Annotated in this window: 33 protein-coding genes; 22 read left to right on the forward strand and 11 right to left on the reverse strand. The window is 75.0% G+C overall.

The window, feature by feature from the left end; all coding sequences use genetic code 11:
- Positions 1-85 precede the first annotated feature (85 nt).
- A complete protein-coding gene (locus tag ACFVQZ_RS35145; protein ID WP_383628913.1) occupies positions 86-274 on the forward strand; it encodes a hypothetical protein in 189 nt (62 codons plus the stop codon).
- Positions 275-406: 132 nt separating this feature from the next.
- Here ACFVQZ_RS35145 and ACFVQZ_RS35150 read toward each other — a convergent pair whose 3' ends face one another.
- The gene (locus ACFVQZ_RS35150) at positions 407-580 is read right to left on the reverse strand and encodes a CsbD family protein (protein ID WP_383628915.1); all 174 of its coding nucleotides are present in this window, start codon (positions 578-580) and stop codon (positions 407-409) included.
- Positions 581-728: 148 nt separating this feature from the next.
- On the opposite strand from ACFVQZ_RS35150, the gene ACFVQZ_RS35155 reads away from it, so the two are divergent.
- The 4 genes from ACFVQZ_RS35155 (at position 729) to ACFVQZ_RS35170 (ending at position 3,060) form a co-directional block, all read left to right on the forward strand.
- Positions 729-1,106: a hypothetical protein gene (locus tag ACFVQZ_RS35155; RefSeq protein ID WP_383628917.1), complete on the forward strand. Its 378-nt coding sequence runs from the start codon at positions 729-731 to the stop codon at positions 1,104-1,106.
- Between the two features lie 103 nt (positions 1,107-1,209).
- Positions 1,210-1,371: a hypothetical protein gene (locus ACFVQZ_RS35160; RefSeq protein WP_030498508.1), complete on the forward strand. Its 162-nt coding sequence runs from the start codon at positions 1,210-1,212 to the stop codon at positions 1,369-1,371.
- Between the two features lie 197 nt (positions 1,372-1,568).
- Entirely contained in the window at positions 1,569-2,117 is a 549-nt protein-coding gene (locus tag ACFVQZ_RS35165) for an ATP-binding protein (RefSeq protein ID WP_383628919.1), read from the forward strand.
- Between the two features lie 517 nt (positions 2,118-2,634).
- Positions 2,635-3,060, forward strand: a complete 426-nt coding sequence (locus ACFVQZ_RS35170; RefSeq protein WP_051788506.1) for an SsgA family sporulation/cell division regulator — start codon at positions 2,635-2,637, stop codon at positions 3,058-3,060.
- A 33-nt stretch (positions 3,061-3,093) separates the two neighbouring features.
- On the opposite strand, the gene ACFVQZ_RS35175 is transcribed toward ACFVQZ_RS35170, so the two are convergent.
- Positions 3,094-3,516, reverse strand: coding sequence for an ATP-binding protein (locus ACFVQZ_RS35175; RefSeq protein WP_030498511.1), 423 nt, complete (start codon positions 3,514-3,516; stop codon positions 3,094-3,096).
- Between the two features lie 189 nt (positions 3,517-3,705).
- On the opposite strand from ACFVQZ_RS35175, the gene ACFVQZ_RS35180 reads away from it, so the two are divergent.
- Positions 3,706-4,596 (forward strand): RNA polymerase sigma factor SigF, encoded by an 891-nt coding sequence (locus ACFVQZ_RS35180; protein WP_321193535.1) that lies wholly within the window; start codon positions 3,706-3,708, stop codon positions 4,594-4,596.
- A gap of 38 nt (positions 4,597-4,634) precedes the next feature.
- Here the strand turns inward: ACFVQZ_RS35180 and ACFVQZ_RS35185 are convergent, their stop codons facing one another.
- Complete coding sequence (locus ACFVQZ_RS35185; protein ID WP_036416814.1) at positions 4,635-5,090, reverse strand: hypothetical protein; 456 nt, start codon at positions 5,088-5,090, stop codon at positions 4,635-4,637.
- Between the two features lie 145 nt (positions 5,091-5,235).
- Between ACFVQZ_RS35185 and ACFVQZ_RS35190 the strand changes: the two genes are divergently transcribed.
- From ACFVQZ_RS35190 to ACFVQZ_RS35210, 5 genes are all read left to right on the forward strand, one after another.
- The gene (locus tag ACFVQZ_RS35190; protein WP_383628922.1) at positions 5,236-6,321 is read left to right on the forward strand and encodes a YihY/virulence factor BrkB family protein; all 1,086 of its coding nucleotides are present in this window, start codon (positions 5,236-5,238) and stop codon (positions 6,319-6,321) included.
- 101 nt (positions 6,322-6,422) lie between these two features.
- Complete coding sequence (locus ACFVQZ_RS35195; protein ID WP_030498515.1) at positions 6,423-7,262, forward strand: class II glutamine amidotransferase; 840 nt, start codon at positions 6,423-6,425, stop codon at positions 7,260-7,262.
- A gap of 666 nt (positions 7,263-7,928) precedes the next feature.
- The gene (modA, locus tag ACFVQZ_RS35200; protein WP_383628924.1) at positions 7,929-8,720 is read left to right on the forward strand and encodes a molybdate ABC transporter substrate-binding protein; all 792 of its coding nucleotides are present in this window, start codon (positions 7,929-7,931) and stop codon (positions 8,718-8,720) included.
- Between the two features lie 127 nt (positions 8,721-8,847).
- Complete coding sequence (locus ACFVQZ_RS35205; RefSeq protein WP_030498748.1) at positions 8,848-9,222, forward strand: FKBP-type peptidyl-prolyl cis-trans isomerase; 375 nt, start codon at positions 8,848-8,850, stop codon at positions 9,220-9,222.
- Between the two features lie 194 nt (positions 9,223-9,416).
- Positions 9,417-10,082, forward strand: a complete 666-nt coding sequence (locus ACFVQZ_RS35210) for a hypothetical protein (RefSeq protein WP_030498747.1) — start codon at positions 9,417-9,419, stop codon at positions 10,080-10,082.
- Between the two features lie 86 nt (positions 10,083-10,168).
- Here ACFVQZ_RS35210 and urtE read toward each other — a convergent pair whose 3' ends face one another.
- The 5 genes from urtE to urtA all read right to left on the reverse strand — a co-directional run bounded on the left by urtE (position 10,169) and on the right by urtA (position 15,003).
- A complete protein-coding gene (gene urtE / locus ACFVQZ_RS35215) occupies positions 10,169-10,861 on the reverse strand; it encodes an urea ABC transporter ATP-binding subunit UrtE (RefSeq protein WP_383628927.1) in 693 nt (230 codons plus the stop codon).
- Between the two features lie 5 nt (positions 10,862-10,866).
- On the reverse strand, positions 10,867-11,670 hold the full coding sequence (urtD, locus tag ACFVQZ_RS35220) for an urea ABC transporter ATP-binding protein UrtD (protein ID WP_383628929.1): 804 nt from the start codon (positions 11,668-11,670) through the stop codon (positions 10,867-10,869).
- On the reverse strand, positions 11,667-12,800 hold the full coding sequence (urtC, locus tag ACFVQZ_RS35225; RefSeq protein ID WP_030498744.1) for an urea ABC transporter permease subunit UrtC: 1,134 nt from the start codon (positions 12,798-12,800) through the stop codon (positions 11,667-11,669). Before urtC ends, urtD begins: the two co-directional genes overlap by 4 nt.
- A complete protein-coding gene (urtB, locus tag ACFVQZ_RS35230; protein ID WP_030498743.1) occupies positions 12,797-13,681 on the reverse strand; it encodes an urea ABC transporter permease subunit UrtB in 885 nt (294 codons plus the stop codon). The genes urtC and urtB overlap by 4 nt, the downstream gene beginning before the upstream one ends.
- A gap of 68 nt (positions 13,682-13,749) precedes the next feature.
- Positions 13,750-15,003 carry an urea ABC transporter substrate-binding protein gene (urtA, locus tag ACFVQZ_RS35235; RefSeq protein WP_383628931.1) on the reverse strand — a complete coding sequence of 418 codons (1,254 nt, stop codon included), beginning with the start codon at positions 15,001-15,003 and terminating at the stop codon, positions 13,750-13,752.
- A 319-nt stretch (positions 15,004-15,322) separates the two neighbouring features.
- Between urtA and ACFVQZ_RS35240 the strand changes: the two genes are divergently transcribed.
- Positions 15,323-15,799 carry a MarR family transcriptional regulator gene (locus tag ACFVQZ_RS35240; RefSeq protein ID WP_030498582.1) on the forward strand — a complete coding sequence of 159 codons (477 nt, stop codon included), beginning with the start codon at positions 15,323-15,325 and terminating at the stop codon, positions 15,797-15,799.
- Here the strand turns inward: ACFVQZ_RS35240 and ACFVQZ_RS35245 are convergent.
- Positions 15,756-16,871, reverse strand: coding sequence for a substrate-binding domain-containing protein (locus ACFVQZ_RS35245; protein WP_383628934.1), 1,116 nt, complete (start codon positions 16,869-16,871; stop codon positions 15,756-15,758). The genes ACFVQZ_RS35240 and ACFVQZ_RS35245 overlap by 44 nt on opposite strands.
- A gap of 217 nt (positions 16,872-17,088) precedes the next feature.
- Here ACFVQZ_RS35245 and ACFVQZ_RS35250 point away from each other — a divergent pair, with 217 nt between their 5' ends.
- A complete protein-coding gene (locus ACFVQZ_RS35250) occupies positions 17,089-17,982 on the forward strand; it encodes a restriction endonuclease (protein WP_383628936.1) in 894 nt (297 codons plus the stop codon).
- A gap of 72 nt (positions 17,983-18,054) precedes the next feature.
- On the opposite strand, the gene ACFVQZ_RS35255 is transcribed toward ACFVQZ_RS35250, so the two are convergent.
- On the reverse strand, positions 18,055-18,435 hold the full coding sequence (locus ACFVQZ_RS35255) for a nuclear transport factor 2 family protein (protein ID WP_383628938.1): 381 nt from the start codon (positions 18,433-18,435) through the stop codon (positions 18,055-18,057).
- A 277-nt stretch (positions 18,436-18,712) separates the two neighbouring features.
- Between ACFVQZ_RS35255 and ACFVQZ_RS35260 the strand changes: the two genes are divergently transcribed.
- The gene (locus tag ACFVQZ_RS35260) at positions 18,713-21,745 is read left to right on the forward strand and encodes a BTAD domain-containing putative transcriptional regulator (protein ID WP_383628957.1); all 3,033 of its coding nucleotides are present in this window, start codon (positions 18,713-18,715) and stop codon (positions 21,743-21,745) included.
- Positions 21,746-21,844: 99 nt separating this feature from the next.
- Here ACFVQZ_RS35260 and ACFVQZ_RS35265 read toward each other — a convergent pair whose 3' ends face one another.
- Entirely contained in the window at positions 21,845-22,039 is a 195-nt protein-coding gene (locus tag ACFVQZ_RS35265; RefSeq protein ID WP_383628940.1) for a hypothetical protein, read from the reverse strand.
- 369 nt (positions 22,040-22,408) lie between these two features.
- Between ACFVQZ_RS35265 and ACFVQZ_RS35270 the strand changes: the two genes are divergently transcribed.
- The 8 genes from ACFVQZ_RS35270 to ACFVQZ_RS35305 all read left to right on the forward strand — a co-directional run bounded on the left by ACFVQZ_RS35270 (position 22,409) and on the right by ACFVQZ_RS35305 (position 50,711).
- Positions 22,409-23,848 (forward strand): AAA family ATPase, encoded by a 1,440-nt coding sequence (locus tag ACFVQZ_RS35270; protein ID WP_383628942.1) that lies wholly within the window; start codon positions 22,409-22,411, stop codon positions 23,846-23,848.
- A gap of 155 nt (positions 23,849-24,003) precedes the next feature.
- Positions 24,004-33,528 carry an amino acid adenylation domain-containing protein gene (locus ACFVQZ_RS35275; RefSeq protein ID WP_383628944.1) on the forward strand — a complete coding sequence of 3,175 codons (9,525 nt, stop codon included), beginning with the start codon at positions 24,004-24,006 and terminating at the stop codon, positions 33,526-33,528.
- On the forward strand, positions 33,525-34,310 hold the full coding sequence (locus ACFVQZ_RS35280; RefSeq protein ID WP_383628946.1) for a thioesterase II family protein: 786 nt from the start codon (positions 33,525-33,527) through the stop codon (positions 34,308-34,310). Before ACFVQZ_RS35275 ends, ACFVQZ_RS35280 begins: the two co-directional genes overlap by 4 nt.
- Before the next feature lie 171 nt (positions 34,311-34,481).
- Entirely contained in the window at positions 34,482-35,543 is a 1,062-nt protein-coding gene (locus ACFVQZ_RS35285; RefSeq protein WP_383628948.1) for a TauD/TfdA family dioxygenase, read from the forward strand.
- Positions 35,544-35,553: 10 nt separating this feature from the next.
- Positions 35,554-37,551, forward strand: coding sequence for an amino acid adenylation domain-containing protein (locus ACFVQZ_RS35290; RefSeq protein WP_383628950.1), 1,998 nt, complete (start codon positions 35,554-35,556; stop codon positions 37,549-37,551).
- Between the two features lie 74 nt (positions 37,552-37,625).
- A complete protein-coding gene (locus ACFVQZ_RS35295; protein ID WP_383628952.1) occupies positions 37,626-43,214 on the forward strand; it encodes a condensation domain-containing protein in 5,589 nt (1,862 codons plus the stop codon).
- Positions 43,215-43,371: 157 nt separating this feature from the next.
- Positions 43,372-50,499, forward strand: a complete 7,128-nt coding sequence (locus ACFVQZ_RS35300; RefSeq protein WP_383628954.1) for an amino acid adenylation domain-containing protein — start codon at positions 43,372-43,374, stop codon at positions 50,497-50,499.
- Positions 50,496-50,711, forward strand: a complete 216-nt coding sequence (locus tag ACFVQZ_RS35305) for an MbtH family protein (RefSeq protein ID WP_030498412.1) — start codon at positions 50,496-50,498, stop codon at positions 50,709-50,711. The genes ACFVQZ_RS35300 and ACFVQZ_RS35305 overlap by 4 nt, the downstream gene beginning before the upstream one ends.
- Positions 50,712-50,851: the final 140 nt, after the last annotated feature.

A 50,851-nucleotide genomic window follows, 5' to 3' on the forward strand; every position in this document is an offset into this window, starting at 1 on the left:
AAGCCGGCGAGGCCGCCGAGGGCGGCGCCGAGCAGGGTGACGCCGAGGGTGGCGAAGACGCCGCCCTGGAAGGAGCCGCCGCGTAATGGCCGTCCTGTTCTCCCCCGTCAAGAACTACACCGGCCCCGGCCCGGCCGGGGTCCACTTCACCGAGGGCCGGGCCGAGACCGACGACCCGGCCGCCCTCGCCTACGCCCACCGGCACGGCTACCGCGTCGAGACCACGCCGAAGCGCAAGACCGCCACGGCCAAGACCGAGACGCCGAAGGAGTAGCCCCGTGCCCCGTGTCTACGCGACCCCCGAGCAACTGGCCGCGTGGACCGGGCAACCGGCCCCGGCCGACGCCGAGCGCCTGCTCGCCCGCGCAAGCGAGGACGTCGCCGCCGCCCGCCGGCTCCGCGCCGCTCAGTGCTTGAAGACGTCCTTCGCCTTCTCCTTCGCGCCGCGCGCGTCGCCCTTGGCCTGTTCGGCCCGGCCTTCCGCCTCCATGCGCTCGTTGTCGGTCATGCGGCCGACGGCCTCCTTGACCTTGCCCTTGGCCTGCTCGCCCTTGGACTTCGCCTTCTGCTCACCGGACACGTGAATCGCTCCTTCTCCGTGCGACACATCTGACACCAGGACGCCTGACCGGAATCCCTCGGCGCAAACCCCAAAAAATCCGGCACCTGGTCCGGCCGGAGCCGGATCCGCCAGGTTTAGCGCCGGGGAGTCCGGCGAGACGGTGCCCATGAGTGCATCGGAGAACACCGAACGCGACCCGTTCCCCTGGACGGGCCCCTACGCCGTGCCGGACTACCCGGACCTGACCCGCGTGGACGACCCCGACGTGGACCCGGCGTACGAGCCGGACGCCCTCGCGGAGCAGCCGCGGACCCTGCCCGGGCCGTTCGCCGAGAAGGCGCGCGCCGCCGCGATCGTGACCCGCCGGGCCGGCGACGACCTGTGGGCCGCCGCGCGGGCGCACCGCACGCTGACCGCCGGTGCCGCCGCCGGTGCCCTGGCCGCGCTCGCCGTCGCGTACGGATGCGGACGCCGGGCCGGCCGCGCGGCCGCGCGCCGCGACCTCGGCCCGCTGGCGGCCCTGCTCCTGGCACGCCGCGGCTGACGGGCCGCCGAGCTCTCCGCCGTACGCGGCCGGAGCGCGCACGCGCCGGCCGGCTGCTCCTCGATTTCCCCCTGTCCGTCCTGTCTTCATGGAGGTCGTTCACATGGTCCCCCTGCTTCTCGTCCTGCTGCTGGCCCTGCTCCTCTTCGGCGCGGGCTTCGCCGTCAAGGCGCTGTGGTGGATAGCCGTCATCGTGCTCGTCGTGTGGCTGATCGGCTTCGTGGCCCGGCCCAAGGGCGGGACGGGCCGTTGGTACCGCTGGTAGGCGGCCCCGCGGCGCGCCCGTACGCGACCGAGCCCGGCACCCCCGTGTGGGTGCCGGGCTCGAAGCCTGCCCGGCGGCCGGCGTACGGCTTCCCCAAAGCGGTGACGGCCCGCGGTTCCGGTGTGGGAAGCGTGATGCGGGAAAGGCGGGTACCAGAAGCCCAGCCGACGGCCCAGGACGAGGGGAGCACCAGCGCCATGACGGACGCGATCACCGCGGAGCGCGCGACCCCGGACCCCCTGCTGTCGGCGGGTGTCGTCTATGACGAGGCCGCGCGGGTGGGAGCGATGGCCGCCGCCCGTGCCTTCACGGCCGAGTTCCTGGCGGCCGCCTCGGATGTGCTGCCGGGGCCGGTCGGGGAGGAGCGGGTGGAGCTCGCGCAGCTGGTGGTCAGTGAGCTGGTCACCAACGCGGTCCGGCACACGTCCGGTCCCTGCCGGCTGCTCTTGGAGCTGGGCCCGGAGGCCCTGGACATCTCGGTGTTCGACCAGGAGGCCGCCGTCCCCGTGCAGCGCGGGCACGACCCGCTCCGCGTCGGCCAGCATGGCGTCGAGATCGTCGTCGCCATCTGCGGCGGCGTCACGGTGGAGCCGGCCCCGGAAGGAAAGCGCGTCCGCGCCCGCCTCCCCCTCCGGCCCGAGTCCGCCGGCAGCCTGGAGCACACGGGCCCCGAGTACGACGTCCCGGACTACGCCGGCCCGCAGCGCGCCGGCCCGGCACGCCCTCCGGACTCCCGCCCCTCCTGACCAGGCGGCCACCCGGGCACCCGGCCCACCCCCCTGGCCGGTCACCCCCGTCAGCCGGCCCTCTGGGCTCCGGCCCGCCGTACCACCGATGCCCGCGGCCTTCCGGCGCGGCGTAGCCGCCCTCGCCCGGCGCCCCGCCGCCGGCCCGTCCGGCCGACCGAGGGCCTCCGGCCTCACAGCCCCCGGCCCGTGGTTTCCGGCCTCACGGCCCCCGGCCCACGGCTTCCGGCCTCACGGCCCCCGGCCCACGGCCCCCGTCTACGGCCCCCGGCCTTTGGCCCTCCCGCCTCCGGCGCCCGGCTCCGGCGGCGCGCCCGCGCCCGCCCCGGCGGCCCCCCTTCCGTCCGGCCCCGCCGGACCACCTCACCCGGCTCCGCCTGACGGCCTGTCACGACCTTCACCGAATCCTGACACCATCCCCGCATCCGTCACGCCCGTGCGAGGTGTAACAGGGACGGGACGGGTCAAGCGGACACCGCACCCGCTCGCTGACAGCCCCCCTCAGCCGGAGGACAGCATGCCCCAGCACCCCGTCGCGCCGCTTCCCGCACCGCGCGTGCTCACCCGGCCCATGGCCATGGGTCTGCTCACGCCCGACACGACCATCCCGGTCGACACCACGCTCGGGTACGACTCCCGCGATCCGCACGCCGTGAGCATCGCCTTCCACCTCCCGGGCGAGGAGCCGGTGGTGTGGCGCCTCGACCGCGAGATGATCCTCACCGGATCGGTCCAGCCCACCGGCGACGGTGAGATCCGGCTCCGGCCCGCCCCCGACGGCGGGCTCCTCCTGCGGCTCGGGCCGGAGGGGCAGTGCGCCGTCGTGCGGTGCGCCCAGGAGGCGCTCGGCCGCTTCGTACGCGACACCTACGTGCTGGTGCCGAGGGGCGAGGAGGACCGCCACATCGACTGGGGGCCGCTCCTCGCGGCCCTGAGGCGCTGAGGTGCGGCCCCGGGGGCCCCGGGAGCGGCGCGCTCAGTCGTCGCGGTCGGGGGCGGACGGCCGGAAGCAGGCCGTCACGTCCTTGCCGTGCGGGCAGGGGCGGGTCCGGACGTCGTCGGCGAGCGCGTCGACGAGGATCAGCCCGCGCCCGCCCAGCGCGCCGTCGTCCGGCCTGCGCTGCTCGGGGACCACCGGCGAGGAGTCGTGCACGGTGACGTGCAGGCACTCCTCGTCCCAGGTCAGGATCAGCTGCGCGTCGCTGCGGGCGTGCACGTGCGCGTTGGTGACGAGCTCGGACACCGTCAGCACGACGGAGTCCGCGACGTCCGGGGCGGTGCGGTCCCAGCCGAGCGAGGCCAGGTGCTCGCGCGTCCAGTCCCGGGCCGTCTTCACGCCGCTGCCCATCGGCAGCGAACGCGCCCAGCCGACGGCCCTGAGGGAGGGATCCCGTGTCATGACTCTCCTTCGGTCGACCGGTTCCGGTGTCCGTCTGCCCGCCGACCGGGGGGAAGGAACCGGTCGAATTCGGGTGGCGGCGGCGAGACCGCCGAAAGATTCAGAGGTGTGGGCGCGAGGAACCCGGGTATGCGGGCAACCCTCAGGGCTACGCATCCCGACGAAGAACACACGTGAAAGGGGAATGGTGTGACGGTCACCACGATGTCGGCCACGGGAGTCGAGTCCGGAGCGGGGGTACTGCCGCAGATCGAGGACACCGGAGCGGGGGGACTGCCGCAGATCGAGGACACGTCGGCGGTCGCTCCCAGGGACGCGAGGGCCCTGTCGAAGGTCTTCTTCCAGGAGCTCGCGACGCTGGAGGAGGGCACGCACGCGTACCAGTACGCGCGGAACACCCTCATCGAGATGAACATGAGCCTGGTCCGCTACGCGGCGGGGCGGTTCCGGCACCGCGCCGACGAGATGGAGGACATCGTCCAGGTCGGCATGATCGGCCTGATCAAGGCGATCGACCGGTTCGAGCTGTCCCGGGAGGTCGAGTTCACGACCTTCGCAGTCCCCTACATCGTGGGCGAGATCAAGCGGTTCTTCCGCGACACCTCGTGGGCCGTGCACGTGCCCCGCCGGCTCCAGGAGGCGCGCGTCGAGCTGGCCAAGGCGACCGAGGAGCTCAGCAGCCGTCTCGGCCGGATGCCGACGGTCAAGGAGCTGGCCGAGCTGATGAGCCTCACCGAGGAGGAGGTCACCGAGGCGCGGCTGGCCTCCAACGGCTACAACTCGTCCTCCCTGGACGCCGCTCTCGGCGGCGAGGAGGAGGACGGCGACACCTCGCTGGCCGACTTCATCGGCGAGGACGACCCGGCGATGGAGCTGGTGGAGGACTTCCACTCGCTGGCCCCGCTCATCGCCGACCTCGACGAGCGCGACCGCCTCATCATCCACCTGCGGTTCGTCGAGGAACGGACCCAGGCCCAGATCGGCGAGGAGCTGGGCTGCTCGCAGATGCACGTCTCCCGCCTGCTGGCGCGCACCGTGAAGCGCCTGCGCGAGGGTCTGCTGGGCACCGGCGCCGCCTGACCCCCCGGTGCCGTCCCGAACGCGCCGTGCTCCCGGCCTCAGCCGTCTGCGCCTCCCGAGGGGGCGTGGTCGGGGTGGCCGGGAGTACGGCGTTCCCGCTGGAGCCGGGCCTCGAAGCGATGGTCGCGGCCGGCCGCCAGCGCCGACACGGCGGTGCGCTCCAGCTCCCGGAACGGCTCGTAGTAGGTCGCGTTGTAGGCGTCGACGATCTGGTACGTCCAGCTGCCCGGGATGACGTTGCGCCCCAGCATCTCGGTCTCCACCCGGTCCGCCCACGCGTGGTGCCCCGCCTCCCGCAGCAGCCGGACCGCCCGGTCGAGCTCGAAGTCGGCGGTGCCGGTCAGCTGGTGGAACCCGTACAGGTGCCCCCGGGCGCGCTCCGCGGTCTCCAGGGCCTTGGACAGCGAGCCGAGGGCCTCGATCGTGGTGGCGTCCGGCTCGGCGGGACCGGAACCGCCCCGGACGTCGCCGGCGGTGTCGTCGTGAGTGCTCATACGTGCCCCTTGCCCCGTCTCCGGACCGGTACGAGCGTGCCGCCCGGCACGTCACCCGGACGGCGCAGCGGGCGGGGCGGCCGGGCGGGGCGGGCGGGCGGCGGGACGCGGCGTAAGGGCGGCGGACGGGGGTACGCGCGGGGGCATGGCCGAACGGAACGAACCCGAGCGACGGGCTCCGGAGCCCCGCACCCCGCACCACCCCGATCCGCGCCCCGAGCCGGACCCCGGCCCCGGCCCCGGCGTCGAGGAGCGGGCCCCCGACTCGCCCGCCGGCCTCTCCCGGCGCTCCTGGTTCGCGGTCCTCAAGGGGGCGCTGCGCGAGTTCACCGACGACGAGCTCATGGACCGGGCGGCGGCACTGACGTACTACGGCGTCCTGTCGCTCTTCCCGGGTCTGCTCGCCCTGGTCTCACTGCTCGGCATCAGCGGGCAGCGCACCACCGACCGGGTGATGGAGAGCCTGCGGGAGCTGGCGCCCGGTCCCACCCGCGACGTCCTGGAACAGGCACTGGCGGCCCTGAGCGGCAACACCGGCACCGGCACCGTCATGGCCGTGGTCGGCATCCTGGTGGCGCTGTGGTCCGCGTCCGGTTACGTCGGCGCCTTCATGCGGGCCGCGAACCGCGTCCACGACGTCCCCGAGGGCCGTCCCGCGTGGAAGCTGCTGCCGATCCGGCTCGGCATGACGGCGGCGCTCATGGTGATGGCCGCCGCGGGCGCCATACTGCTCGTGCTCAGCGGCGACGTGGCCCGCCGGGCCGGGGACGCGCTGGGCGTCGGCGACACCGCCCTGACGGTGTGGTCGGTGGTCAAGTGGCCGGCGCTGCTCCTGCTCGCCGTGGTGATGATCGCGCTGCTGTACTGGGCGAGTCCGAACGCCGCGGGCCGTGGCTGGCGCTGGGTCACCCCCGGCAGCGTGCTCGCCCTGCTGATCTGGATGGTGGCCTCGGCGGGCTTCGCGGTGTACGTGTCGCAGTTCGCCTCGTACAACCGGGTCTACGGCACCATGGCCGGCGTCGTCGTGTTCCTCGTCTGGCTGTGGATCAGCAACCTGGCGGTGCTGCTCGGCCTGGAGTTCGACGCGGAGCTGCTGCGCCGCCGGGCGGTGGAGGGCGGCATGCCGCCGGACCGCGAGCCGTACGTCACGCCGCGCGACACCCGGGCGTGGAGCGACGAGGAGCGGCGCGAGGCGGGCCTGCCGGAGAAGCCGCGCGACCAGGACGCATGACGGGCCGCCGTGCTGTGGCGGCATGGATCGGCGCTGCCGAGAATGGGAGGAAACAGACGATGTGGCGGACCGGGCTCCTGCCGGGATCCAGGTGATCGCGTATGTGTCGATGGCTCGCGTACTGGGGGACCCCGGTGCTGCTCGAAACGATTCTCTACCGGCCGACGCACTCCCTGATCGACCAGAGCCTGCACGCCAAACTCGGAGTCGAGACGACCAACGGCGACGGCTTCGGCATCGGCTGGTACTCGGACCACTCCGACACCCCGGCGCTGCTCCGGGAGGTCGGCCCCGCCTGGAACAACCGCAATCTGCGCGAGCTGGCGGAGCACGTCCGGTCCCCGCTGTTCTTCGCGCACATCAGGGCGTCGACCGGCACGGCCGTGCAGCAGTCCAACTGCCACCCCTTCCGGTACGGCCGCTGGATGTTCATGCACAACGGCGCCATCACGGACTTCCCGCTGCTGCGCCGCGACCTGACGCTGCTCGTCGACCCGGCGCTGTACGCCGACATCGAGGGCACGACGGACTCCGAGGTCATGTTCTACCTGGCCCTCACCTACGGCCTCGACGAGGACCCGCCGGGGGCCGTCGCCAGGATGGCGGGCGTGGTGGAGCGGGTCGGGCGGGAGCACGGGGTGGAGCACCCGCTCCAGATGACGCTCGCGCTCACCGACGGCGAGCGCGTCTGGGCCTTCCGCTACTCCAGCGCCCGGGCGTCCCGCTCGCTCTTCTACAGCAGCCAGGTCGAGGCCCTGCGCCGCCTCCACCCCGACGTCGAGTTCCTGCGGGGCGTCTCCGGCGAGACCCGCCTCATCGTCTCCGAGCCCCTCGGAGACCTCCCGGGCGCCTGGAACGAGGTACCGGAGAACAGCTACGGCGTCGTCCAGCCCGGCACCGACGAACTGCGCCACTTCACCCCCGAACCCGTCCCGGTCTGACCCGGGCGGCGTGCCGTCGGCGGACGCCCACCGCGCCGCTGGAGTGCGGCCGTGGCGCCGTACGGCATCGGGCAGGCCGCGCGGCTGCTCGGATGAGTGCGGAGGCCGTGCGCCGCTGGGGGATCGTGACCGGCGTACGGGGCGACGAGGTGGCCGAACCGGTCGGGCAGCACGCGCGCAGTCGCCGCGCGCACCGCCGGGACGGGCCCCGGACGAACCGCCCCGCACGCCCCGGCCCCCCTGCCTCTGGGGGCGGGGGCGTCGTCCCGTCCGCCCGCTGCGTCAGCGCCGTCACCGGTATCTGGACCGGTCGGCACCCGCCCGTGGGAGCCCCGCAGTCCGCGGGCCGAGACCGCCGGGCGGCAGCCGCCGTCACTTCCTCCAACCACCCTCTCATCAGCGATGGAGAGTCCTCCATCTTTCTTGCACATGCGAGCCGATCAGCCCTACGGTGTCGCACATGCGATCCCGCACCGCCGTCCCGGCCCGCGTCTGCCGGGCGGCGCGGGCCCGGACGGGACGTCGGCATGCGGGCCACCGCCCGCGCCAAGTCGACCCGCGTGCGCACCGACCGCACCTGACCCTCACGCACCTCGCATGAAACAGACCGTCGGCGCGGCCGGCCTTCACTCAACGTCCCCTCTTCGCCAAGGAGTTCAGACCTTCATGCCCCTCACCCTCACGCCCGCCGGACGCCGCACCGCCGCTGCCGTCCTCACCGCGGCCGCCCTCGTCCCGCTCGCGGCGTGTTCGTCGGGCGACGGCACGAAGGACGGCGCCGGCGGTTCCTCCGGTGTCCGGCTCACTGTCCTCGCCGCGGCCTCGCTCACCGACGTGTTCAAGACCGCCGGTGCGGCGTACGAGAAGTCCCACCCGGGCACGAAGATCACCTTCTCGTTCGCGGGTTCGCAGGAACTGGTGGCCCAGGTGTCGCAGGGCTCGCCGGCCGATGTGCTGGTCACGGCCGACACCAAGAGCATGGACAAGGTGAAGGCCGACACCGGCACCCCCGCCGTCATCGCGAAGAACCGGCTGGTCATCGCCACCGGCGAGGGCAACCCCTTCGAGGTCGACGCGCTGGAGGACCTCGCGGACCGCAAGCTGAAGGTCGTGCTCGCCGCGCCGGAGGTGCCGGCCGGCAAGTACAGCAAGCAGATCCTCGACCGGCAGGGGATCGAGGTGAAGCCGGTGTCCCAGGAGCCCAACGTCCGCGCGGTGCTCAGCAAGGTCGAGCTGGGCGAGGCCGACGCCGGCCTCGTCTACCGGACGGACGCCGCGAGCGCGCGGGACAAGGTCGACGCCGTCGAGATCCCCGACGCGCAGAACGCGATCGCCCAGTACCCGGCCGCCACCCTGAAGGACTCCGGGCACGCCGGGGCCGCCGCCGCGTTCGTCACCTGGCTCTCCACGCCCGAGGCACAGAAGATCCTCCAGGACGCCGGCTTCCAGAAGCCGTGACCGGCCGACGGGCCGATCGAGCCTCCCGGCCCGGCACCACGTTCCTGCGCGACGGTGTGCGAGAGTGATCACTCAGGAACGCGGGCCGGCGGCAGGGCCGGCCGGCGACGAGAGCGAGGAGCGGGCGATGGCCCTTGAACGACCGCAGATCGACACCCCCCAGGGCCGGCCGTCCCCCTATCTGCACATCGAGGACGTGTGGGTCGGGGACGGCGCCGAGGCCGCCAAGGGCTCCGAGGTCACGGTCCACTACCTCGGGGTGGCCCACTCCACCGGCCAGGAGTTCGACGCCTCGTGGAACCGCGACGAGCCCTTCGTCTTCACCCTGGGCGGCAAGCAGGTCATCAAGGGCTGGGAGATGGGCGTGCGGGGCATGAAGGTCGGCGGCCGGCGCAAGCTGGTCATCCCGCCGCACCTGGCCTACGGCGACCGCTCGCCGTCGCCGGCCATCAAGCCGGGCGAGACCCTGGTCTTCGTGGTCGACCTCCTCTCGGTCGCCTGACGCACGGGACCGGGTGCCGGCGCCTCCACACCCGCGTACGGCACGGCGGAAGGGCGTCGACCCGCGTGCCTCCACCTCCTCGTACCCCTCGTTCCGCGCCATCTCGTCGCTCCTGCCGGTGCCTCGCCGGTTCGGGGGCAGACGAGAGGAGCGCGGCGCACAGGCGCGCGCTGGACCACGAGGGAGGCGCCCGGATGAACGTGACCGACACGCACGACGAGCTCCAGCGGCAGACCGCCGAGGCCGAGGCCCGCTTCGCGGCCGACTCCTGGGGCGCGTCGATGACGGTTCTCCGCAGGGACGGCGGCTACCGCCATCTCCTCTTCGACCTTCCGCAGGCGTCGTGGAAGGGCTTCGAGCTCGTCACCTGGCCAGGAACGCTCGTCGTGCGCGGTGGTCTCGGCTGCTGGACCTTCCACCGGGACGGCGCCGACATGATGGAGACCGCCCGGACCTCCGACCGCGCCGCGCGGGTCGACCCGCACTTCTGGGAGGAACGGCTCGCCTCCGGCGGCGGGCAGACCGCGAAGCGGTACTCGCCCAGCCGGGCCCGCGCCCTCATCCGCGCCGCCGTCGCCGAGCACGCGGAGTCGCACCCCGGCCTCGCCGCCGCGGCGGCGGACGAACTGTTCTCCGCGCGGGCCCACGCGGAGCTCGGCACCGAGGCCGGCCTGAGGGCGGCCCTCACCCGTTTCCACCTCCGCCACGAGGCGAGCCGGCCCAGCGGTCGGCGGCCCTTCCGCTTCCCGGTCGACACGTGGGAACTGAACGCCTACGACCCCTGGTTCCTGGTCACGTGCGCCGCACTGCCCTGGGCGGCCGGGCAGGACGACGCGACGACCGTGCCGGCCGTCGCGTAGCCCCTCGGCGACCGCGCGCCGGCGACCACCTGAGAGGAGGACGCCTGCGCGCGCTCCTCCGGCCGCCGGAGCCTCCCGCCCGGGCGTCACACGCGCAGAGCCTCGCGCACCGTGGTCTCCGCCCCGGTTCCGCCCGCTCCGCAGGAGGTGACGCGGCCCGCCTCCAGCACGAAGTACCGCTCCGCGGCGCGCATCGCGAAACCCACGTGCTGTTCGACGAGGAGCACCGACAGACCGCCGCGGGCGGTGAGGGCCAGGATCACCTCCTCGATCTCGCGGACGACGGACGGCTGGATACCCTCCGTCGGCTCGTCGAGGAGAAGGACCCGGGGCCGGGTGATCAGGGCCCGCGCCAGGGCGAGTTGCTGGCGCTGCCCCCCGGACAGGAGACCCGCGCGACGGCCGGACAGTTCACCCAGGACCGGGAAGAGGTCCAGGGCCTCCGCGATCGCCTCCCTGCCGTCGGGGCGCCCGTCGGCGACGAGCCGCAGGTTCTCGGCGGTGGTGAGGTGCGGGAAGGACTGCTGGCCCTGGGGGACGTACGCCATGCCGCGGGCGACCCGCCGGTGCGGGGCGAGGCGGGTGATGTCCTCGCCGTCCAGCAGGACCGTCCCGGCGGTCGGCCTGATCGCCCCCATGGCGGCCCGGAGCAGGGTGCTCTTTCCGGCGCCGTTGTGGCCGAGGACGGCTGCCACGCCGTTCTCCGGGACCGTCACGGTCACCTCGTGCAGCACGGTGGTGCGGGCGTAACCCGCCCGCAGGGACCGGATCTCCAACACGGCGGTCACGCCCCTTCGGCGACGGTGGCGGTGGCGGTGGCGGGCACGGTGATCGGGGCGTCCTCGCCGCCGGCCGCGGAGACGCTTCCGAGGTACACCTCCTGCACCCTGGCGTCGGCCTGGACGTCGGCGACCGACCCCTCGCTGAGGACCCTGCCGCCGTGCAGGACGGTGACGCTGCGGGCGTAGGAGCGCATGAAGTCCATGTCGTGCTCGATGACGACGACCGTCCGTTCCCCGCTCACCCGCCGCAGCAGTTCGCCGGTGGCCTCGCGCTCGTCGTGGCTCATGCCGGCGACGGGCTCGTCGAGCAGGAGCAGCCGGACGTCCTGGACGAGCAGCATGCCGATCTCCAGCCACTGTTTCTGGCCGTGGGCCAGCGCCCCGGCCGGCCGGTCGCGCAGCGCCGTGAGACCGGTGGTCTCCAGCGCCCGGGTCACCGCCTCCGGCACGTCCTTGCGCCGCTTGAGCAGGGTCAGCGCCCCGCGCCCCGCGCCCGCCGCGATGTCGAGGTTCTGCAGCACGGTCAGCTCCTCGAAGACCGTCGCCGTCTGGAACGTGCGGCCGACGCCGAGCCGGGCGATGCGGTGCACGGGCTTCCCGCGCAGCTCCCGGTCCCCGAAGCGGACCGACCCGGTCGAGGGCACGAGACCGGTGATCGCGTCGACGAGGGTGGTCTTGCCGGCCCCGTTGGGGCCGATCAGGAAGCGCAGGTCGCCGGGGTGGACGTCCAGGTCGACGCCGTCGACGGCGGTGAACCCGTCGAACGTCACCCGCAGGTCGCGTACGGTCAGTGCGCCGCCGTTCATGCGGTTCCTCCTGGGGGAGTCGGGGGAGCGGTACGGGCCCGAGCGCGTCGCCGGCGGGCGACGGACACCAGGGAGGCCAGCCCGCCGGGAAGGAATCCGACGGCCACGACGAAGAGCAGGCCCTGCAGATAGGTCCACGCGGCCGGGAACGCGTCGGACAGGCTGCTCTGCGCCCAGGCCACCGCGATCGCGCCGAGCACCGCGCCCGGCAGCGAGGCCCGCCCGCCGACCGCCGCCCCGATGACGAAACCGATGGACGGCACGATCCCGATCAGGGCGGGCGAGATGATGCCGACGGCCGGGACGAAGAGCGCGCCGGCCAGCCCCGCCGCGCCGGCTGCCCCGACGTACGCCACCAGCTTGATCACGGCCGGGTCGTAACCGAGGAAACGCACCCGCTCCTCGGCGTCCCGCACGGCGACCAGCAGCTCGCCGTAACGGCTGACGAACAGCTGCCGGGCCGCCGCCGTCAGCAGCAGGAGCGCGGCGGCGACGAGGAAGTACACCATCCGCTGGTTCACCGGGTCGTCGAGGTCGTAGCCGAAGAAGCCCTGGAAGTCGGTGAGTCCGTTGGTGCCCCCGGTCGTCGCCTGCTGGCCGATCAGCCACAGGGACAGGGCCGCCGCGAGCGCCTGACTGAGGAGGGCGAAGTACGCGCCCTTCACCCGCCGCCGGAAGACGCAGAGCCCGAGCAGGGCGGCGACCGCCATCGGCAGCAGCACCGTCATCGCGAGCGCGAAGACGGGGTTCGCGAACGGCGCCCACCACCACGGCAGCCCGTCGGAGGTGCCGTACAGCTGCATGAAGTCCGGCAGCGTCTGCCCGGTCGCCGCGGCGTCCGCGAGCTTCAGGTGCATCGCCATCGCGTAGCCGCCGAGGCCGAAGAAGACGCCCTGGCCGAGGACGAGCAGCCCGCCGCGCCCCCAGGCGAGGCTGACGCCGACCGCGACGATCGCGTAGCACAGGTACTTGGCGAGGAGGTTGAGCCGGAAGTCGGAGAGGACCAGGGGCGCCACGCCGACGAGGAGGAGCGCCGCGAGGAGGAAGGTCCCGGGAACGCGGAACCGGGTCAGGCGCGCCGGCGCGGCCGGCACGTCCGTGGTGCCGGGCGGGGAGAGTGTCGTCGTCATGCCAGGCTCCGGGTGCGCAGTGTGGACAGGCCCTGGGGTCGCCACTGGAGGAAGACGACGATCGCCACGAGCACGAAGACCTTGGCGACGCTGACGGTCGTCGAGTACTCCACGACCGACTGGAGCACGCCCAGCGCGAAGGCGGTGATGACGCTGCCCCTGAGCTGGGCGACCCCGCCGACGACCACGACCAGGAAGGCGTCGACGATGACGTTCGTGCCCATCGTCGGCCCGATCGGGCCGACGAGGGTGAGGGCCACGCCCGCCACACCGGCGAGGCCCGAGCCGATGAAGAACGTCGTCCGGTCCACCGCGGCCGTGGCGACGCCGGACACCTCGGCGAGGTCCCGGTTCTGCACGACGGCCCGGATGCGGCGCCCCAGCGGCGTCAGCCGCAGCAGCAGTGCGAGGCCGAGCACGCACAGCAGCGCCAGACCGAGGATGAACAGCCGGTTGGAGGCGAAGGCGACCCCGGCGAAGGAGACGTTCCCGGTGAGGAGGTCGGGGGCGCGGGTCTGGACGTTGGGGGCGCCGAAGACGTCCCGGGCGAGCTGCTGGAGCATCAGCGAGACGCCCCAGGTGACGAGCAGGGTGTCCAGCGGCCGGGCGTAGAGGCGCCGGATGAGCAGCGCTTCGAGGAGCACCCCGAGGGCGCCGGCGACCAGGAAGGCCAGCGGCAGGGCGACCAGCAGCGAGACGCCGGCGCCGCCGATCGACTGCTGGAGGACGTACGTCGTGTACGCGCCGGCCATGATGAACTCGCCGTGCGCCATGTTGATCACGCCCATCTGCCCGAAGGTGAGGGTCAGGCCGAGCGCGACGAGCAGGAGGACCGCACCGATGCTGATGCCGGTGAAGGACTGGTTGAGGACGACCGTCATGAGGCGGCTCCGGAAGGGGACGGGGAGCGGGGAGTGCGGGGAGCGGGGGGCGGAGTGCGGAGGGCGCGTCAGGAGAGGCCGGTGGCCCAGGGGTAGCCCTTCAGGTACGGGTCCGGCTTGATCGGCTTGCCCGAGTTCCACACCTCGTCGATCAGCCCGTTCGCGCCGACCTTCCCGATCCGCGCGGTCTTGTGGACGTGCTGGGTCGCCCCGTCGACGGTGATCGTGCCCTCGGGCGCTTCGAGCGTGATGCCGTCCGACGCGGCCTTCACCTTCGCCACGTCGAAGGATCCGGCCTTCTCCGCCATCGCCTTCCACAGGTACACGGCGTTGTACGCGGCCTCCATCGGGTCGCTCGTCGGCTTGTCGGCGCCGTACGCCGCCTGATAGGCCGCGCGGAACTTCTCGTTCGCGGCGCCCGGGGTCGTCTGGTAGTAGTTCCAGGCGGTCAGCTGCCCCTCCAGGTACTGCGTGCCGATGCTCTTGACCTCCTCCTCGGCGATCGACACGGAGAGCACCGGCAGGCTTTTCGCGGAGAGCCCGGCCGACTTGTACTCCTTGAAGAAGGCCACGTTGCTGTCGCCGTTGAGAGTGTTGAAGACGGCGTCGGCGCCGGCTCCCTTGACCTTGTTGACGAGGGTGCTGAACTCGGTCGAGCCGAGCGGCGCGTAGTCCTCGCCGACCACCCGCATGCCGTTCGCCTTCGCGTACGCCTGGATGATCTTGTTGGCGGTGCGCGGGAACACGTAGTCGCTGCCGACCAGGTAGAGGCGTGTCAGCCCCTGCTTCTTGAGGTACTCCAGCGCGGGCACGATCTGCTGGTTGGTGGTGGCACCCGTGTAGAAGATGTAGGGCGACTGCTCGAGACCCTCGTACTGCACCGGGTAGAACAGCAGCGACTTGTACCGCTCGAAGACCGGCTTCACGGCCTTGCGGCTCGCGGAGGTCCAGCAGCCGAAGGTGGCGACGACCTTGTCGTCCGTGATCAGTGCCTCGGCCTTCTCGGCGAACGTGGGCCAGTCGGAGGCGCCGTCCTGGCTGACGGCCTCCAGCTTCTTGCCCAGCACACCGCCGGAGGCGTTGATCTCCTTCACCGCGAGGAGCAGCGCGTTGTGCACCGTCACCTCGCTGATGGCCATGGTGCCCGAGAGCGAGTTCAGCAGGCCGACCTTGACGGTGGCACCGGACGTGTCCGCCTTGGCCTCGGCGCCGGGGGACGCACCGCTGCCGGTCTTGGCGCCGCATGCGGCAAGGACCCCGGCGGCTCCGGCCGCCGACATGCTCGTGAGAAGACCGCGTCTGGTGAGGATGAGCCCGGACATGCGTGACCTCCGTGCCCCGGAGGGCGTGATGAGGGAGCGGAAGACTCCGATCGCTGAAGTGCGTCACAGACTGGGCCGGATCTGTTTCCCCCGCGTTTCCGAGCAATTGAAGAACAGTTTCCACCGGAAGCAACCGCGAGAAGAGTCGAGGAGAATGGCCGTCAGAAATCTTTCCGAGCAGCGCAGTTCGCTGCGCGGGCGCCATACTTCCTGTCGGAAGGACCGCCTTTCCGACACCTCCGGAGGATCACCCCGGGCGGCTGTAGGCTCGACGCGTCCCCGGCTCCGGAGGACGTACGACGCGAGCGCGAGGAGCGAGATGACGAACCGGCATCAGGACCTGCTCCGCCTGCTGACCCGGGCCGAGCGTCTCGCCGCGCGGCGGCTCCAGTCCGTGCTCGGCGCCTTCGACTGCTCCCCGGAGGCGTGGCGCGTTCTCGATCTGCTCGCCGACGGGCGGGGCCGCACCATGACGGCGCTCGCCGAGCACGCGTTCCTGCCGGCCCCCACCCTGACCAGGCTGGTCGACCAGCTCGTCGACCAGAACCTCGTCTACCGCCGCGTCGACCCCGCCGACCGCCGCCGGGTCCTCGCGGCCCTCACGCCCCGGGGGGTCGAGCACCGCGAGCTGCTGTCCCGCGCGGTGGAGGCCGACCGGGCGCGGTGGGCCGCCTCGCTCGCGGAGGCCGACGAGGCGCTTCTCGCGGATCTGCTGCACCGGCTCACCGGGGCGCTGAGCGGCGCCGACCCCGTCACGTCCGCCGGGGCGGAGCGGGGAGCTGGGCCAGCACGTTGAAGTCGTGACCGTCCGCCTCCGCCAGGTAGATGCGCTGACGCACATGACGGCCCGTCAGTCCAAGGAGCCCGCGGGGGCCTTCGTACGAGACGTGCTCGGCGGACGCCCCGATGGCGGACACGTCGAGGGTGCGGGCCCGCTCGACGAGAGCCGCGAGCAGCAGCACCCCCTCGTAACAGGATTCCGCGAGGCTCCCCGGCACCGGGGCGTCGGTTCCGAAGCGCCCGGCGTACAGCCCGTGGAAGTCCATGCTGTTCCGGTCCGCCAGCGACGCGAAGAACCCGGCCGTGCTGAACAGGCCGGCGGTGGCGTCGGGACCGCTGCCCAGCAGCATGCTCTCGTCCATCAGCGTGCTCAGCCGCAGACACCGCAGGTCGAGACCGGAAGCGGCGAACGCCCGGTTGAACCGGACCGCGTCACTGCCCACCAGCAGCATCAGCACCCCGTCGGCCTCCGCCCGCTCGACGCGCCGCAGCACGCCGGCGAAGTCGTGGGTGCCCAGCGGCACGTACGCCTCCCCGCACACCCGGCCCCGGCAGTCGCGGGCGTACCGGCGGGCCGCCCGCGCGGTACGCCGGGGCCAGACGTAGTCGTTGCCGACGACGAACCAGCGCCGCACGCCCCGCGCCTCCGCGAGCCAGCGCATCGCGGGCAGCAGCTGACCGGCGGGGGTCTCGCTGGTCAGGAAGACGCCTTCGGTGCGCTCGCCGCCCTCGTACAGCGCCGTGTACACGTAGGGGACCCGGTGGGCGATCCGCGGGGCGACGGCCTGCCGCACGGAGGAGAGGTGCCACCCGGTGACGCCGTGGACGGCTCCCGTCGCCACCAGCGCCTCGACCTCCGCCGCGACCCGTACGGGGTCGGCCCCGCCGTCGACCTCGACGAGGCGCAGCTCCTTGCCCAGCACCCCGCCCGCCTTGTTGACCTCCTCGGCCGCGAGCCGGGCGCAGGCGGCGCACGTCGGACCGAACATCCCGGCAGGCCCCTGCATGGGGTAGACGAGCGCCACGTTCACGGCCTCGTCGTCGGCCGTGAACCACTCGGGGAGGCGGAGGGGGAGCGGCCGCTGCATGCGGCCCATGATGGCCGCCCCCGCGGCGTCCTCCGCGTCGCGCACCGGATCGAGACCGAATCGTAGAGGAAGGACGGGCACGGCCGGCGACACCGCACGGGGGGCGCGTCCGCCGCAGGCCCCGTGTGTTTCGGCCGACGGCTCCGGGTGAGGCGGGTGGTGGCCGGGGGCAGGTGCCGGCCAGGGCGGGGACGGATCCGGAGGCGGGAGGGGCCAGATGGCGGCGGTCGGCGACCGGGGGAGGGGCGCGGGGGTGCGGGAGGGTTCGGCGCGGCTGGTGCGGGACCTGGTGCTGGTGGTGGGCCTGGTGGGGGTGGTGATCGGCGGAGCGGCCCTGACGTTCAGGACGGCGCGCTCGGCCGGTTCGTACGTCCCGGCCGCCCTCGCGGGCCTGGTCCTGCTGCTGCTCGCCGGGGCGGCGCTGGCCCGGTGGAGCAGGAGCGGAACGGTGCGCGGTCGCGTACGAGGGGCGGTCGAGGACCCGGGGGCGCGGGGCGCCGAGACGGCGGCGGTCGCGGCGCACGCGCCGGAGGCCCCGGCAGCCGCGGCGCAGGCCGCCACCGCCACCCCACCGGCCGTCTCGCCGGAGACCACCCGGATCGACGTGGATCCCGGCTCCCCAGCCGCCATGCCGCCGCCCGTCGACGGCTCCGCGCTGGACCACCTGGCCGTCGATCCCGACGGATTCGAGCACACCGTCGCCGCGCTGTGCGCCCGCGACGGCTGTTCCCCCGTCGAGGTGGTCGGCGGCGCCGGCGACCTCGGCGCCGACGTGATAGCGACGACCCCGGACGGACGGCGCGTGGTCCTCCAGTGCAAGCAGTACGGGGAGGAGCACAGGGTCGGATCCCCGGACCTCCAGCGGTTCGGGGGCACCTGCTTCGCCGTGCACGAGGCCGATGTCGCCGTACTGGTCACCACGAGCACCTTCACGGAACCGGCCCTCGCGTACGCGGCCTCCTGCGGCATCGTCTGCGTCGACGGCACGCGGCTGGCGGCCTGGACCGCGTCCACGGCGCCGTCCCCCTGGGAGGCGGCCCGGGGCCCGGCGGCCGGCGACGACGAAGGAGGCTCCGGGTTCGCGGATGCAGCCGATCCGGCCGTCGGCTGAGAAGCGGGAGCGAGAGGAGGGCGCACGGGCCGCGCGGCGGAGGCGCCGCCGGTGGGCGTCCGCCCGCGGTCGTCAGGGCGTGGCGTGGAAGTACCGTACGCAGGTGCGCAGCAGGCCGTCGTCCGCGATCGTGAACACGTCCACGAAGCGCTGTTCGTCCGCGCCGCTCTCCGGCGTGACCCGGCGGCCCGTCGCGATCACCGTGCGGTGCTGGGCGACGACCCGGTCCACGACGTGCCGCGCGCCCGGCACGGCGTGCAGGACGTGGGCGCGCAGGGCGTCGGTGCGACCGCGGGCCGCCTGCTGGCCCGGGAGTTCGAGGACCATCGCGTCGTGCAGGAGCGAGCCGCAGCCGTCGAGGTCGCCGCCGTCCAGGTAGTCGTAGACCAGCCGCACGTGGTCGATGCCCGCGGCGGTCACCAGGTCCCCGCTGCCCGGGTTCCCGGTCGTCATGGTGTCTTGGCTGTTCAACGGTGCCAACCCCTTTCACCTTCCGTCCAGGATTCTGCGGCGCCCGCCCAACTCCCCGTTATCGCCGTCCTATCGCGGAGCCGGCCGGGATCTCCACGGCATGGACAGGAGCGGGGGAGATGTGGAGACTGTCCTCACATGATCCTGACGTCCCGGCGCTGACCGGCACGTTCCGGTGTGGCGCGGTGCGGTTCCTGTGTGGTCTGTCATCTGTTGCGTGGGGGAATCAGTGGCTGCTGCCGACGGCGGGTTAGCGGATCTGGACGTTCCGGGCGGGCCCCGTCTCACCTTCCGGGTCCTCGGACCGCTCCAGGTGCAGGGCACCGCCGGACCGCTGCGGGTGCCTCCCGGCCGGCAGGAGGTGATCCTCGCCGCGCTCCTCCTGGAGACCAACAGGATCGTGAGCACCAGCCAGTTGGTCGACCTCATCTGGGAGGACAACCCGCCGGAGACGGCCAGGACCCAGGTGCAGATCTGCGTCTCCCGGCTGCGGAAGCTGCTCGTCGACGCGGACGGCGAGGTCGTCCTCACGACCCGGCCGCCCGGGTACGTGCTCCACACCGACGCCGGCAACGTCGACGCCGCCCTCTTCACGGGCCTGGTGCAGCGCGCCCGCGCGCTCGGCGAGGGCGGTGACCGCGAGGAGGCGGTCCGGCTCCTGAGATCCGCCGTCACGCTCTGGCAGGGCGACTGCCTCACCGGACTCGACAGCGGCCCGCTCGCCAACGCGGCCCGGCAGCTCAACGAGGAGCGCCTGGCAGCCGTGGAGCTCCGCATCCGGCTCGAACTCGAACTCGGCCACCACGACCGGCTCGTGGGGGAACTCCAGCGGCTCACCCACGAACACCCCCTGCGGGAGAAGCTGCACGGCCAGCTCATCCAGGCCCTCTACTGGTCCGGCCGGCAGGCCGAGGCCCTGGAGGCCTTCCGGACCGCCCGCCGCTACCTCGCGGACGAGCTCGGCCTCGAACCCGGCCGCGAACTGCGCGACCTCGAAGCCGCCATCCTCGCGGGCGAGCTTCCGCCGCCCGCAGCGGCCCGCCCCGCCCCCGCCCCGCCGCTCGCCCGGGGCGCCGCCGCGCCCGGCCCCGAGGCGCCGGACGGGGAGCCCGCCGCGCGCGGCACGGCGTCGCCCCCGCCCGCCGCTGAATCGATTCGCCATGAGACCGTCCCCCATCAACTCCCCGCCGCCATAGCCGACTTCGTCGCCGACGAACAGCGGCTCGCCACCCTGGAGAAGGCCCTCAGCGGCGGCGACGGACGCGGCACCGTCGGCCTCGCCGCCATCACCGGCAAGCCCGGCACTGGCAAGTCGACCCTCGCCGTCCACGTCGCCCACGCCCTCGCCGAGACCGGCTTCCCCGACGGGCAGCTCTACTGCGACCTGCGCGGCACCACCGCCGCCCCGGCCACCCCCGTGGAGGTCCTCGGCCGCTTCCTCCGCGCCCTCGGGATCCCCGGCCAGCTCATCCCCGAATCCCTCGACGAGCGCGCCGAGATGTACCGCACCCGCCTCTCCACCCGGCGCGTCCTCGTCGTCCTCGACGACGCCGCCGGCGAGGGCCAGGTCCTCCCCCTGCTTCCCGGCAGCCGCGGCTGCGCCGTCCTCGTCACCAGCCGCGCCCGCCTCACCGCGCTCCCCGGCGCCCACCGCGTCGAGCTCGACGTCCTCGACGAGGACCAGGCCCTCGAACTCCTCGCCCGCATCGTCGGCGCCGACCGCGTCGCCGGCGAGGCCGCAGCCGCCGAGGCACTGGTCCGCACCGTCGGCCGTCTGCCGCTCGCCCTCCGGATCGTCGCCGCGCGCCTCGCCGCCCGCCCGCACTGGACCCTCGCCTCGATGGTGCAGCGGCTCGCCAACGAGCGGCACCGGCTCGACGAGCTCGCCCACGGCGAGATGACCATGCGTGCCAGCCTCTCCCTCACCTACGAAGGACTCGCCCCCGAGGACGGGGGCCTGCTGCGGCTGCTCAGCATGGCGCAGGCGCCGACGCTCCCCAGCTGGCTCGCCGGCGCGCTCCTCGACGACCACCGGCCCTTCCCCTCCGACCTGATGGAGCCGCTGGTCGACGTGCAGATGCTCGACGTCGCCGGCGTCGAGCCCAGTGGCGGCTTCCGCTACCGCTTCCACGAGATCATCCGCGTCTACGCCCGCGAGCGGCTCGCCGCGCAGCACCCGCCGGAGGTCCGCCGCGCCGCCTTCGCCCGCATGGCCGGCGGCTGGATGCACCTCGCCGAGGAGGCCCACCGCAAGGTGTACGGGGGCGACTTCACCGTGCTGCACGGCACCGCGCCGCGCTGGCAGCCGCCGTCGCCGTACACCGACGACGCCCTCGCCGACCCGCTCGCCTGGCTCGACGCCGAACAGGCCGCGCTCTGCGGCATGGTCGGGCACGCCGCCGAAGAGGGACTGCACGACCTCAGCTGGGACCTCGCGACCTCGCTCGTCACCCTCTTCGAGGTGCGCGGCCACTACGACCTGTGGGAGTCGACCCACCTCACCGCGCTCGCCGCCGTCCGCAAGGCCGGCAACCTCCGCGGCACAGCCGCGATCCGCGCCTCCCTCGGCTCGCTCTACATGAGCCGCAACCAGTACGACACCGCCCGGCAGGCGCTCACCTCCGCCCTCGACGTCTTCCAGGCCCTCGACGAGCCGATGGGCGAGGCGCTCTGCCGTCGTGACATGGCCCTGATCGCCCGGACCGACGGGGACGACACGGCCGCCCTGGAGCTGTACCGCCGCTCCCTCGCGGACTTCGACCGCGCCGGCGACGTCGTCGGCCGCGCCATCGTCCTCACCCAGAGCGCCCACATCCGCATGCGGCAGGGCGAGATCGACCTCGCCCAGAGGCAGCTCGACGAAGCGCTCGACATCTACGAGGGCATCGGTTACGCCGGCGGCCGGGCCCGCACCCTGCGGCGGGTCGGCCAGGTCCTCCTCGAACAGGGCAGGAGCGACCTCGCGGTCCTCACCTTCACGGAAGTGCTCGAACTCTGCCGGGACTCGGGCGACGTCATCGGCGAGGGGCACCTGCTGCGCGACCTCGGCCACGCCTTCGCGATGATGGGACGGCCGGACCGGGCCCGCGACTTCTACGACCGCGCGGTCTCCTCGCGGGAGCAGGTCATGGACTTCAGCGGGGGCGCGCTGGCACGCCTGGACCTGGCGCGGCTGCTGACGGACGCGCCGGGACGTGCGCGGGAGCTGCTGGTGCCGGCGGTCGAGGTGTTCCGCGAGCGGCGGATGACACGGGAACTCGCGGAGGCGGAGCGGCTGCTCGGCGCCTGCTGAACGCCTCCGCACGGAAGCCGGCGGGGCGGACGGGCCCGGGGCCGCGGAGACGCACGAGGGACGTACAGGGGGCGTACGCACGGCGCGTACGCGGGGGCGTCAGTCCCAGGGGTTGTTGTCGGTGGTGGGGCTCGGGGTGGGGGTGGGGACGGAGGACGCCGCCGGGGTGCCGGCGGCCGGCGCCGGGTCGTCGGCCCAGCTCGCCTGGAGGCCGAAGCCGGTCACCAGGACGACCAGGGCGGAGGTGACGGCGGCGCGGAGGGCGGTGCGGGCGGCGGTGGTCTTCTTCTGCATGGGACTCTCCGTCTCGTCTCGGGTTCCGTGCGGGCCCTTCGAGGGCCCCGTCCGGGGCGTCGTTTCCTTATGGACACCACGCTAGGAAGGGGCGGATTCACCGCACCGCCCGCTGCCCTATCGCCCCGCTATCACCGCACCGCCTCCGCCCGCTCCGGCACGCGGACCGCTATCACGGGCCGCCCGACTTGCCTTTCCCGCTATCTCCGTGACCCCCTCCGGAGGCCCCCGGCACGGTTAGTGACGCGATGCCCCGTCGATAGGCGCCCCCCGGAACCTGGTGCCAGCAGACGGCGAGGAGCCGCCGCGCCCGGCCCCGACCAGGCCGGCCGCCCGGCCCCGCCCCCACCTGACCAGCGGGAGCACTCCATGACGACCGGTCTCTCCCCCGAGGGCACGTCGGCGGCCACCGCCGCGATCGGCGCCCTCATCCGCGGACACCGCCTCCGCATCGGCCTCACCCAGCGCGAGCTCGCGGACCTCTCCACCATCAGCGTCCGCGCCATCCGCGACCTGGAGAAGGGCAAGGCCCTCCGGCCCCGCGCCGACACCGTCCGGCTGATAGCCGACGGCCTCCGCCTCGGCCCCCGCGCCCGCGCCGCCCTCGAGGACGCGGCGAGACGGACCCCCCAGGGCGGGACCGGCCGCCACCAGCTCCTGGAACGGTGCGCGCCTCCCGCCCCGCTGCACCCGATGACCGGCCGCCAGGCCGAGGCCGCCGTCCTCGCCGAGGAACTGCGCTCCGGCGCCGAGCGCCTGATCACCGTCGTCGGACTCAGCGGCGTCGGCAAGACCAGGCTCGCCCTGGAGACCGCCGCCCGCCTCCACGACGCCGGCCTCCCCGTCCTCTGGCACACCGCCCCCGGCGCGGCCTCCGACTGCCTGCCCCACGACGGCGACCCGCTCGCCGCCACCTGCGCCGCCCACCTGCGCCTCCCGGACCGCCCCGCCGCCCCTCCGCACGCCCCGGACTCCGGTACGCGGCACCCCTACGGCCCCGACGCCGCCGCCGGCACCCCGGACCGCTCCGGCGGCCCGGACGCGCAGCCGCCCGCGGAACTGCTCGCCGCGCTCGGCGACCGCGACGCGCTCCTCGTCCTCGACGGGGCGGACTGCGCGCGCCTCGACTCCGTCCGGCTGAGCCGGCTCCTGCGCGAACTGCCCGGTCTCCGCGTCCTCGTCACCGCCGACACCCCCTGGGACGTGCCCGGCGAACGCCTCTTCCTCCTCGCGCCGCTGGACGCCCCGCGCCCCGACGGCCCGCCGTCCGCCGACGCGCCCGCCGTACGGTTCCTCCTCGGCCGGATCCGCCGGGTGCGGCCCGACATCGTCGCGGACGAGCGGAGCCTCGGCGACGTCGCCCGCGTCGCGTACGGGCTCGACGGGCACCCCCTCGCCCTCGCCGCCGCCGCGTCCTGGCTGACCGTCTGCGACCTGCCCACCCTCCGCGGCATCGTCGAGACGGACCCGGCGCCGCTCCTGGACCACCTCTCCGACGGCACCTCCGGCTCGCACCTCCGCGACGGCGTCACCCGCGCCCTCGACGGCCTGCCGGCCGGCCCCCGGGACCTCGTCGCCCGGCTGTGCGCCACCGCCGACGCCGACTTCGACCTGGACGAGGTGGTCCGGCTCACCGGCCGCCCCCTCCCGGACTGCGGGCGCATGGTCCGCGCCCTGCTCATCGGCGGTGTCATCCGCCCGAGCACCGACCACGGCCGCTCCGCCTTCCGCCTCCTCCGCGTCGTCCGGGCCCTCGCCGCTCCCGCGCACGCGCCCGCAGCCCCGGCCGCCGCCCCCGCTGCCGCCTGACTGCCGCAGCGCCGCCGATCCGCTGCCGTACCGCCGGGGCAACTGCCGCTCCGGGCCCCCGCGGACGGGTTGTATGGCCCCTGCCGGCCGACCCCGTACGCATCATCCCGTGCCCGTCGGCACCCCCGTCCGACGTGACCCCCACAGGAGCCCTCATGCCGCTCGACCCGCCCGTCGCACCCGCACCGGCCGCCGTGCGGCTGCCGCTCTCGGTGGCCCAGCGGGACATCTGGACGGCCCACCTCCTGGACCCGACCGGCGTCAAGTACAACGTCGGCGAGTGCCGGGAGATCAACGGTCCGGTCGACCCGGACCTCATGGCGGCGGCCTGGCGGCGGCTGGTCGACGAGGCCGACTTCCTGCGGATCCGGGGCTTCGAGGAGGACGGCGACGAGGTCCGGCAGCTGCTCGACCCCGACGCGGGCGACCGCACCCTGCCGTTCCACGACGTCAGCGCCGCCGACGACCCGGAGGCGGCGGCCTGGCGGCTGATCGACGGCCTCATCGGCGCGCCCTTCGACCTCACCGGCGAGGCCCCCGTCCGCTGCGTGCTCGTCAAGCTCGCCGAGGACCGCTTCTTCTACTTCTACGGCTTCCACCACCTGGTCGTCGACGGCGTCGGCGTCTCCATGGCCCTGGCCCGGCTCGTCGACCTGTACGAGCGGGCCGTCGCCGGCGAGCCCTGGGGCGACTCCCCGTTCGGCTCCCTCGCCGAACTCCTCGCGGAGGACGCCGCCTACCGCTCCTCCGCCGACGCGGCCGCCGACCTCGCCGCCTGGCGCGACCACCTCGCCGGCGCCCCCGACGCCCCCACCGGACTCGTCCGGGGCCGCGACCGCGCACCCGCCGCCCACGGCGCCCTGCCGTTCTCCCGCCGCAGCGTCCGCGTGAGCGCCGCCGACGCGGAACGCCTCCGCACCGCCGCCCGCGCCGAGCGGGTGAACTGGTCCGTCTTCCTCATCGCCCTGTTCGGCGTCTACCTGCACCGCGTCACCGCCCGCGACGAACTCGTCCTCGCCCTCCCGGTCACCGGCCGCACCACCCGCGCCGCCCGCAGCACCCCCGGCATGGCGTCCAACATCGTCCCGCTCCGGCTGCGGATCCGCCCCGACGACACCTTCGGCGAACTGCTGCGCGCCACGGCCGCCGCGGTCAAGCACGGGCTGCGCCACCAGCGGACCCGCTACGAGGAGCTGTGCCGGGACGCCGGCGCGGACCGCCGGCTCGCCTCGCCCGTCCTCAACATCATGGGCTTCCACGCCGACCTGACCGTCGGCGGCCACCCCACGGTCAACCACAACGTCTCCAACGGCCCGGTCGACGACCTGAACGTCGCCGTCCTCGACCTCGGCGCCGCCCACGGCCTCCGCATCGACTTCGACACCCCCGTCGAGGACGTCGACCCCGTCCTCACCGCGGCCCACCAGGACCGCTTCGCCGCCTTCGTCACCGCCGTCCTCGCCGCGGAGCAGGCCCCCGGCGCCCGCCGGGTCGCCGACCTGGACGTCCTCCGCCCCGAGGAGCGCACCCTCCTCACCCGTGACTGGGCGGGACCGGTCGCGGCGCCCGCCGGGACGACCCTGGTCGCCCGCTTCGAGGAGCGGGTACGGCTCCACCCCGACCGCACCGCCCTCGTCGACGCGGACGGCGCCGTCACGTACGCCGCGCTCGACGCCGCCGCGAACCGGCTCGCCCGCCGCCTCGCCGCCCGGGGCCTGGGCCGCGGACAGCTCGCCGGCGTCCTCCTGGAACGCGGCGTCCCCTTCTCCGTCGCCCTCCTCGCCGTCCTCAAGACGGGCGCCGCCCACGTCCTCCTCGACCCCGACTTCCCCGACGAGCGCCTGCGTTCGGCCGCCGCCGACGCCGGCATCACCCACCTCGTCACCCGCCCCGGCCTCGCGGACCGCCTCACCGGCACCTGGACCACCACGCACACGGACGTTGCCGGCGCCGACGCTGCCGCCGACGCGGACGCCGCCCCGGACGCGCGGACCGGCCCCGACTCCGCATCGGCTCCGGGCGTCCACATCAGCCCCGACGACCCCGCCTGCCTCATGTTCACCTCGGGCTCGACCGGCCGCCCCAAGGCCATCCTGTCCTCGCACCGCAACCTCGTCGCCACCCTCCTCGGCCAGCCGTACCTCCCCACCGGCCCCGGCCAGGTCTGGCTCCAGAGCTCGCCGGTCTCCTGGGACGCCTTCAGTCTGGAGTTCTGGGGCGCCCTCCTGCACGGCGGCACCGCCGTCCTCCAGCCCGGCCAGAAGCCCGAACCCGCCCTCGTCGCCGAGCTCGCCCGCCGCCACGGCGTCACCACGCTCCTGCTCTCCGCGACGCTCTTCAACTACCTGACCGACGAGCACCCCGAGGCCTTCGAGACCGTCACCACCGCCTTCACCGTCGGCGAGGCCGCCTCCCCGGCCCACGTCCACAAGCTCCAGCGGCTCAAGCCCGGCATCACCGTCCTCAACGGGTACGGCCCCGCCGAGGTGATGATCTTCGCCACCACGCACGCCGTCGAACCCGCCGGGGCACCGCACGCGGTCGTCCCCGTCGGCACCCCGCTCGCCAACAAGCCCGCCTACGTCCTCGACCCCTGGCTGAACCTCTGCCCGCCCGGCGTCACCGGCGAGCTGTACGTCGGCGGCGAGGGCCTGGCCCACGGCTACCTCGGCCGCCCCGACCTCACGGCCGCCCGCTTCGTCCCCGACCCCTTCGGCCCCGCCGGCGCCCGCCTCTACCGCACCGGCGACCTCGTCCACTTCGACGCCGGAGGCCGCCTCGTCTACGAGGGCCGGGCCGACGACCAGATCAAGATCCGCGGCTTCCGCATCGAACCCGGCGAGACCGAGGCCGCGCTCCTCACCCACCCCGACGTCACCCAGGCCGTCGTCACCGTCCACCAGCAGCGCCTGGCCGCGTACCTCGTCCTCGACACCGCCCCCACCGCCCCCGACCCGGAGGCGTTCCGCCGGCACGTCGCCGACCGCCTCCCCGAGCACCTCGTCCCCACCTACGTCACCGTCCTCGACCGCCTGCCCGTCACCCCCAACGGCAAGATCGACAAACGCGCCCTCCCCGCCCCGGACACCGCCGCCTCCGCCGCCCGGCGCGCCCCGCGCGACCGCACCGAGGAAATCCTCGCCGCGCTCTTCGCCCTCACCCTGGACACGGCGGAAGTCGGCATCGACGACAGCTTCTTCGCCCTCGGCGGGCACTCCCTCCTCGCCGCCCGGCTGACCAACCGCATCGCCGAACTGCTCGGCGTCCGCCTGACCATCCGCGACGTCTTCGGCCGGCCCACGGTCGCCGGCCTCGCCGAGCTGATCGCCGAGCAGGGCGCCCTGGGCTCGCAGCTCCCGCCGCCGGTCGCGGGGGAGGCGGAGGCGGAGAGCGGGTTGCCGCCGGCGTCGTACGCGCAGCGCCGACTGTGGCTGCTGTCCCAGCTGGACGGGGGCAGCGCCGCGTACAACGTGCCGATGACGATCCGCCTGGAGCACGGCATCGACGCCGGCGCCCTGGAGGCCGCCCTCGGCGCCGTGATCGAGAGGCACGCCCCGCTGCGCACCGTCTTCGAGGCCGTCGACGGCGAGCCGTACCAGCGCGTGCTCCCCGCCGAGCGGGCCCGCCTCACCCTGGAGCGCGTCGCCGTCACGTCCGGCGCCGAGCTGGACGCGGCCCTGGACGAGGCCGCCGGCCGCGTCTTCGACCTGGCCGCCGACCTCCCGCTCCGGGCGACCCTCATCGAACGCCCCGACGGTCCGGCGGTGTTGTCGCTGGTGCTGCACCACATCGCGACGGACGGGTTGTCGAACGACGTGTTCTTCGCGGATCTGGAGCGTGCGTACGGGGGTGAGGTGCTGGAGCCGCTGGAGGTGCGGTACGCCGACTACGCGGTCTGGCAGCGGCGGGTCCTCGGGGCGGCCGACGACCCGGAGTCCGTCCTGGGGCGTGAACTCGCCCACTGGCGTGAGGCGTTGGCCGGGCTTCCGGAGGAGCACGGTCTCACGCTGGACCGCCCGCGGCCGGCTCGCGCCTCCCACCGCGGCGGGGAGGTCGACGTCGCCTTCGGTCCCGACCTGTACCGGCGGATCACGGGCCTCGCCCGCGAGGAGGGGTGCACGCCGTTCATGGTGGTGCACGCGGCGCTGGTGGCGGCGCTGACGCGGCTCGGGGCGGGGGCCGATCTGGCGATCGGGTCGCCGGTGGCGGGGCGGAGTGATGAGGCCCTTGCCGGGCTGGTGGGGTTCTTCGTGAACACGCTGGTGCTGCGGACGGACAGCGGCGGTGACCCGACCTTCCGGGATCTCCTCGGGCGGGTGCGTGCCGCCGACCTGGACGCGTTCGCGCATCAGGAGGCTCCGTTCGACCTGGTCCTGGAGGCCGTCAACCCGGCCCGATCGCTCGCCCGGCACCCCCTCTTCCAGATCTGCCTGACACTGGAAGCCGCCTCTGGCGCCCCCGCCGGCGCGACCCCCGTCTTCGGGCCGGTGGAGAAGCGGGGCAACGGCTCCGCCAAGTTCGACCTGGAGTTCTTCCTCCGCTCCGAGGACGGCGCCGAGCTGTCCGCCACCGTCCTCTTCGCCGCCGACGTGTTCGACGCCGAGACCGTGCACCGCATGACCGCCCTCCTCGGCCGGGTGTGCCGCCAGGTCCTCGACGACCCCGGCGTACACCTCTCGGCCCTGGACGTCCTCACGCCCGAGGAGCACGCCCTGCTCACCGGGCCCTGGGCCGGCGTCACCGCCGAGACCGGTGACGGTTCGCTAGTGGGGCGGTTCGAGGAGGCGGTGGCACGGTTCGCCGGGCGGACGGCGCTGGTGGACGGTGAGCGGAGGGTGTCGTACGCGGAGCTCGACGCGTCCGCGAACCGGCTGGCCCATCTGCTGCGGGCCCGTGGCCTGGGCCGGGGTGACCTGGCGGGGGTGCTGCTCGACCGGGGTGCGGACTTCGCGGTGGCGGTGCTGGCGGTGGTGAAGGCGGGAGCGGCGTACACGCTGCTCGATCCGGACTTCCCCGACGAGCGGCTGCGGTCGGCGGCGGAGGACGCGGGCGTCTCCCTGCTGCTCACCGCCCCCGCCCACGCCGCCCGCGTGGAAGGCGCGTGGCCGACGGTCCTGTTCCCGGCCCACGACGAGCTGACGGCCTTCCCGGCTGACGCGCCGGAGACCGGGGTGACCGGCGACGACGCGGCCTGCTTGATGTTCACGTCGGGTTCCACGGGGCGGCCGAAGGGCATTCTGTCCTCGCACCGGAACCTGGTGTCGACGGTGAGCGGGCAGTCGTACGGGCGGTTCGGTCCGGAGGAGGTGTTCCTCCAGTGCTCGCCGGTTTCCTGGGACGCCTTCAGCCTGGAGTTCTGGGGCGCTCTGCTCCACGGCGGAACCACGGTCCTCCAGCCGGGACAACGCCCCGAGCCGGCCCTCATCAGCGAACTGTCCCGGCGCCACGGCGTCACGATGCTCCAGCTGTCCGCGAGCCTCTTCAACTTCCTCGTCGACGAGCACCCGGACGCCTTCACCACCGTCACCGTCGCCTTCACCGGCGGCGAGGCCGCGTCCCCCGTGCACGTCGACAAGCTCCGGCGCGAGCGCCCCGGCGTCACGGTCGTCAACGGGTACGGGCCGGCCGAGTCCATGGGCTTCACCACCACCCACACCATCGACGGCACCACAGGGTCGCAGGCGGCCGTCCCGATCGGGACACCGCTGGTGAACAAGGGCGCCTACGTCCTCGACGACCGGCTGAACCTGTGCCCGCCCGGCGTCACGGGCGAGTTGTACCTCGCGGGGGAGGGCCTGGCCCACGGCTACCTCGGACGACCGGACCTCACGGCCGCCCGCTTCGTGCCCGACCCGTTCGGCGCCGCCGGCGGACGGCTGTACCGGACCGGCGACCTCGCCCGCTTCGACCGGGAGGGGCGGCTGGTGTACGAGGGCCGGGCCGACGACCAGATCAAGATCCGCGGCTTCCGCGTCGAGCCCGGCGAGACCGAGGCCGCGCTCCTCACCCACCCCGACGTCACCCAGGCCGTGGTCACCGTCCACGAGGAGCGGCTTGCCGCCTACCTGGTGACGGCCCAGGGCACGTCCCCGGACGAGATCCGCCGGCACGTCGCCGAACGCCTCCCCGACCACCTCGTCCCCACCCACCTCACCGTCCTCGACCGCCTTCCCCTCACCCCCAACGGCAAGATCGACAAGCGCGCCCTGCCCGCCCCCACCGCCCTCACCACCGGAGGAAGGCCGCCGCGCACCCCGCTCGAAGAGACGCTCCTCGCGCTCTTCGCCCGTACCCTCGACACCACCGCTCCCCTCACCGTCGACGACGGCTTCTTCGCCCTCGGCGGGCACTCCCTCCTCGCGGCCCGGCTGACCAACCGCATCGCCGAAGCCCTCGACGTCCGCCTCACCCTCCGCGACGTCTTCGAGCGGCCGACGGTCGCCGGCCTCGCCGAGCTGATCGCCGAGCAAGGCGGCCAGGGCTCACAGCTCCCGCCGCTGGTCGCCGGGGAGGCGGCGGAAGACGGACTGCCGCCGGCGTCGTACGCGCAGCGCCGGCTGTGGCTGCTGTCGGAACTCGACGGCGGCAGCGCCGCGTACAACGTCCCGATGGTGGTCCGGCTGGACGCCGGAGCGGACGCCGGAGCCCTGGAGGCCGCCCTCGCCGCCGTGATCGCGAAGCACGCCCCGCTCCGGACGCTCCTGGAAGCCGTGGACGGCGAGCCGCGCCAGCGGACCCTCCCGCCCGCGCAGGCGCACCTGACCGTGGAGCGCGTACCCGTCGTGTCGGACGCGGCCCTGGACGAGGCGTTGGCCCGGGCCGCCGGCCGCGTCTTCGACCTGGCGGCCGACCTGCCGATCCGCGCACAGCTCCTCGAACGCCCGGACGGCTCGGCGGTGTTGTCGCTGGTGCTGCACCACATCGCGACGGACGGGTTGTCGAACGGCGTGTTCTTCGCGGATCTGGAGCGTGCGTACGGGGGTGGGGTGCTGGAGCCGCTGGAGGTGCGGTACGCCGACTACGCGGTCTGGCAGCGGCGGGTCCTCGGGGCGGCCGACGACCCGGAGTCCGTCCTGGGGCGTGAACTCGCCCACTGGCGTGAGGCGTTGGCCGGGCTTCCGGAGGAGCACGGTCTCACGCTCGACCGTCCGCGGCCGGTCCGCGCCTCCCACCGGGGCGGCGAGGTCGCCCTCGATCTCGGCTCCGACGCGTACGAGCGCGTCGCCGTCCTCGCCCGCGAGGAGGGGTGCACGCCGTTCATGGTGGTGCACGCGGCGCTGGTGGCGGCGCTGACGCGGCTGGGTGCCGGCTCCGATCTGGCGATCGGTTCGCCGGTGGCGGGGCGGAGTGACGAAACCCTTGCCGGGCTGGTGGGTTTCTTCGTGAACACGCTGGTGCTGCGGACGGACAGCGACGGCGATCCGACCTTCCGGGATCTCCTCGGCCGGGTGCGTGCCGCCGACCTGGACGCGTTCGCGCATCAGGAGGCCCCGTTCGACCTGGTCCTGGAGGCCGTCAACCCGGCCCGGTCGCTCGCCCGGCACCCCCTCTTCCAGATCTGCCTCGGCCTGGAGACCGGCGGAGCGCCCCGGCTCCATCTCCCCGGGCTCCCCGCAGCCACCGTCGCCGGCACCGCGAACGGCGCCGCCAAGTTCGACCTCGAATTCCTGCTGCGCTCCGACGACGGCCGGCGGCTGCACGGCTCGCTCCTCTACGCCGCAGACCTGTTCGACCCCGAGACCGTGCGCCGCACGGCCGCGCTCCTCGGCTGCGTCCTGGACCAGGTCCTCACCGACCCCGACCTCCGGCTCTCCGGCCTCGACGTGCTCACCACGGAGGAGCGCGGTCTGCTCACCGGGTCCTGGGCCGGCGTCACCGCCGGGACCGGTGACGGTTCGCTGGTGGGGCGGTTCGAGGAGGCGGCGGCGCGGTTCGCCGGGCGGACGGCGCTGGTGGACGGTGAGCGGAGGGTGTCGTACGCGGAGCTCGACGCGTCCGCGAACCGGCTGGCCCATCTGCTGCGGGCGCGTGGCCTGGGGCGGGGTGACCTGGCGGGGGTGCTGCTCGACCGGGGTGCGGACTTCGCGGTGGCGGTGCTGGCGGTGGTGAAGGCGGGAGCGGCGTACACGCTGCTCGATCCGGACTTCCCCGACGAGCGGCTGCGGTCGGCGGCGGAGGACGCGGGCGTCTCCCTGCTGCTCACCGCCCCCGCCCACGCCGGCAGGGCCGAGGGGCCCTGGCAGACCGTCGACCTCCCCTCGCGCGGAGCCTTGGCCGTCTTCCCTGCCGTCAGCCCGCAGGTGGAGGTCACCGGCGACGACGCCGCCTGCTTGATGTTTACCTCCGGTTCTACGGGGCGGCCGAAGGGCATTCTGTCCTCGCACCGGAACCTGGTGTCGACGGTGAGCGGGCAGTCGTACGGGCGGTTCGGTCCGGAGGAGGTGTTCCTCCAGTGCTCGCCGGTGTCGTGGGACGCGTTCAGCCTGGAGTTCTGGGGTGCTCTGCTCCACGGCGGGACCACGGTCCTCCAGCCGGGGCAGCGCCCCGAGCCGGCCCTCATCAGCGAACTGTCCCGGCGCCACGGCGTCACGATGCTCCAGCTGTCCGCGAGCCTGTTCAACTTCCTCGTCGACGAGCACCCGGACGCCTTCACCACCGTCACCGTCGCCTACACGGGCGGCGAGGCCGCCTCGGCCGCGCACGTCCGCACACTGCACGCGCAGCGTCCCGGGATCACGGTCGTCAACGGGTACGGGCCGGCCGAGTCCATGGGCTTCACCACCACCCACCTCATGGCGCCCGGCACCGATCCGCGCCTCCCCGTCCCCATCGGCGTCCCGCTCCTCAACAAGGGCGCCTACGTCCTGGATCCCTGGCTGAATCTGTGCCCGCCCGGCGTCACCGGCGAGTTGTACCTCGCGGGGGAGGGCCTGGCCCACGGTTACCTCGGACGCCCCGACCTGACAGCCGGCCGCTTCGTACCCGACCTGTTCGGCGGCAAGGGCGGTCGGCTGTACCGGACCGGCGACCTGGCCCGCTTCGACCGGGACGGGCGGCTGGTGTACGAGGGCCGGGCCGACGACCAGATCAAGATCCGCGGCTTCCGCGTCGAGCCCGGCGAGACCGAGGCCGCGCTGCTCAGCCACCCCGACGTCACCCAGGCCGTGGTCACCGTCCACGAGGAGCGGCTTGCCGCCTACCTGGTGACGGCCCAGGGCGCGTCCCCGGACGAGATCCGCCGTTACATCGCCGAATGCCTCCCCGACCACCTCGTCCCGACCCACCTCACCGTCCTCGACCGCCTTCCCCTCACCCCGAACGGCAAGATCGACAAGCGCGCCCTGCCCGCCCCCACCGCCCTCACCACCGGCGGCCGGGCCCCCCGCACCCCCCTCGAAGAAACCCTCGTCGCCCTCTTCGCCCGCACCCTCGACACCACCGCCCCCCTCACCATCGACGACGACTTCTTCCACCTCGGCGGCCACTCCCTCCTCGGAGCCCGCCTCACCAACCACATCGCCGGCGCCCTCGATGTCCGCCTCACCGTGCGCGACGTCTTCCAGCACCCCACCCCCGCCCGGCTCGCAGCGCACCTCGACTCCCTCACGACCGCGCCGGCTGCCCGGAAGGCCCGACCGGCCCTCCGCCGCCGCACCGAGACAGATCGGATCAGCTCATGAGCGCTTCCTTCACCCCCGCGCCCGAGGACGTCGTCTGGGACCTGCCCGGTGACGCGCCGCACCGCCTGTCCCTGCTCGTCCTCCCGCACGCCGGCGGCAACGCCCACGCCTACAGCACCTGGCGCGAGCACCTTCCGGCCGACGTCCGGCTCCTCATCGGCCAGTACCCGGGCCGCGGCGCCCGCTACTGCGAGGATCTGCCCGCCTCCGTCGACGACCTGGCGCTTCCCGTCGTCGAAGCCCTCCCGGCGGACGCCGGCCCCCTGGTGGTCCTCGGCCACAGCATGGGTTCCCTGGTCGCCTTCGAGGTCACCCGCGCCCTCCAGGCCGCCGGCCGCACCCCGCTCGGGCTCGTCGCCTCCGCCTGCCGGGCGCCCGTGCTGCCCAACCAGGCCCCCGTGCACCCGGAGCGCTTCGGCGACGACGAGCTGGTGGCCGCCATCAAGGAGCGCGGCGGCACCGACGACGGCATCCTCGACGACCCGGAGCTCCGCGAGATCGTCCTCCCGTCCATCCGGGCCGACTTCGCCATCGACGACGCCTACCGGTGCACCGCGCCCGACGTGCGGCTCGACTGCCCGGTCGCCGTCCTCGGCGGCGACGCCGACCCGATCGTCCCGGTCGAACTGCTCGACGGGTGGGCCCTGGTGGCGGGCCACGCCGTCGTCCCCGAGGTCCTGCCGGGCGACCACTTCTACTTCCAGCAGGACCTGGCCGGCTTCTTCGCCCGGCTGAACCCGGTCCTGCGCTCCTTCGCCCCGGCCCCCGCCGCCACGGCCTGAACGGTCGGCCTCCGTACCGCCCAGGCTCCGTACCGCCCGGGCGCGAAAGCCCCGCCGCCCCACCGCCGCGCGAGCCGTCCCACCGCCGCGCGAGCCGCCCCACCACCGCCTCCGGATTCGCGCCTCCCCGGCCTCCGTGCCGCTCACCCACCGAAGACGAGGAACAACGCCATGACCACCTTCGCCCCGCACCCGCACCCGCACCCGGCCACGACCGCCGCCGCCGACGACGCGGTGACCGTCGTCCGGGAACCCGGCAAGCCCGCCCTGATCCAGGTGCCCCGCTTCGCCACCATGGCCGAGGCGACCGCCTGGCTCACCGCCCGCCGCCCCGACATCCAGGCCGAACTGCACCGTTCCGGCGCCGTGATGCTCCGCGGCCTGCCCGTCACCGACGCCGGCACCTTCGGGGAGGCCCGGGACGCGCTGATCGCCCGCCGCGCCGGCTACAAGGAGAAGGCCACCCCGCGCACCGACTTCGGCGAGGGCGTCTTCTCCTCCACCGACCTGCCGGCGATCCAGCCGATCCGCCTGCACAACGAGAACAGCTACACCCTCGACTTCCCCGGCGTCCTCCTCTTCGGCTGCGTCACCGCCCCCGAGACCGGCGGCGCCACCACCGTCGGCGACATGCGCCGTGCCCTGTCCCTCCTCCCGCCGGAGCTCGTCGCCCGCTTCGAGCAGGCCGGCTGGCTGCTGGTCCGCAACTACTCCGACCTCGCCGGAATGCCCTGGCGCAAGGCGTTCTCCGCCGACGACCCAGCCGGCGCGGAGGAGTACTGCGACGCGCACTCCATCGGGTACGAATGGCTCGACGAGGACACCCTGCGCACCCGCCAGCTCCGCTCCGCGATCGTCACCCACCCCGTCACCGGCGAGCGCGTCTGGTTCAACCACTTCGCCTTCTGGAACGCCCGCAGCCTCGACGAGGACGTCCGCGACGTCCTCACCGAGACCTTCGGCGCCGACGGCCTGCCCTTCGACACCCGGCTCGGCGACGGCACCGCCCTCACCGACGCCGAGGTCGACGCCGTCAACGCCGCCTACGAGGCCGTCACCGTCCGCGAGACCTGGCAGGCCGGCGACCTGATGCTCGTCGACAACATCCTCTGCGCGCACGGACGCGAGGCGTACACCGGCGCCCGCAAGATCCTCGTCGCCATGGGCGAGCCCGTCCCCCTGTCGGACTGCGCCCCGACCGTCGCCCCCTCCGCCCACCCGTACGGAATGTGAGCCCGCCGCCATGACCGCCACCCTCCCCGAGACCGCCACCCTCCCCGAGACCGCCGCCGCTCCCGACGCGGCCGCCCTCTTCGCCGGCGCCGCCCCCTGCGCCTGCTCCGGTTGCGCCGCCGGCACCGGGCACGCCGACCTCCTCGCCCGGCTCGCCACCGCCCCCGGCGGGCGTACCGCGGTCGTCGCCGCCGACCGGGTCCTGACCTTCGACGAGCTGCGCGCCGACGCCGCCGCCGTCGCCGCTCGGCTCACCGCCCTCGGCATCGGTCCCGAGAGCGTCGTCGCCCTCTGCCTGCCGCGCGGCGCCGGCCTCGCCACGGCCCTCATCGGCACCCTCACCGCCGGCGCCGCCTACCTGCCCGTCGACCCCGCGCTGCCCGCCGAGCGCCGCGCCTACCTCCTCGCCGACTCCGGCGCCGACCTCGTCGTCGTCCAGGCCGACGACGCGGTCGCCTCTGCCGCCGCCCGCACCGGCACCCGTACCCTCACCCTGGCGGAGCTCACCGCCGGCGAAACCGCCGGCGAAACCGCTGGCGAAACCGCCGGCGGAACCGCCACCGGAACCGCCCACGGGATCGCCACCGGAACCGCGGGCGAAACAACCCCCGGCGCCGCCCCCGCCGCCCCCTTCCGGCCCGTCCCCGTCACCGCCGACACCCTCGCCTACGTCATCTACACCTCCGGTTCCACCGGCCGCCCCAAGGGCGTCGAGATCGGCCGCGGCGCCGCCTCGCTGCTGCTCGCGGAGCTGGAGGGCGTCGGCGCCGCCACCGGAGAGGGCCGCCGCGTCGGCTGGAACGCCTCGCCGTCCTTCGACGCCTCCGTCCAGCAGTGGGTACGGCTCTGCCGCGGCGACACCCTCGTCATGATCGACGAGGAGACCCGCCGGGACCCCGCCCTCCTCGCCGCCTTCGTCGACGCCCACGGCCTCACCGACCTCGACATCACCCCCTCCCACGCCGACCCGCTGCTCGACCTGCTGACCGCGGACGGCGGCCCCCGCCCGCTGACCCTGCTCGTCGGCGGCGAGGCCATCGGCCCCGCCCTGTGGGACCGGCTCGCCGCCGCGCACGCCTCCGGTCTGCTGCGCGCGCTCAACGTGTACGGACCCACCGAGTGCACCGTCGACGCCACCGCCGGCTGGATCGACCGCCCCGGACAGCCGCACATCGGCACCGTCCTGCCCGGCCTGTCGGCGCGGCTCCTCGACGACCGGCTCGCCCCGGTCGCCCCCGGCGAGACCGGCGAGCTGTACCTCGCCGGCCCCCGCGTCGCCCGCGGCTACCGCAACCGGCCCGCCCTGACCGCCGAGCGGTTCGTCGCCGACCCCGCGCCCGACGCCGCCGCCGGAGCCCGCGCCTACCGCACCGGCGACCGGTGCCGCCTCCTCCCCGACGGCCGCCTCGTCTACCTCGGCCGCGCCGACGGCCAGGTCAAACTCCGCGGGCACCGCATCGAACTCCCCGAGATCGAGGCCGCCCTCACCCGGCAGGACGGCGTCGCCGAGGCCGCCGTCGTCCTCGGCGAGGACGCCGCCGGAAACCCCGCCCTGCTCGCCTACCACCGGGGCGGCGACGCCGACGCGCTGCGCACCGCGCTCGCCGCGACCCTGCCCGCCTACATGCTGCCTTCCGCGTTCGTCGCCGTGGACCGGTTCGCCACCACCCCCAGCGGCAAGCTCGACCGGGCCGCCCTGCCCACCCGCGCCGAGGCGCCCGCGCCCGCCGCGCCCGCCGGGGCCGCCCACGCCGGCGGCACCGGCCTCACCGGCCCCGCCGAGGAACTCATCGCCCGCGTCTGGACCCAGGTCCTCGGCGCCGCCACCCTCGGCCCCGACGACAACTTCTTCAAGCTCGGCGGCCACTCCCTCCTCGCCATCAAGCTCGTGTCCCGCGTCCGCGCCGAACTCTCCGTCGCCCTGCCGGTCAAGGCCGTCTACGCCCACCCCCGCCTCCGCGACCTGGCCGCCCACATCGAGGAGCTGACGGCCGCGCGGGATGCCTGACCGCCGGTCGCACCGCCGCGGCCCCCGCCGCAGGCCCACCCGCCCGCCCCCGCACCTCCAGAGAGGCAGCAACCGTGATCCCCCTGTCCTACGCCCAGCGCCGTCTGTGGTTCATGAACCGGCTGGAGGGCTCGTCCCCCGCCTACAACGCGCCCGTGGTGCTGCGCCTCGCCACCCGGCCGGACCCGGCCGTCCTGGAGGCGGCCGTGGGGGACGTGGTGGCGCGGCACGAGGTGCTCCGCACGGTCTACCCGGCCGTGGACGAGGAGCCGCACCAGCGGATCCTCGACGACGTCCGGATCCCCGTCGAGACCTTCCGGTGCGCGGCGGGGGAGGCGGACGCGCAGGCCACGGAGTTCGCCCGCGCCCCGATCGACGTCACCCGCGAACTCCCGCTGCGCGTCGGCCTCTTCGAGACCGACGGCGAGGAGAAGGCGATCCTGGTGCTGGCCGTCCACCACATCGCCACCGACGGCTGGTCCGTCGGCTGCCTCCTCGCCGACCTCGACACCGCCTGCACCGCCCGCGCCGCGGGCCGCGCGCCGGAGTGGGAGCCGCTGCCCGTCCAGTACGCCGACTACGCCCTCTGGCAGCGGGACATGCTCGGCGACCCCGGCGACCCCGGCAGCACCGCCCACGAACAGCTCGCCCACTGGCGCGCGGCGCTCGACGGCGCCCCCGCCGAGACCCGGCTCCCCGCCGACCGGCCCCGCCCCACCGAGCCGACCCACGCGGGAGCCTTCGCCACCGCCGCGCTCGACGCGGAGACCCACCGCGCGCTCACCGCGCTCGCCCGGGGCTCCGGCGCCACCTTCTTCATGGTCGTCCGCGCCGCCCTCGCGCTCGCGCTGCGCGCCGCCGGCGCCGGCGACGACCAGGTCGTCGGCACCCCCGTCGCCGGCCGGCCCGAGGAGGACCTGCACGAACTCGTCGGGTTCTTCGTCAACACGCTCGCCCTGCGCACCGACCTCTCCGGCGACCCCACCCTCGCCGAGGTCGTCCGCCGGGTCCGGGACGCCGACCTCGCCGCCCTCGCCCACGAGGACCTGCCCTTCGACCTGCTCGTGGAAGACCTCAACCCCGAGCGCTCCCTCGGCCGCCACCCCGTCTTCCAGGTGATGGTCGCGGCGCACGCCGGGCAGCCGCGGGAGGTGCGCGTCGGCGGCGTCCCCGCCGTCCTCGACGAGGCCGACCTGGCCACCGCCAAGTTCGACCTCTCCTTCCACTGCCAGGAGCGCACCGGCGCCGACGGCGAGCCCGCCGGGCTCCTCCTCGGCCTCCAGTACGCCACCGACCTGTACGACGCCGACACCGCCGGCCTGCTCCTCGGCCTCCTCGGCGCCGCCCTCACCGCCCTCGCCGAGCGCCCCGGCACCACCCGCGTCGGCGACGTCACCCTCCTCACCGACGCGCAGCGGGCCGATCTCGACCGGCGCCACCGCGCCCTCGCCGCCGGCGGCCGGGAGCACCGCCCCGACCCGTGGCCGCAGGGCGCCCCCGGCGCCGGGCCGGCCGCCGACCCGCGCGAGGAGATCCTCCGCGGCCTCTTCGCCGAAGTCCTCGGCAGCACCGGCACCGTCCTCGCCCACGACAACTTCTTCAAACGCGGCGGCCACTCCCTCCTCGCCGGCAGGCTCACCAACCGCGTCCGGTCCGTCCTCGGCCTCCACGCGGCGATCCGCGACGTGTTCCTCGCCCCCACCCCGCGCCGGCTCCTGCGCCGTCTCGACGGGCAGGGCGGCGGAACCCCGCGCCCCGTCCTGCGCGCCGTCCCCGCCGCGCGCCGCCCGGACCGGCTGCCGCTCTCCTTCGCCCAGCGCCGCCTGTGGCTCCTCGGCCGGCTCGAAGGCCCCTCCGCCGCCTACAACGCGCCCGTCGTCCTCCGTCTCGCCGCCCGCCCCGCCCCGGCCGTCCTCGAAGCCGCGCTCCGCGACGTCCTCGACCGGCACGAGGTGCTGCGGACCGTGTACCCGGCCGTCGACGGCGAGCCGTACCAGTCCGTCACCGCCACACCCGCCGTCCCCGTCGGCACCACCGTCTGCGCGGCCGGTGAACTCCAGGACCGGATGACCGAGTTCGCCCGCCGCCCGCTCGACGTCGCCCGCGAACTCCCGCTCCGCGCCCGGCTCTTCACGGCCGACGGCGACGACGGCGCGGTCCTGGTGCTCGCCGTCCATCACATCGCCACCGACGGCTGGTCCACCGCCCGCCTCCTCGCCGACCTCGACGCCGCCTACACGGCCCGCGCCGAGGGCCGCGCGCCGGAGTGGGAGCCGCTGCCCGTCCAGTACGCCGACTACACCCTCTGGCAGCGCGAACTCCTCGCCCCCGACGGCGCCTTCCTGCGGCAGCGCCTCGACTTCTGGCGCGAAGCCCTCGGCGGCGCCCCCGCCGAGACCCGGCTCCCGGCCGACCGGCCCCGCCGCACCGAGCCCACCGGCCGCGGCGCCCTCGCCACGGCCGCGCTCGACGCGGAGACCCACCGCGCGCTCACCGCGCTCGCCCGGGAATCCGGCGCCACCTTCTTCATGGTCGTCCGCGCCGCCCTCGCGCTCGCGCTGCGCGCCGCCGGCGCCGGCGACGACCAGGTCGTCGGCGCCCCGGTCGCCGGCCGGCCCGACGACGCGCTCGACGGCCTCGTCGGATTCTTCGTCAACACGCTCGCCCTGCGCACCGACCTCTCCGGCGACCCGACGCTCGCCGAGGTCGTCCGGCGGGTCCGGGACGCCGACCTCGCCGCCTTCGCCCACGACGACCTGCCCTTCGACCTCCTGGTCGAAGACCTCAACCCCGAGCGCTCCCTCGGCCGCCACCCCTTCTTCCAGGTCATGGTCAGCGCCCAGGAGCGGCGCGAGGACTCCGCCACCCTCGGCGGCGTCCCCGCCGTCCTCGACGGAGCCGACCTCGGCAGCGCCAAGTTCGACCTGAGCTTCCACTGCTCCGGCAGTCACGACGCCGACGGCGCCCCCGGCCCGCTGCTCCTCGGCCTCCAGTACGCCACCGACCTGTACGACGCCGGCACCGCCGACCTCCTCCTCGGCCTCTTCCGCCACGCCCTCGCGACTCTCGCCGCACAGCCCGGGGACACACCCCTGAGTGCCGTCGCCTGGACCACCGACGCCCAGCGGCGCGACCTCGACCGGCGCCACGCGGCGCTCGACGCCGCCCGCGAGACCGCCACCGGCGCCGACGACGCGCCGGGCCGCCGGGAGACCGCGTCCGCCGACCCCCGCGAGGAGATCCTCCGCGGCCTCTACGCCGAACTCCTCGGCCGCGACACCGTCCTGCCCGACGACAACTTCTTCAAGCTCGGCGGCCACTCCCTCCTCGCCGGCAAGCTCGCCAACCGGGTGCGGGGCACCCTCGGCCTCCCGGCCGCGATCCGCGACGTCTTCCTCGCCCCCACCCCGAAGACGCTGCTGCGCCGCCTCGACGAGCACGGCGACGACCCCGCCCGCCCCGCCCTCCGCCCGGTCCCGGCAGCCCGGCGACCCGCCCGGCTGCCGCTCTCCGCCGCGCAGCGCCGCCTCTGGTTCGTCGGCCGCCTCGAAGGTCCCAGCGCCACCTACAACATCCCCGTCGTCACCCGCCTGCACCGCCCGCTCGACCCGGCCGTCCTCTCCGCCGCGCTCGCCGACACCGCCGCCCGGCACGAAGTGCTCCGCACCGTCTACCGGCACGCCGACGGAGAGCCGTACCAGCTGGTCCTCGACGACCAGGCCCCCGTCCTCGACGAGATCCGCGCCGAAGGACCCGAGGCCGTCCGCGCCGCCGTCGACGCCGCCGCCGGACACGTCTTCGACCTCGCCGCCGAGATCCCCTTCCGGGCCACGCTCGTCACCGACGCCGACGAGCGGCAGACCCTCGTCCTCCTCGTCCACCACATCGCCGGCGACGGCTGGTCCACCGCCTGCCTCCTCGCCGACCTCGACGCCGCCTACCGCGCCCGCGCCGCCGGCCGCGCACGCGCCCTGCCGCCGCTCCCCGTCCAGTACGCCGACTACACCCTCTGGCAGCACCACCTGCTCGACGGCACCCCCGGCACCGACGGCGAACCCGGCACCCCCGGCGTCGCCGCCGCGCAACTCGCCCACTGGCGCACCGCCCTCGCCGGGATGCCGCCGCTCCTCGCCCTCCCCACCGACCGCCCCCGCCCGCTGGAGGCCGACGGCCGGGGCGCCCTCACCGGCTTCGAGGTGGGCGCCGCCACCCACCAGGCGCTGCTGCGCACCGCCCGCGCCCACGGCGCCACCCTCTTCATGGTCGTCCAGGCCGCCCTCGCCGCCCTGCTCACCCGGCACGGCGCCGGCACCGACATCGCCCTCGGCACCACCGTCGCCGGCCGCGCCGACCACAACCTCCACCCGCTCGTCGGCTTCTTCGTCAACACCCTCGTCCTGCGCACCGACACGTCCGGCGACCCCGCCTTCACCGACCTCGTCCACCGGGTCCGCGAGTCCGGGCTCGCCGCCTACAGCCACCAGGACCTGCCCTTCGACCGGCTGGTCGAGCACCTCAGCCCGCAGCGCTCCGCCGCCCACGCCCCGCTCGTCCAGGTCATGCTCCAGGTCCACGCCGCCGACACCGCCGGCCGCGGCCCGTCCGTCCTCGACGGCGACCCCGTCGCCTTCACCGGTACGGGAGCCAAGAGCGACCTGACCTTCGCCCTCACCGAACTCACCGGCCCCGACGGCGCCCCCGGCGGACTGCGCGGCGTCCTGGAGTACGCCACCGCCCTGTACGACGCCGGCACCGCCCGTCTTCTCGCGGTGCGCCTCGCCGAGACCCTCGACGCCTTCGCCGCCGACCCCGCGGCCCCGCTCTCCGCCCCCCGCTACGCGACCGGCGCACCGTCGCCGTCGGCGCACGGCACCGTCCTCGACGAGCGCGGACGGCCCGCACCCGTCCGCGTCCCCGGCGAGGTGCACGTCCCGGCGCCGGGCGGCGGACTGCGCGCCACCGGCCGCAGGGCGTACGCCGCCGCCGACGGCACCCTGCGGCCCGTCGCCGTCCTCACCGCCGGCGGCTACGCCGTCGAACCCGGGCGCGTCGAGGAGGCCCTGCTCTCCCACCCGGCCGTCACCGGCGTCTCCGTCGCCGTCCACGACGACCGGCTGCACGCCACCGTCGCCCGCGCGCCCGGCGCCGCCGTCACCGAGGAGGAGCTGCGCGCCTGGGCCGAGCGGCGGCTCCCCGAGTACCTGGCCCCCGCCCGGGTCGTGATCGGCGGCGGGGGAACGCGGCCCGGCGCGGCCACATCCGGGCCGGAGGACGAGGCCCCGGCCCGCGCCCGGGAGGAGCGGCTGCTCGCCCTCTTCCGGGACGTCCTCGGCGGCCGGGGCGTGGGCCGCGGGGACAACTTCTTCAAGAACGGCGGGCATTCGCTGCTCGCGGTGCGGCTCCTCAACCGGATCCGGGCCGAGTTCGGCCAGGACCTCACCCTGCGGGACGTCTTCCGCAACCCGACCGCCACGGCCCTCGCCCGGCTGCTCGGCGAGCCGGCCCCCGGCACCCGCGAGGCCCCGGACGGCACCCGCGCCGGCGGCGCCCCCCGGACCCCCGGCGAGCCGCGCGCCCACGGCCCCGCCGGGCCGCCCCGCCCCCCGGTGCCGGCCCCCGCGCTCAAGCGGCGCACCCGGGCGGGCACCCGCACCGGCCGCTGAACGGCCCCCGCACCGGCAGCTCCGGGCGGCGCATCTGCCGCCCGGAGCTGCCGCGTCTCCTGCCCCGGACGGGCGGCGGCCGCCCCTAGCGTGGTGGTCACGGAGGCGAGAGGAACCGTTCGCCCCGGTCTCCCGCCCCTTACCGGAGGAACTCAGCATGCCCCGCAGCAGAACGGACGACCTGCTCGACGGCGGACCCTCTCCCGCCGACGCGCCGCCGGTGCTCGACCTCATCGCCGCCCAGGAGCGCACCCGCCCCGACGCCGTCGCCCTGGTCCACGCCGACGCGCACCTGACGTACGCCGGACTCGGCGCCGCCGTCCGCGCCCGGGCCGCCGAACTCGCCGCCCAGGGCGCCGGACCCGGCCGTCTCGTGGCGCTCCACCGGCCGCGCGGCATCGACGCGATCGTCGGCCTCCTCGCCGTCCTCACCACCGGCGCCGCCTACCTGCCGCTCGACGTGCAGGCCCCCGACGCCCGCAACGCCGCCATCCTCCGGGACGCCTGCGGCGACGCCGCCCCCGAGCCCGCCGACGTCGCCCGCCACGGCGAGCTCGTCCTCGGCGGACCCGGCGCGGGCGAGGGCGCCGCGTACGTCATCTACACCTCCGGCTCCACCGGCGTGCCCAACGGCGTCGTCGTCGCCCACGACTCCCTCGCCCACTTCATCGCCGGCGCCACCCCCGCGTACGGCATCGACGCCGACTCCCGCGTCCTGCAGTTCAGCCCGCTGCACTTCGACGCCAGCATCCAGGAGGTCTTCACCGTCCTCGGCGCCGGCGGCACCCTCGTGCTGCGCACCGACGACATGCTCGACGTCGGCGAACTCCTCGCCGGCTGCGAGCGGACCGGCGTCACCCTCCTCGACCTGCCCGCCGCCTACTGGCACGAGCTGGTCTACGTCCTCACCACCGGCGCGGTCCGGCTCCCCGCGGCGCTGCGCACCGTCATCATCTACGGCGAGGCCGCCCTGCCCGAGCGGATCGCCCAGTGGCGCGGCCTCGTCGGCGACCGCGTCCGGCTGCTCAACGCCTACGGGCCCACCGAGACCACCGTCGTCGCCACCGTCGCGGACCTCACCCGGCACGACACGGGACCCGTCCCCATCGGCCGCCCCCTCCCCGGCGTCCGCGCCGCCGTCGTCGAAGGCGAACTCTGGCTCCTCGGCGGCGGCCTGACCCGCGGCTACCTCCACCGGCCCGAACTGAACGCCCGCCGCTTCACCGAGCTCGACGGCGCACGCGCCTACCGCACCGGCGACCTGGTCACCGTCGGCGACGACCGCCAGATCCTCTACCACGGACGCCTCGACGACGAGGTCAAGATCGGCGGCCAGCGCATCGACCCCGCCGCCGTCGACTCCGTCCTCGCCGGACACCCCGCCGTCCGCGAGGCCGCCGTCGTCGCCCAGCAGGACGCCGACGGGGTCAAACGCCTCGTCGCCTTCGTCGTCACCGACGGCGGCACCGGCGCCGAGGAACTGCGCGACCGGGTGCGCGAGCGGATGCCCGCCGCGGCCGTGCCCGCCGTCTCGATCGTCGTCGCCCTGCCGCGCACCAGCTCCGGCAAGATCAACCGCAAGGTGCTCCGCACCACCGACCCCCGGCTCCCCGTCGTCCACGAGGACCCGCTCCCCGCCGGCGAGCGGGTGCCGCTCTCCCACGCCCAGCGCCGCCTCTGGCTCGTCAACCAGCTCGACGGCCCCTCCGCCGCCTACAACATGCCGATCGTCCTCCACCTGGACACGGCCCCCGACCGCGCCGCGCTCGCCGCCGCCGTCACCGACCTCGCCGAACGCCACGAAGCACTCCGCACCGTCCTCCTCGCCCCCGACGACGAGCCCTACCAGCACGTCCTCGCCGCGAGCGCGGTACGCCTCAGGACCGTCGACGCCCCGGCGGACGCCCTGCCCGGCCTCGTCGCCCGCTTCACCGCCGAGACCTTCGACCTCGCCCGCGAACTCCCGCTGCGCGTCGCCGTCTTCCTCCCCGAGGACGGCCCCGGCGCCACCCTCGCGGTCCTCCTCCACCACGTCGCCGGCGACGGCTGGTCGCTCACCCCGCTCATGACCGACCTCGCCACCGCCTACGCCGCCCGCGCCGCGGGCCGCGCACCGGAGTGGGAACCGCTGCCCGTCCAGTACGCCGACTACACCCTCTGGCAGCACGACGTGCTCGGCGACCCCGACGACCCCGGCTCCGTCGCCGGCCGGGGCCTCGCCCACTGGCGGGACGCCCTCGGCGCCCTGCCCGCCGTCACCCCGCTGCCCCTCGACCGGCCCCGGCCCGCCCTCCGCGACCACGCCGGCGGCCTCGTCACCACCCGCCTCGAACCCGCCGTCCACGCCCGGCTCCTCCGCCTCGCCGAGGACCACGACGCCAGCCTCCTCATGGTCCTCCAGGCCGCCCTCGCCCTCGCCCTGCGCGCCGCCGGCGCCGGCGAACGCCTCGCCCTCGGCACCCCCGTCGCGGGCCGCGACGACGAAGCCCTCGACGACCTCGTCGGCTTCTTCGTCAACACCCTCGTCCTGCCCACCGACACCACCGGCGCGCCCGCCTTCGCCGACCTCCTCGACCGCGTCCGCGACACCGACCTCGCCGCCTTCGCCCACCAGCGGCTCCCCTTCGACCTGCTCGTCGAACACCTCAACCCGCCCCGCACCCCCGGCGTCCACCCCCTCTTCCAGGTGATGCTCACACTCCGCGCCGCCGGACCCGACCCGGAGACCTTCCCCTTCGGCGGCCTCACCGGCCGCTTCCCGGCCGAGGAGGGACCCGCCACCACCAAGTTCGACCTCACCGCCGCCTGCGTCGACCACCGCGACGCCGACGGCGCCCCAGCCGGACTCACCCTCGGCCTCGAATACGCCCGCGACGTCCTCGACGACGACGTCCCCCGGCTCCTCCTCGCCGCCCTCGACACCGCACTGCGCGCCGCCGCCGACGACCCGGCCGCCCCCGTCACGGACCAGGACCTCGTCCCTGCCGCCGACCGGCGCGCCCTCGACGCCCGCCGCGACCGCGCCGGCGCCGCGCCCGGCACCCCGCCGGACGCGGACGCCGCCGCCGGCGATCCCGCCGACCGGGAGCTCGTCGACACCCTGCGCGCCCTCTTCGCCGACGTCCTCGGCCTCGACGCGGTCGGCCCCCACGAGGGCTTCTTCACCATCGGCGGCCACTCCATGAGCGGCGTCCGCCTCGCCAACCGGATCCGCGCCCGGCTCGGCGCCGACGTCCAGGTCCGCGACCTCCTCCTCGCCCCCACGCCCACCGCCCTCGCCCGGCGCATCAGTGCCCCCGCCGACCCCGAGCCCGCCGGCGACGCGCCCGGCACCGCGCCGCGACTCCGGCCCGTCGCCCGCGCCGACCGCTCCGAGCGCCTGCCGCTCTCCTACGCGCAGCGCCGCCTCTGGTTCATCGACACCCTCGAAGGCCCCAGCGCCTCCTACAACATCCCGCTCGTCCTGCGCCCCGCCGCCCCCCTCGACCCGGCCGCCCTCGCCGCCGCGCTCGCCGACCTGTCCGACCGGCACGAGGTGCTGCGCACCCGCTACCGCGCCGTCGACGGCGAGCCCCACCAGGACGTCCTCACCGGCGTCCGCCCCGCCCTCGACGTGCGTACCGTCCCCGCCGCCCGGCTCGCCGACGCCGCCGCCGACGCCGCGGGCCACGTCTTCGACCTCGCCGAGGAGACCCCGCTCCGGGCCGCCCTCCTCACCCCCGACGACGGCTCCGGACAGGTCCTCGTCCTCCTCGTCCACCACATCGCCGCCGACGGCTGGTCCACCGGCCCGCTCCTCGCCGACCTCGCCACCGCCTACACCGCCCGCGCCGCCGGCCGCGCGCCCGGCTGGGACCCGCTGCCCGTCCAGTACGCCGACTACACCCTGTGGCAGCGCGACCTCCTCGAAGGCTCCCGCGCCGAAGCCCACCGCGCCTTCTGGCGCGACACCCTCGCCGGCGCCCCGGCCGCCCTCGACCTGCCCGTCGCCCGTCCCCGGCCCGCCGAGGCGAGCCACCGCGGCGCACACGCCCCGGTCAGCGTCGACGCCGCCACCCACGAGGCCCTGGAAGCCCTCGCCCGCCGCGGCGGAGCGACCCTCTTCATGGTCCTCCAGGCCGCGCTGGCCGCCGTCCTCACCCGGCACGGCGCCGGCACCGACCTGCCGCTCGCCACCATGACCGCCGGCCGCGACGACGACCACCTCGGCGGACTCGTCGGCTTCTTCGTCAACACCCTCGTCCTGCGCACCGACACCTCCGGCGACCCCGCCTTCACCGAACTCCTCGACCGCGTCCGGCGCACCGACCTCGCCGCCTACGCCCACCAGGAGCTCCCCTTCGACCGGGTCGTCGAACACCTCAACCCGCCGCGCACCACCGCCCACCACCCGCTCGCCCAGATCGTCGTCCAGCTCCACCACGACTACACGCGGGGCGTCCCCGGCGCCGCCGCCGCGCACGGCCTCTTCCGCGAGGACGGGCCCGCCCTCCTCACCACCGTCACCACCAAGTTCGACCTCACCTTCGCCCTCACCGAGCGGCGCGGCCCCGACGGCCGGCCCGCGGGCCTCACCGGCGGACTCGAATACGCCACCGACCTCTTCGACGCCCCCACCGCCGCCCTCCTCGCCGCCCACCTCGAACGCACCCTGCGCGCCGTCGCCACCGACCCCGCCGTACGCGTCGGCGACCTGCCCCTCCTCACCGACGCCGACCGCTTCCGGCTCACCGGCGACCACAACGACACCGCCACCGTCCCGGCCGAACGGGGCACCGTGCACGGCGTCATCGCCCGCCGCGCCGCCCGCGCCCCCGAGGCCCCCGCCCTCGTCACCGACGACGAGACCGTCACCTACGGGCAGCTCGACGCCCGCGCCGACGCCCTCGCCGCCCGGCTCCGTGCCGCCGGCGTCCGCCGCGGCGACACCGTCGGCGTCCTCCTGGACCGCGGCGTCCCGCTCGTCGTCACCGCGCTCGCCGTCCTCCGGAGCGGCGCCGCCTACCTGCCGCTCGACCCCCGGCTCCCCGAGGCCCGCGTCCGCCTCATGCTGGAGGACTCCGGCACCCGGCTCGTCGCCACCGACCGGCACCACACGGCCCCGGAGGGCGTACCCGTGCTGCGCGTCGACACGGACGGGACCGGCCCCCTCGCCCCGGGCACCGCCGGCGACGCCTCCGAGGACGACCTCGCCTACGTCATGTTCACCTCCGGCTCCACCGGACGGCCCAAGGGCGTCGGCGTCACCCACCGCAACCTCGTCGAACTCGCCGCCGACCGCGACGTCTCCCTCGGCCCCGGCCGCCGGATGCTCGTCCACTCCGCGACCGGCTTCGACGCCTCCGCCTTCGAACTGTGGGCCCCGCTCCTGTCCGGCGGCACCCTCGTCCTCATGCGCGGCGACGGCACCGACCTCGCCGAGACCGACCGGACCGTCCGCGCGCACGGCGTCACCACGGCCTACTTCACCGTCGGCCTCTTCCACGTCATGGCCGACGAAGGACTCGACACCCTCCGTCTGCTGCGCGAGGTGTGGACCGGCGGCGACGTCGCCTCGCCCGCCGCCGTCCAGCGGGTCCTCACCCACTGCCCCGACACCGTCCTCGTGCACTCCTACGGCCCCACCGAGACCACCTTCGCCTCGCACAACCAGTGGTTCACCACCGGGCAGCGCACCCTGACCGGCGCCGGCCTCCACCTCGGCCGGCCCATGGACAACACCCGCAGCCACGTCCTCGACCACGCGCTGCGCCCCGTCCCGCCCGGCGTCCCCGGCGAGCTGTACATCGCCGGCGGCCACGTCGCCCGCGGCTACACCGGCCGCCCCGGCCTCACCGCCGAACGCTTCGTGCCCGACCCGTTCGAGGCCGACGGCAGCCGCATGTACCGCACCGGCGACCGCGTCCTGTGGACCCCGGACGGCGAACTCCGCTTCCTCGGCCGGGCCGACGGGCAGATCAAGCTCCGCGGCGTCCGCGTCGAACCCGGCGAGGTCGAACGGGTCCTCGCCGCCCACCCCGCCGTCGGCCAGGCCCTCGCCGTCGTCCGCGAGGACCGCCCCGGCGACAAGCGCCTCGTCGCCTACGCCGTCCCGCGCGCCGGCGACGCCGTCACCGAGGCCGAACTCCTCGCCGAGGCCCGCCGGTTGCTGCCCGAACACCTCGTCCCCGGCGCCGTCGTCGTCCTCGACGCCCTGCCGCTCACCGTCAACGGCAAGCCCGACCGGGCCGCGCTCCCCGCCCCCGGCCGGCCCGCCGCGACCCCGGGCGGACGCGCGCCCCGCAACGCCCGCGAGGAAGTCCTCTGCGCGCTCTTCGCGGAGATCCTCGACGTTCCCCGCGTCACCGTCGACGACAACTTCTTCGCCCTCGGCGGGCATTCGCTCCTCGGCGTCCGCCTCGTCAACCGGATGCGCGGCGTCCTCGGCGTCGAGCGCACCGTCCGCGACCTCTTCCGCGCCCCCACCCCGGCCGGCCTCCTCGGCGAGGACGGCCCGGAGACCGGCGCGACGGCCTCCGCCCTCGGCGTGCTCCTGCCCCTCAGCCCCGCCGGGTCCCGCCGCCCCCTCTTCTGCGTCCACCCCGGGACCGGCGTCGGCTGGGCGTACGCCGGCCTCGCCCGACACCTCGGCCCCGAGCAGCCGCTGTACGCCCTCCAGGCCCGCGCGCTCAGCGACCCCGGCCACCGCCCCGGCAGCGTCGAGGAGATGGCCGACGCCTACCTGGAGCGGATCCGCGGCGTCCAGCCCTGGGGGCCCTACCGGCTCCTCGGCTGGTCCTTCGGCGGCCTCGTCGCCCACACGATGGCCGTCCGGCTGCGAGAGGCCGGCGAGAGCGTCGAACTGCTCGCCCTCATGGACGTCCACCAGACCGGCCCGGGCAGCGTGTCCGTACTGCCGCCCGAGGAGACCGCGGCCCGGCCCGCCGGCGACCCGGCCGAGGCGATGGACCGGATCCGCCGCGAGGACCCCGTCCTCGCCGGGTTCTCCACCGCCGAACTCCGCGCCGTGCTCCGCGCCTCCGAGACCCACGCCGAGCTGATGGCCCGGCACGTCCCCGGCCGCGCCGACACCGACCTCCTGTTCTTCACCGCCCGCAGGCCGGGGGAGCCCGAAGGCGCCCTCGCCGCCACCTGGATTCCCTTCACCGAAGGAATCGTGGAGAACCACACGCTCGACCACGGCCATCTCCACCTCGCCGAACCGGAACCACTCGCACACATCGGGAACATCGTCGCGGAGAAGCTCTCCGCCCTCCAGAAGAAAGAATCGAGGAACCAGTCATGAGCGATTCCGTCAACCCCTTCGACAACGCCGAGAACCCCTTCCACGTCGTCGTCAACGACGAGGGACAGCACGCCCTGTGGCCGGCCTTCGCCGCCGTCCCGGCCGGCTGGACCAGCGTCTGGGGCCCCGGCGACCGGGGAGAAGCCCTGGAGTACATCACCGCCCACTGGACCGACATCCGCCCCCGGAGCCTCGTCGCCCAGTACGCCTGACCCTCCCGCGGACTTCCCGCGAAAGGCGCCGCGCCCCGCCTTTACAGCGGGGCGCGGCGCCTTTTGCGTACCCCACCCGGAATTTCCACGAAATGGGCAAGTGGCGGTCGTTGCTGCCGCTGCCCCTTCCCCATCCGGAA

The sequence above is a fragment of the Streptomyces sp. NPDC057854 genome, from assembly GCF_042797055.1.
Classification (GTDB): Bacteria; Actinomycetota; Actinomycetes; order Streptomycetales; family Streptomycetaceae; genus Streptomyces.

What these genes read in the sequence shown, in the direction of transcription:
- ACFVQZ_RS35145 (WP_383628913.1), top strand. Translation starts at nt 86, where the DNA reads ATGGCCGTCCTGTTCTCCCCCGTCAAGAACTACACCGGCCCCGGCCCG.
- ACFVQZ_RS35155 (WP_383628917.1), top strand. Translation starts at nt 729, where the DNA reads ATGAGTGCATCGGAGAACACCGAACGCGACCCGTTCCCCTGGACGGGC.
- ACFVQZ_RS35160 (WP_030498508.1), top strand. Translation starts at nt 1,210, where the DNA reads ATGGTCCCCCTGCTTCTCGTCCTGCTGCTGGCCCTGCTCCTCTTCGGC.
- ACFVQZ_RS35165 (WP_383628919.1), top strand. Translation starts at nt 1,569, where the DNA reads ATGACGGACGCGATCACCGCGGAGCGCGCGACCCCGGACCCCCTGCTG.
- ACFVQZ_RS35170 (WP_051788506.1), top strand. Translation starts at nt 2,635, where the DNA reads ATGCCCCAGCACCCCGTCGCGCCGCTTCCCGCACCGCGCGTGCTCACC.
- ACFVQZ_RS35175 (WP_030498511.1), bottom strand. Translation starts at nt 3,516, where the DNA reads ATGACACGGGATCCCTCCCTCAGGGCCGTCGGCTGGGCGCGTTCGCTG.
- ACFVQZ_RS35185 (WP_036416814.1), bottom strand. Translation starts at nt 5,090, where the DNA reads ATGAGCACTCACGACGACACCGCCGGCGACGTCCGGGGCGGTTCCGGT.
- ACFVQZ_RS35190 (WP_383628922.1), top strand. Translation starts at nt 5,236, where the DNA reads ATGGCCGAACGGAACGAACCCGAGCGACGGGCTCCGGAGCCCCGCACC.
- ACFVQZ_RS35195 (WP_030498515.1), top strand. Translation starts at nt 6,423, where the DNA reads ATGTGTCGATGGCTCGCGTACTGGGGGACCCCGGTGCTGCTCGAAACG.
- modA (WP_383628924.1), top strand. Translation starts at nt 7,929, where the DNA reads ATGCCCCTCACCCTCACGCCCGCCGGACGCCGCACCGCCGCTGCCGTC.
- ACFVQZ_RS35205 (WP_030498748.1), top strand. Translation starts at nt 8,848, where the DNA reads ATGGCCCTTGAACGACCGCAGATCGACACCCCCCAGGGCCGGCCGTCC.
- ACFVQZ_RS35210 (WP_030498747.1), top strand. Translation starts at nt 9,417, where the DNA reads ATGAACGTGACCGACACGCACGACGAGCTCCAGCGGCAGACCGCCGAG.
- urtD (WP_383628929.1), bottom strand. Translation starts at nt 11,670, where the DNA reads ATGAACGGCGGCGCACTGACCGTACGCGACCTGCGGGTGACGTTCGAC.
- urtC (WP_030498744.1), bottom strand. Translation starts at nt 12,800, where the DNA reads ATGACGACGACACTCTCCCCGCCCGGCACCACGGACGTGCCGGCCGCG.
- urtB (WP_030498743.1), bottom strand. Translation starts at nt 13,681, where the DNA reads ATGACGGTCGTCCTCAACCAGTCCTTCACCGGCATCAGCATCGGTGCG.
- urtA (WP_383628931.1), bottom strand. Translation starts at nt 15,003, where the DNA reads ATGTCCGGGCTCATCCTCACCAGACGCGGTCTTCTCACGAGCATGTCG.
- ACFVQZ_RS35240 (WP_030498582.1), top strand. Translation starts at nt 15,323, where the DNA reads ATGACGAACCGGCATCAGGACCTGCTCCGCCTGCTGACCCGGGCCGAG.
- ACFVQZ_RS35245 (WP_383628934.1), bottom strand. Translation starts at nt 16,871, where the DNA reads ATGCAGCGGCCGCTCCCCCTCCGCCTCCCCGAGTGGTTCACGGCCGAC.
- ACFVQZ_RS35250 (WP_383628936.1), top strand. Translation starts at nt 17,089, where the DNA reads ATGGCGGCGGTCGGCGACCGGGGGAGGGGCGCGGGGGTGCGGGAGGGT.
- ACFVQZ_RS35255 (WP_383628938.1), bottom strand. Translation starts at nt 18,435, where the DNA reads ATGACGACCGGGAACCCGGGCAGCGGGGACCTGGTGACCGCCGCGGGC.
- ACFVQZ_RS35265 (WP_383628940.1), bottom strand. Translation starts at nt 22,039, where the DNA reads ATGCAGAAGAAGACCACCGCCGCCCGCACCGCCCTCCGCGCCGCCGTC.
- ACFVQZ_RS35270 (WP_383628942.1), top strand. Translation starts at nt 22,409, where the DNA reads ATGACGACCGGTCTCTCCCCCGAGGGCACGTCGGCGGCCACCGCCGCG.
- ACFVQZ_RS35275 (WP_383628944.1), top strand. Translation starts at nt 24,004, where the DNA reads ATGCCGCTCGACCCGCCCGTCGCACCCGCACCGGCCGCCGTGCGGCTG.
- ACFVQZ_RS35280 (WP_383628946.1), top strand. Translation starts at nt 33,525, where the DNA reads ATGAGCGCTTCCTTCACCCCCGCGCCCGAGGACGTCGTCTGGGACCTG.
- ACFVQZ_RS35285 (WP_383628948.1), top strand. Translation starts at nt 34,482, where the DNA reads ATGACCACCTTCGCCCCGCACCCGCACCCGCACCCGGCCACGACCGCC.
- ACFVQZ_RS35290 (WP_383628950.1), top strand. Translation starts at nt 35,554, where the DNA reads ATGACCGCCACCCTCCCCGAGACCGCCACCCTCCCCGAGACCGCCGCC.
- ACFVQZ_RS35300 (WP_383628954.1), top strand. Translation starts at nt 43,372, where the DNA reads ATGCCCCGCAGCAGAACGGACGACCTGCTCGACGGCGGACCCTCTCCC.
- ACFVQZ_RS35305 (WP_030498412.1), top strand. Translation starts at nt 50,496, where the DNA reads ATGAGCGATTCCGTCAACCCCTTCGACAACGCCGAGAACCCCTTCCAC.